Origin of the sequence: Corynebacterium sp. p3-SID1056 (assembly GCF_025152525.1) — a bacterium.
Taxonomy (GTDB): domain Bacteria; phylum Actinomycetota; class Actinomycetes; order Mycobacteriales; family Mycobacteriaceae; genus Corynebacterium.
Genome location: NZ_JALXXL010000002.1, coordinates 229,353 through 287,023, shown reverse-complemented (window position 1 = coordinate 287,023; position 57,671 = coordinate 229,353). Strand labels below are relative to the sequence as shown.

Annotated in this window: 47 protein-coding genes (2 of these 47 cut by a window edge); 22 read left to right on the top strand and 25 right to left on the bottom strand. The window is 62.1% G+C overall.

From position 1 onward, the window contains the following. The 3 genes from M3G14_RS03080 to M3G14_RS03070 all read right to left on the bottom strand — a co-directional run. Positions 1-715, bottom strand: the 5' portion of a protein-coding gene (locus M3G14_RS03080; RefSeq protein WP_259924552.1) for a GIY-YIG nuclease family protein. 260 nt of this gene lie to the left of the window's left edge; the window shows 715 of its 975 coding nt (coding positions 1-715); the start codon lies at positions 713-715; the stop codon falls past the left edge of the window. Between the two features lie 30 nt (positions 716-745). Continuing rightward, positions 746-2,062 (bottom strand): short-chain fatty acid transporter, encoded by a 1,317-nt coding sequence (locus M3G14_RS03075; protein WP_259924551.1) that lies wholly within the window; start codon positions 2,060-2,062, stop codon positions 746-748. A gap of 186 nt (positions 2,063-2,248) precedes the next feature. Continuing rightward, a complete protein-coding gene (locus M3G14_RS03070; protein WP_259924550.1) occupies positions 2,249-3,394 on the bottom strand; it encodes an MFS transporter in 1,146 nt (381 codons plus the stop codon). A 268-nt stretch (positions 3,395-3,662) separates the two neighbouring features. Between M3G14_RS03070 and M3G14_RS03065 the strand changes: the two genes are divergently transcribed. Together M3G14_RS03065 and M3G14_RS03060 are read left to right on the top strand one after the other, a co-directional pair. Next, positions 3,663-5,015: a TRAP transporter permease gene (locus tag M3G14_RS03065; protein WP_259924548.1), complete on the top strand. Its 1,353-nt coding sequence runs from the start codon at positions 3,663-3,665 to the stop codon at positions 5,013-5,015. Between the two features lies 1 nt (position 5,016). Further along, the gene (locus tag M3G14_RS03060) at positions 5,017-5,307 is read left to right on the top strand and encodes a hypothetical protein (RefSeq protein ID WP_259924547.1); all 291 of its coding nucleotides are present in this window, start codon (positions 5,017-5,019) and stop codon (positions 5,305-5,307) included. 4 nt (positions 5,308-5,311) lie between these two features. Here the strand turns inward: M3G14_RS03060 and M3G14_RS03055 are convergent, their stop codons facing one another. Beyond that, on the bottom strand, positions 5,312-5,977 hold the full coding sequence (locus tag M3G14_RS03055; RefSeq protein WP_396122179.1) for a GntR family transcriptional regulator: 666 nt from the start codon (positions 5,975-5,977) through the stop codon (positions 5,312-5,314). A gap of 70 nt (positions 5,978-6,047) precedes the next feature. Here M3G14_RS03055 and M3G14_RS03050 point away from each other — a divergent pair, with 70 nt between their 5' ends. From M3G14_RS03050 to M3G14_RS02980, 15 genes are all read left to right on the top strand, one after another. Next, the gene (locus tag M3G14_RS03050; protein ID WP_259924544.1) at positions 6,048-8,849 is read left to right on the top strand and encodes an FAD-binding and (Fe-S)-binding domain-containing protein; all 2,802 of its coding nucleotides are present in this window, start codon (positions 6,048-6,050) and stop codon (positions 8,847-8,849) included. A 117-nt stretch (positions 8,850-8,966) separates the two neighbouring features. Next, positions 8,967-10,199, top strand: a complete 1,233-nt coding sequence (locus M3G14_RS03045) for a TetR/AcrR family transcriptional regulator (RefSeq protein ID WP_259924543.1) — start codon at positions 8,967-8,969, stop codon at positions 10,197-10,199. 114 nt (positions 10,200-10,313) lie between these two features. After that, entirely contained in the window at positions 10,314-11,705 is a 1,392-nt protein-coding gene (locus M3G14_RS03040) for an aromatic ring-hydroxylating dioxygenase subunit alpha (RefSeq protein WP_259924542.1), read from the top strand. A gap of 37 nt (positions 11,706-11,742) precedes the next feature. Continuing rightward, positions 11,743-12,294: an aromatic-ring-hydroxylating dioxygenase subunit beta gene (locus M3G14_RS03035; protein ID WP_259924541.1), complete on the top strand. Its 552-nt coding sequence runs from the start codon at positions 11,743-11,745 to the stop codon at positions 12,292-12,294. A 15-nt stretch (positions 12,295-12,309) separates the two neighbouring features. Continuing rightward, complete coding sequence (locus tag M3G14_RS03030; RefSeq protein ID WP_259924540.1) at positions 12,310-13,377, top strand: VOC family protein; 1,068 nt, start codon at positions 12,310-12,312, stop codon at positions 13,375-13,377. Then, positions 13,374-14,075, top strand: a complete 702-nt coding sequence (locus M3G14_RS03025) for a putative quinol monooxygenase (RefSeq protein ID WP_259924537.1) — start codon at positions 13,374-13,376, stop codon at positions 14,073-14,075. The genes M3G14_RS03030 and M3G14_RS03025 overlap by 4 nt, the downstream gene beginning before the upstream one ends. A 40-nt stretch (positions 14,076-14,115) precedes the next feature. Then, complete coding sequence (locus M3G14_RS03020) at positions 14,116-15,513, top strand: MFS transporter (RefSeq protein ID WP_259924536.1); 1,398 nt, start codon at positions 14,116-14,118, stop codon at positions 15,511-15,513. Between the two features lie 278 nt (positions 15,514-15,791). Further along, positions 15,792-17,120, top strand: a complete 1,329-nt coding sequence (locus M3G14_RS03015) for an aromatic ring-hydroxylating dioxygenase subunit alpha (protein ID WP_259924535.1) — start codon at positions 15,792-15,794, stop codon at positions 17,118-17,120. A 45-nt stretch (positions 17,121-17,165) separates the two neighbouring features. After that, positions 17,166-17,513 carry a non-heme iron oxygenase ferredoxin subunit gene (locus tag M3G14_RS03010; RefSeq protein WP_259924534.1) on the top strand — a complete coding sequence of 116 codons (348 nt, stop codon included), beginning with the start codon at positions 17,166-17,168 and terminating at the stop codon, positions 17,511-17,513. A 3-nt stretch (positions 17,514-17,516) separates the two neighbouring features. Beyond that, positions 17,517-18,725, top strand: a complete 1,209-nt coding sequence (locus tag M3G14_RS03005) for an NAD(P)/FAD-dependent oxidoreductase (RefSeq protein WP_259924533.1) — start codon at positions 17,517-17,519, stop codon at positions 18,723-18,725. 18 nt (positions 18,726-18,743) lie between these two features. Further along, the gene (locus tag M3G14_RS03000; protein WP_259924530.1) at positions 18,744-19,307 is read left to right on the top strand and encodes an aromatic-ring-hydroxylating dioxygenase subunit beta; all 564 of its coding nucleotides are present in this window, start codon (positions 18,744-18,746) and stop codon (positions 19,305-19,307) included. A 12-nt stretch (positions 19,308-19,319) separates the two neighbouring features. Further along, positions 19,320-20,138: an SDR family NAD(P)-dependent oxidoreductase gene (locus tag M3G14_RS02995; protein ID WP_259924529.1), complete on the top strand. Its 819-nt coding sequence runs from the start codon at positions 19,320-19,322 to the stop codon at positions 20,136-20,138. Next, positions 20,135-21,742, top strand: a complete 1,608-nt coding sequence (locus M3G14_RS02990; protein ID WP_259924525.1) for an AMP-binding protein — start codon at positions 20,135-20,137, stop codon at positions 21,740-21,742. The genes M3G14_RS02995 and M3G14_RS02990 overlap by 4 nt, the downstream gene beginning before the upstream one ends. Next, on the top strand, positions 21,739-22,059 hold the full coding sequence (locus tag M3G14_RS02985) for a hypothetical protein (RefSeq protein ID WP_259924522.1): 321 nt from the start codon (positions 21,739-21,741) through the stop codon (positions 22,057-22,059). Before M3G14_RS02990 ends, M3G14_RS02985 begins: the two co-directional genes overlap by 4 nt. After that, positions 22,056-22,472: a PaaI family thioesterase gene (locus M3G14_RS02980; RefSeq protein WP_259924521.1), complete on the top strand. Its 417-nt coding sequence runs from the start codon at positions 22,056-22,058 to the stop codon at positions 22,470-22,472. The genes M3G14_RS02985 and M3G14_RS02980 overlap by 4 nt, the downstream gene beginning before the upstream one ends. 58 nt (positions 22,473-22,530) lie before the next feature. Here the strand turns inward: M3G14_RS02980 and M3G14_RS02975 are convergent, their stop codons facing one another. From M3G14_RS02975 to M3G14_RS02960, 4 genes are all read right to left on the bottom strand, one after another. Next, complete coding sequence (locus M3G14_RS02975) at positions 22,531-23,181, bottom strand: YitT family protein (protein WP_259924520.1); 651 nt, start codon at positions 23,179-23,181, stop codon at positions 22,531-22,533. A gap of 78 nt (positions 23,182-23,259) precedes the next feature. After that, positions 23,260-24,114 (bottom strand): alpha/beta fold hydrolase, encoded by an 855-nt coding sequence (locus M3G14_RS02970; protein WP_259924519.1) that lies wholly within the window; start codon positions 24,112-24,114, stop codon positions 23,260-23,262. Positions 24,115-24,141: 27 nt separating this feature from the next. Continuing rightward, the gene (locus tag M3G14_RS02965) at positions 24,142-25,083 is read right to left on the bottom strand and encodes a 3-carboxyethylcatechol 2,3-dioxygenase (protein WP_259924518.1); all 942 of its coding nucleotides are present in this window, start codon (positions 25,081-25,083) and stop codon (positions 24,142-24,144) included. Positions 25,084-25,098: 15 nt separating this feature from the next. Continuing rightward, complete coding sequence (locus M3G14_RS02960) at positions 25,099-26,826, bottom strand: bifunctional 3-(3-hydroxy-phenyl)propionate/3-hydroxycinnamic acid hydroxylase (RefSeq protein WP_259924516.1); 1,728 nt, start codon at positions 26,824-26,826, stop codon at positions 25,099-25,101. Positions 26,827-27,069: 243 nt separating this feature from the next. On the opposite strand from M3G14_RS02960, the gene M3G14_RS02955 reads away from it, so the two are divergent. From M3G14_RS02955 to M3G14_RS02940, 4 genes are all read left to right on the top strand, one after another. Continuing rightward, entirely contained in the window at positions 27,070-27,867 is a 798-nt protein-coding gene (locus M3G14_RS02955) for a 2-keto-4-pentenoate hydratase (RefSeq protein WP_259924515.1), read from the top strand. Between the two features lie 45 nt (positions 27,868-27,912). Next, entirely contained in the window at positions 27,913-28,860 is a 948-nt protein-coding gene (locus tag M3G14_RS02950; RefSeq protein WP_396122184.1) for an acetaldehyde dehydrogenase (acetylating), read from the top strand. A gap of 5 nt (positions 28,861-28,865) precedes the next feature. After that, positions 28,866-29,909 (top strand): 4-hydroxy-2-oxovalerate aldolase, encoded by a 1,044-nt coding sequence (gene dmpG / locus M3G14_RS02945; protein ID WP_259924506.1) that lies wholly within the window; start codon positions 28,866-28,868, stop codon positions 29,907-29,909. A 75-nt stretch (positions 29,910-29,984) separates the two neighbouring features. Beyond that, the gene (locus M3G14_RS02940) at positions 29,985-30,752 is read left to right on the top strand and encodes an IclR family transcriptional regulator (protein ID WP_259924504.1); all 768 of its coding nucleotides are present in this window, start codon (positions 29,985-29,987) and stop codon (positions 30,750-30,752) included. Here M3G14_RS02940 and mgtE read toward each other — a convergent pair. Both mgtE and M3G14_RS02930 read right to left on the bottom strand, forming a co-directional pair. Beyond that, on the bottom strand, positions 30,749-32,089 hold the full coding sequence (gene mgtE, locus M3G14_RS02935; protein WP_259924503.1) for a magnesium transporter: 1,341 nt from the start codon (positions 32,087-32,089) through the stop codon (positions 30,749-30,751). The genes M3G14_RS02940 and mgtE overlap by 4 nt on opposite strands. A 231-nt stretch (positions 32,090-32,320) precedes the next feature. Further along, a complete protein-coding gene (locus M3G14_RS02930; RefSeq protein ID WP_259924501.1) occupies positions 32,321-33,724 on the bottom strand; it encodes an amidase in 1,404 nt (467 codons plus the stop codon). A 635-nt stretch (positions 33,725-34,359) separates the two neighbouring features. On the opposite strand from M3G14_RS02930, the gene M3G14_RS02925 reads away from it, so the two are divergent. Next, on the top strand, positions 34,360-35,253 hold the full coding sequence (locus tag M3G14_RS02925; protein WP_259924500.1) for a 3-hydroxyacyl-CoA dehydrogenase NAD-binding domain-containing protein: 894 nt from the start codon (positions 34,360-34,362) through the stop codon (positions 35,251-35,253). 3 nt (positions 35,254-35,256) lie between these two features. Here M3G14_RS02925 and M3G14_RS02920 read toward each other — a convergent pair whose 3' ends face one another. The 15 genes from M3G14_RS02920 to M3G14_RS02850 form a co-directional block, all read right to left on the bottom strand. Then, on the bottom strand, positions 35,257-35,457 hold the full coding sequence (locus M3G14_RS02920; protein WP_259924499.1) for a hypothetical protein: 201 nt from the start codon (positions 35,455-35,457) through the stop codon (positions 35,257-35,259). A 336-nt stretch (positions 35,458-35,793) separates the two neighbouring features. Then, positions 35,794-36,612 carry a shikimate dehydrogenase gene (locus tag M3G14_RS02915; RefSeq protein ID WP_259924498.1) on the bottom strand — a complete coding sequence of 273 codons (819 nt, stop codon included), beginning with the start codon at positions 36,610-36,612 and terminating at the stop codon, positions 35,794-35,796. Position 36,613: 1 nt separating this feature from the next. Then, on the bottom strand, positions 36,614-38,335 hold the full coding sequence (locus tag M3G14_RS02910; RefSeq protein WP_259924497.1) for an FAD-dependent oxidoreductase: 1,722 nt from the start codon (positions 38,333-38,335) through the stop codon (positions 36,614-36,616). Positions 38,336-38,338: 3 nt separating this feature from the next. Then, entirely contained in the window at positions 38,339-40,063 is a 1,725-nt protein-coding gene (locus tag M3G14_RS02905; RefSeq protein ID WP_259924496.1) for an FAD-dependent oxidoreductase, read from the bottom strand. Next, the gene (locus M3G14_RS02900) at positions 40,044-40,853 is read right to left on the bottom strand and encodes a sugar phosphate isomerase/epimerase (RefSeq protein ID WP_259924495.1); all 810 of its coding nucleotides are present in this window, start codon (positions 40,851-40,853) and stop codon (positions 40,044-40,046) included. Before M3G14_RS02900 ends, M3G14_RS02905 begins: the two co-directional genes overlap by 20 nt. Positions 40,854-40,931: 78 nt before the next feature. Further along, positions 40,932-42,293 (bottom strand): MFS transporter, encoded by a 1,362-nt coding sequence (locus M3G14_RS02895; RefSeq protein ID WP_259924494.1) that lies wholly within the window; start codon positions 42,291-42,293, stop codon positions 40,932-40,934. 488 nt (positions 42,294-42,781) lie between these two features. Next, on the bottom strand, positions 42,782-43,510 hold the full coding sequence (locus M3G14_RS02890; RefSeq protein WP_259924493.1) for an IclR family transcriptional regulator: 729 nt from the start codon (positions 43,508-43,510) through the stop codon (positions 42,782-42,784). Positions 43,511-43,682: 172 nt separating this feature from the next. Continuing rightward, positions 43,683-44,996, bottom strand: a complete 1,314-nt coding sequence (locus tag M3G14_RS02885; RefSeq protein ID WP_259924680.1) for an aromatic acid/H+ symport family MFS transporter — start codon at positions 44,994-44,996, stop codon at positions 43,683-43,685. 10 nt (positions 44,997-45,006) lie between these two features. After that, a complete protein-coding gene (locus tag M3G14_RS02880) occupies positions 45,007-46,206 on the bottom strand; it encodes a 4-hydroxybenzoate 3-monooxygenase (protein WP_259924492.1) in 1,200 nt (399 codons plus the stop codon). A 538-nt stretch (positions 46,207-46,744) separates the two neighbouring features. Then, positions 46,745-47,140 carry a 4-carboxymuconolactone decarboxylase gene (gene pcaC / locus M3G14_RS02875; protein WP_259924491.1) on the bottom strand — a complete coding sequence of 132 codons (396 nt, stop codon included), beginning with the start codon at positions 47,138-47,140 and terminating at the stop codon, positions 46,745-46,747. Next, positions 47,140-48,276: a 3-carboxy-cis,cis-muconate cycloisomerase gene (gene pcaB, locus M3G14_RS02870; protein ID WP_259924490.1), complete on the bottom strand. Its 1,137-nt coding sequence runs from the start codon at positions 48,274-48,276 to the stop codon at positions 47,140-47,142. Before pcaB ends, pcaC begins: the two co-directional genes overlap by 1 nt. Next, entirely contained in the window at positions 48,276-48,947 is a 672-nt protein-coding gene (gene pcaG / locus M3G14_RS02865) for a protocatechuate 3,4-dioxygenase subunit alpha (protein WP_259924489.1), read from the bottom strand. The genes pcaB and pcaG overlap by 1 nt, the downstream gene beginning before the upstream one ends. Positions 48,948-48,985: 38 nt before the next feature. Continuing rightward, a complete protein-coding gene (gene pcaH / locus M3G14_RS02860; RefSeq protein ID WP_259924488.1) occupies positions 48,986-49,693 on the bottom strand; it encodes a protocatechuate 3,4-dioxygenase subunit beta in 708 nt (235 codons plus the stop codon). 227 nt (positions 49,694-49,920) lie between these two features. Continuing rightward, a complete protein-coding gene (locus M3G14_RS02855; RefSeq protein ID WP_259924487.1) occupies positions 49,921-52,239 on the bottom strand; it encodes a 3'-5' exonuclease in 2,319 nt (772 codons plus the stop codon). Positions 52,240-52,285: 46 nt separating this feature from the next. Beyond that, positions 52,286-57,671 carry the 3' portion of a DEAD/DEAH box helicase gene (locus tag M3G14_RS02850; RefSeq protein WP_259924486.1) on the bottom strand. It continues 1,046 nt past the right edge of the window, so the window shows 5,386 of its 6,432 coding nt (coding positions 1,047-6,432); its start codon lies beyond the right edge, outside the window — the gene reads right to left on this strand; its stop codon occupies positions 52,286-52,288.

Here is a 57,671-nt window from a genome sequence, read left to right as displayed (position 1 = left end):
CCCACCCGTGGTGACTCCCCTGGTACTTTGCGTATTCTTCGTTTCGCTCGGTATTGATCCACACTAGGGGCAGCTCACCGCCGTGAATGTCCCCGACCATCACTTCGATATTCCCCACACTGATGCAGAAGGTGCGGAAGTAATCACGCCGCTTATTTGTCGACGGTAAGCAGGACACCGTCCACAGCTTGCCCCGAGTGGCTAACGGGTCGGGGATGGTCTGGTGAATAAACCAACCTGCGATCTCCCGGGTAAAGAAGTAGTCCGGTCGGCGAGCCAACTGAAAGAATTTCGGCAGCGAGCCGTCGGCAAGTGTCTTTCGCTTCGCGCGATCCCAAGGGAGCGACACACTACTGCCCTCGCTGACCTCGATGACGTAGTCTTTTTCGCCGCGCGGGCGCTTGGTGTCCACCACGTTACGGAGTGAGCATGTACGCTCCGTCTCCGCGATGAGGATCCTCTCCGCAGCGAGCAGCGGCTCGGGTCCGGGGACGGGGAAGAATTCGAAGCCTACGATGTCGTCCCAGCGGCGTCGGTGGTCGGCAAAGCGGCGAACCACGTTCTCTGCCTGCCCGACGTAGGCTTCCCCGTTAGCAAAGCTCAGCCGGTAGATGCCGCGCTTATCTTCCCCATGGAAAAGCACGGAGACGGAATCGAGGTCCTCGACCTGGTAGGCGGTGCCTCGAAACGTCGCCTGCTCAAATTCAATTCCCATGTATTCGAGTGTAATGCGCCAAAGCGCCTCTTATAGCAAGGTCAGCAGCGTAAACCCAGCGCAGATGATCACCCCGGTGATCACGAGCCAAAGGATGCAGTAGCCCATGATGCTTCGCGCGTTGAGGCCGGCTACGCCCAGCAATGGGAGTGCCCAGAAAGGCTGAATCTGGTTGGTCCAGGAGTCGCCCCAGGCGAATGCCATGATCGTTTGCGGGATGCTTGCACCCATCGCCTCGGCGGCTTGCAGCATGACGGGACCTTGAATCGCCCACTGGCCGCCACCGGAAGGGATAAACACGTTGACCAGACCTGCGGATAGGAAGGTCAGCAATGGGAAGGTGGTGCTGTTGGCGATGGAGATGAACGCGTTGGAGAAGGTTTCTACCAGTCCTGATTCGCTCATGATGCCGGCGACACCGGCGTAGAGCGGAAACTGCAAAATGATGCCGCGGGTGGAAGTAATGGCTTCTTGCACAGCGTTGAGGAATTCCTTCACGCTGCGGTGTGCGAACAAGGCGAGCGTGAGGAAGATGAGGATTACCGTGTTGAGGTTGATGTTGAAGCCTTCCTCGACGAAGTACATCACCAGGTATGCCAGCGGCAGGACACCTAACAACATGAGCAGGGCGCGGGAGTTGTCCAAGCGTTCTGCGAAGGTCAACTCGCCTTCCGGCTCGTCGTGCACATGTTCCTCATCGACGGTATCGACGAAGCCAACGGCCTCTTCCTCAGGTACACGCATGACCAGGTAGAACCCAACGATGGCCGCGAAGATGGCAATGGTGATCGTTAGGTTCCACCAGCTGTACAGCGTCTCAGTGATCGGGATGAGTCCGACCTTGTCGTACAAGAAGTTGTCGGGCGTGGCCATCACGACGGGAATTGCGGAAGAGGGACCTCGCACAATCTCCGCGGAGTAGGCAGCAGCCACTACGAGCGGGAAGTGCACGCCCCTAATCTTTTTGCCCATTTCGCGGGCTACCAGCGCACCAACAACGAGTCCGAGGCCCCAATTCAGGTAGCAGCACACAAAGGAAATGACGGCGGTGAGCGCGTACGCGTGGTTCGGCTTTTTCGGAATATCGGTGAGCATACCCAGCAGCCTCTCCACTACCGGGCTGAGCGCGAGCACAAAACCTGTCAGCAGCACGAGCGCCATCTGCATGGCAAAGACGAACAGGTTGGAAAATCCGTCACCCCAGTACCCGATGACCTCCGTAAGACCGGAGTCCGTCAGACCGAGCGCGGCCAGAATCACAATGATGGTGAGGAAAATTGCGAGCACAAACGCGTCCGGCAGGTATTTCTGCACGACTCTCGTGGTGAAGTTGGCGAGGGTATTCACGTCCCCAAACGTCCTTTCAGGTCGTGCGTTGGGTTTCTTGCTTTTCGACGCCCAGCGCACCCTTTAGTTACTTGCACCATAAGAATCCGATATCCTCGAACAGTTCACAAGCTCAGGGGATAGGCAGCGCATCTCACGCATGAAAAATACAGTAAACCCGCAGGATAGATGACTTCCCCGGCCTATCTACACGTTCGTACCGCGAACGCGCCCCACCCCACCAACCCCCGCCACAGTCACCGCACTCATCGCCAGCAGCACCGCTGCCGCCACCGCAAACACCCACGCCCCAGCCGCGCTGTAGATCGGCAGGAACACGAGCGGGGTCAGCGCGTTGCCGTAGAACCGGAACGCCTGGACGGTCGACAGGATCTGCGCACCGCCCGGCGCGCGCAGGGTGAGCACGTTGATGGAAATCTGCGTGCCTTGCGCGGCGAGTACGGCCACGCCCCACAGCACGGCGACCAGGATCAGCGACGGCATCACACCGATTCCAATAAACGCCACGGCAGCGACAACCAGTCCGCCAGCGATCACCATGCGTGCACCGAAGCGGTCGGCGAGCGAGCCTACCCAGCGGGCGAAGATGAAGGAGGTAAACCCGCCGGCCATCACCACCACGCCGCGCAGTGCCGGGTCGGCGTCGAAGCGATCACCGACATAAAGGGCGAGCAGGAACCCAAACCCGATGACGCAGGTACCGATAGTCAGAAGCGTCAGCGACGCACGCACCACAGGCCAGCTGAGCAGGCGACCTCCGCGAGGTCCGCCCGCGCCTGCCGGCGGCGTCGACGGCAAGCCGGTCACCACGATGGTGAGCGCAAGGAAGAACAGCACCACGTACATTGCTCGCCAGCTGGCAAATTGCACGCTCAGCCCGGCAAGCAGCGGCGCGGAGAACAGACCGCAGGATTGCATCGCCTGATAGGTGCCGAGCGCTTTGCCTAGCTCGTCCTCGGGCGTCATCGCTTTGAGGATGAGTTGGAGCAACGGGGACGTAAAGGCGTTGGCAAGCGCGGCGGCTATGAACGCCACGACGAATAGCCACCACTTCGGGGTCAGCGCGAGCACAACAGCTGCGAGCGCGATCACGCCAAATGCGCAGCGCACCACCTTCGCCGGCTGCAGGTTGCGCACCAGGTAGGTGGAAAACAGCATGGCCGTGGCGAAAGACATTAAAAACGCTGTCATTGTCAGCGACGCCTGCCGCAGCGTAATCCCAAAGTCCGCCGCGAACTCCGGCAGCACCACCGCGATCGACTGCCCCTGAAACGGTCCGATGAATCCACCGGCCATGATCAGGAAGTTCCGAAATCGATCGAGCGCACGCATAACGCCCAAGCATAAACGCTCAGTCCATTCACCTCTCCAAGCTCTCGCTTGCCGACGCCACGCAGCCCCAATTCCCGTTTTCCGTTCACACTACGCACCGTCAACGGCCCGGCGAACCCGCTGCGTCCCCCATGAAAGCCACGACAGTTCCCAACACCCTCTCCGCTTCCACCCCCACAGGAGGGTAATTAGCGAAAAAACTGCGCGCTGTAACATGTTACCGGTAACGTGCTTCACATCACTTTTTGCTACTTGAAAGGAATGAGGCATGGGCATACTAGCGTTGTTCGTCTTCATCGCGATCACGGTGTTGATCAACGTTGTCCTCAAGCGCGATATCGCTGAGGCGCTCCTGCTCGGCTTGCTCGGCGTCGCCCTGTTCGGCGGGAAAGACGCACCCCAGCTCCTTTGGCACGGCATCACCAGCGCAATTTCTTCCGAAGTCACTTTCGCTGGCATGGCCTTCGTCTTTATGGGGATAATCGTCCAGTCCACCGGTTTGATCGACCGCTTGATTACCATCTTGAACTCAATCTTCGGCAGGCTGCGCGGCGGCGCGGGGTATGTGTCGACCCTGTCTTCCGCCATGATGGGCCTCATTGCCGGGTCGACCGCCGGCAACTCGGCAACGGTCGGTTCCGTCACCATCCCGTGGATGAAGCAGACTGGTTTTTCTTCCAATCGCGCTGCGACTCTTGTTGCTGGTAACTCTGGGCTCGGAGTTGCGCTTCCGCCAAACTCCACAATGTTTATCATCCTGGCAATGCCCGCGGCAGCGGCCTCTTCTGCAAGCCAGGTGTACGTCACCCTTGCTTGCGCCGGTGCCTACGCGGTCCTCTACCGACTGATTGTCGTCTGGTACTGGACGCGAAAAGACAACATTCCGCGGACTCCATCAGAAAACATCGTGCCCTTCAGCACTGCGTGGCAGCAAGGCTGGCGCTCCCCGTCCATTTTCCTGGGCATTCTCATCCCGGTACTGCTGACTATCGGGCCCGTCGCGTCGTGGCTCAAAGAGTCCACCGGCGTTGGCGAAGACGGCGTCAAAGCTATTTCGATCATCGTCTGGGTCCCCATTCTCATCACCGTAATCGCGCTGATCGAGGGTGCTGGCCGCATCCGACGCAACAATGCGCAGTTCCGCGCTCAGATCGTGCGCGACCTACCGAGCTTTGCGACGGTTGGCATCTCCCTCTTCGCTGCACTCGCCGCTGCGGCGATCATGGAGGAGCTTGGCGTCGGCGATCAGCTCTCCAACACCCTGAGCGCTTTCGACCTTCCCAAGTGGGCGATGCTTGTCGTCGTCGGTGTACTCGCTGTCATCGTGGCAACCCCGCTTTCCTCTACCGCCACCGCAGCTGCAGTCGGCGCGCCCGCCGTCGCCGCACTCACCGCCGTTGGGATCGACCCAACCATCGCGATCGTGGCAGTGCTGCTGTGCACCGCAACCGAAGGTGCTTCCCCGCCCGTCGGCGCGCCGATCTACCTGTCCGCCGCGATGGCCGACGCCAACCCGACCAAAATGTTTGTCCCGCTGATTATGTATTTCGTCCTGCCAATGATCCTGCTTTCGTGGCTCGTTGGCATGGGCTTCCTACCGGTATACGTTCCAGGAGTCTAAAGTGTCTGCCATTTTCAAGATCTTCCGCGTGCTCTTCTATGTGTTCCTCGCTGCCTTCCTCATTGGTGGCTTCGTCCTGGTCAGCCTGCAAGCAATCGGAGTATTCATGGGCAGCGGCGACGTCGTCACCGGAGCCGATGACACGCTCGCGCCGTGGGTGTTTGGCGCTGCGACGCTGTGTGCCCTTGCGGCATTTGTGCTCGGCTACCGGCCAGAGGCACGACAGGCTCGAAAAGCACAGGCAGCAAAAGAGCGCGAAATTGAGCAGGAACGCAAACAATCAAGGGAGTAGTTTGCTAGACATCGATCACGTGGTTCGACCAGACCGCCTCGACCTTCTCGGCAATCAAGCTGTCGGCCAGCGCATCCTGCCCCTCGTCGATTTCCGCAAGGAGCGCTTGGCGGGTCAGCAGCTTTCCCGTAATCGTGAGGTGCTCGCGCATCGTGGCTGCCGCTTCCGCGGGATTGCCCGCGATGATCGCTTCAATGATCGGTCGGTGCTCGTTGAGGATGTCGTGCAGCGTCCTCGACGTGCCCGCAGTGGTGTGCCCCAGAATCCCGGTGATATCCCTGAGTCGTTCCATCACGCCTTGCCCGTACCGCGAACCGCTCATCTCGTAGAGCTGGACATGCAGCGCCCGGTCGTACACGAAGAACTCGGATTCGTCCCCCTGGTCAGCACACTTCTGCATGTCAGCCATCAGTTGGTAGACCGTCGCCAATTGCTCCGGAGTGCGCAGACGCGCAGCGCGATACGCGGCAGGCGGCTCGAGCCCCAGGCGGATAGCAAAGATCTCCGCGACGTCGCTCGCGCCCGTCTCAATAATTTCAAATCCACGGTTCTTCGCGAATCTCACAAGCCCCGCTTCCTGCAGTTTCAGCAGTGCCTCCCGCACGGGAGAGCGCGAAACCCCCATCTCCTCAGCCAGTTGCGCCACGCTGTACCATTCCTCCGGTTTCATGGCCCCTGACTGAATGGCACCTCGAACGTAGTCCACCACCGCATCCGCTTTTCTCGTCATAAGGAACACAATGGTACCTGAGTCTCAACCCTCTCTCCTGCAGAAACTTCGCCGCGACATGCCTACCCGCGCCGCCTATTCCTCAGACGCCTCGCTCTTCCGTCGTGTTCCGGCCGCAGTGCTCGAGCCGGAGTCGGTGGAAGATGTGCTTGCGGGCATTGCATACGCCAAACAGCAGGGATGGCCGATCGTCGGACGCGGCGGCGGGTCGTCGGTAGCCGGGAATGCCATCGGCGACGGGCTGGTCATCGATACCTCCCGCCATTTCAACCGGATCCTTTCCATCGACCCGGAAGCACGCACCGCCGTTGTGGAGCCAGGCGTCGTTTGTGATCAGCTCCGCCAGGCAGCAGCGGAATACGGGCTGACCTACGGCCCGGACCCCTCGACGCACTCGCGCTGCACCATCGGCGGCATGGTCGCTAATAACGCATGCGGTTCGCACTCGGTGGCCTACGGGACGGCGGCCGAAAACCTCATCGACATCACGATGGCGCTCCCTAGCGGGAAATTAGTCACGTTTTCCGAATCCGGCTGCGACGACCCTGAACTCGATCAGGCGCTGAAGGATCTCTACGCCGAACACAAAGCGCTCATCAGCAAGGAGCTCGGCCGCTTCCCCCGGCAGGTTTCTGGCTATGGGCTGCATTACTTAGGCACCGACGTCGCCAAGGCTCTCGCTGGCTCCGAAGGCACCCTTGGCGTCATCACGCAGATGACGGTCCGCCTTATCCCCAAACCGGCGCACACAGCCCTCGCTGTCCTATCTTTCGGCGATGTGTTTGCCGCCGCGGCCGCCGCACCCCGCCTGCGTCAACCAGGCGTAGCAACCATTGAAGGCATGGGGGGAGACTTGCTCGCCGCACTGCGGTCGAAGAATGGACAGGAGAACGCCGGCGATAACCTCCCGGGGCAGCCGCACGCGGGTGGCTGGCTGTACTGCGAAACCACCGGCGATACGCAAGAGGAGGCTGTCGCCGTCGCCAATGCGTTGACCGAGTCCATCGAGCACACGGGTGCCGTCGTGGTGAGCGACCCGCAGGAAGCGCGAGCGCTGTGGCGCATCCGAGAGGCATCGGCTGGCACTGTCACCCGGCTTCCCGACGGCGGCGAAGCGTGGCCAAACTGGGAGGATTCCGCCGTCCCGGCCGAAAACCTCGCTGACTATCTGCGAGAGCTCTACGCGCTGATGGCGAAGTACGAGTACCGTGGCATCCCCTTCGGACATTTTGGCGAAGGCTGCGTGCACGTACGCATCAGCTTCGACTTCCACACCCAGGAGGGAATCGAGAACTTTGAGCGCTTCATGAACGAGGCTGCAACCCTGGTAAGCAAGTACGGCGGTTCGCTCTCCGGCGAGCACGGCGACGGGCGCGCCAGGTCGTCGCTGCTGTCGGCGATGTACAGCGCAGAACTTCGCTCCGTGTTTGAAAAGTTCAAGCTCCTGTTTGACCCGCAACGAGTCATGAACCCGGGCGTGCTGGTGTGGGCTGATGCGGTCACCGAAGGGCTGCGCATGGAGCCAAGCCAGCGACGCAACGAAATCCAACCTACGCAGCTGTTTTTGCAGGACAAAGGCAGCTTTACCAACGCGGTGAACCGCTGCGTCGGAGTCTCGGCGTGTCGCTCGATGGAGGGCGCAATGTGCCCCTCATTCCAGATCACGCACGACGAAGTGCACTCGACCCGCGGGCGCGCCCGCGTGCTCTCCGAGCTGTTCCGGGGCGAAACGGTAGCGCCATCCGATGTCGAGGAGTCCCTTGACCTCTGCTTGTCGTGCAAAGCCTGCGCATCTGAGTGCCCCGTCAATGTCGACATGGCGAGCTACAAGTCTGAGTTTTTGCACGACCGCTACGCGGGAAAGCTCCGGCCGCGCGTGCATTACCTCATGGGGTGGCTGCCCATTCTCAGCGAAATTGCCCACCGGCTCCCGCTTGTCCCCCGCATCGCGGGCGCACTCATGCAATCCCGCATCCCTGCGAAGATCATGGCGAAGGCTGGTGGGTTGGACGCAAGCCGCCCGTTGATTAGCTTCGCCCCAGAATCCCTGCAAAAGTGGGCAAAGAAGCGCGCTCCGAAGTACGTCGGAGAGCCGATCGTGTTGTGGCCAGACTCCTTCAACTCGAAACTCAATACGCAACCTGCGCAGGCGGCCGTCGAGGTCTTGGAGGCCTTAGGTTTTCGGGTGATCATCCCCCAGGAGTTTGTCTGCTGCGGGCTGACCTGGCACTCGACGGGCCAGCTCGATATGACGCGAAAGGTGCTGGAGCATTCAGCCAAGGTGTTCGAGCCCTACATTGCACAGGGGCTAGACGTGGTGGCGATCGAGCCTTCGTGCACGACGATGCTGCAGCACGACGCGGTTGCGCAGACACGCGACCCAAAGGTCGCGCGACTCGCCGCCGCAACGAAGTCGTTTTCCGAGGTAGTCGCGCCCAAGATCGAAGCACTCGTGGCGCAAGGCCGCATCACGCCGCAGTCCGGGTCGGTGCTCACCCAGGTGCACTGCCACGAAAGGTCGCTCGGTGACCCGCAGCAATCGGCGGCCATCCTCGCCGCGTTAGGGTACGACCAGGATCAGATTCAAACTGGTTGCTGCGGACTAGCCGGCAACTGGGGCTACGAGGATGGCCACGCGGAGATGTCCTTCGAGCTCGGCGAGAGGGAGCTCTTCCCAAAGGTGCGCGAGCACGACGGCATCGTGGCTGCCGACGGCTTCTCCTGCCGCACCCAGGTGCAGCAGGGCACTGGCAAGGCACCGCTGCACATTGCCGAGATCGTCCGGGACGTGTTGCAGGAGTCGGGTCTGTAGCTTCACCACCCAGCTGCGTTTTCACGGCGCGGTTCGGTACAATTACGTGGATTTCTCCGGCCCCGCTCCGCTGAAGCGTCGCCCGGCCCGTGAAGGTGTAGGAAAGCTGCGTTACCAATGGCTCAGAGTGTGACCCCGCGAGGCGGGAAGAAGTACGACGAGATCATCGACGCCACCTACCGCCTGGTGCAGCGCAATGGCTACAGCAACACCTCCATCGCGGCGATCAAGAAGGAAACAGGCGCCAGCGCGAGCTCGATCTATTGGATGTTCGAAAACAAGGACACGCTGATCTCCACGTCGCTGGAGGCGCAGTACCCGGATGGCACCATTGCCCAGGAGTGGTCCTCGTTTCTTCCGGATGTGCCGTTGATCGAGCAGCTGCGACACCTGCTTTCCTCGGTGCTGGAGTCCGAGCAGCGCGGCCGCGCGGTACGCACCGGCCTGCTTCTAGCCCTGGAGGGTTCCGCCCAGGCCCTCCCCGTGCAGGAGCCTTTTCGACGCCGGCGTGCCGAGGCGCTGCGCGCGTTCCGTCTGTGGTGGGGGCGGGCGCTGGTGGCGTCGAGAAGCGAGAGCGGCTTGGACGTCGAGCTGGCGGCGGCGCGGATGAGCGCGCTGACCCAGTGGTTCCTCGACGGGCACTTTATTGGTGATGTGTACCTCAAGGACGAAGACACCGAGGCGCGGCTGGAGCTGATGGCGCAGGCGATGCTCGCGGCTGCGGCCTCGCCGTTTGTCACCGCCCCCGAGGCGCAAGGCCCGGCGGCGCACGAGGAAGATGCCCCCACGGACCTTTTGGGGCACGTGCGATCTCTGGTGGCGCAGCGCGGGTACGAGGGGGCCACCTTCTCGCAGATTTGCGCTGCTGCCGGGGTTGCTCGCAGCTCGATTTATTGGAAGTACGAGGACAAGGACGCGCTGATCAAGGACGCGTTTGTGGGCCCCTACCTGGAGATGAAGGGCGAACTCGACAGCTTGCCGGACGCACGCGAGGTGGGTATCGCCGAAGCGTTGGCGCGCGAGCTCGTAGCGATGAACGAACGGCTGCACGCGTCCCCGCTTGTGGCTGCGGGCGGGCTGTTGATTGCGGCTCAACGTCGGAGGCCGCCGACGCCTGCAGGCTACGCGCTGATTGCGGGTTCGCGCAGCAGCGAGCAGCGGCTGGCGAGCTGGCTGGAAACGACCGACCTGTCCGACGAGGTCAACCCCACCCACGTGGCGTGGCTGTTTAACCGGCTACGCATCGGCATGGTGGCGGGCGTCGCGCTGCAAGATAACGCGCTGCGCATGAGCGAAGCCATGACCATCGGGGCGATTGCGCAAATGCGCTCCCACTACGCGACCTCCTAGCCACCCCCGATTACACCAACTGTGTTCCGTCCACTGGAACGTTAATTCCAGCCTGCCTCCTCGCGGTCTAAAGTCACCCCCAAAGATGACGCAGATCACTAAGGAGAAGTGGCTATGAGTGAGATCGCTAAGCTCATTGACCCCGTTGGAGGGTATGTTTCCGGCAAAATCTTCGCCGACGAAGACATCTACCGCCAAGAGCTGGAGACGGTCTGGCAGCGCACGTGGGTCTTCCTCGCACACGAGTCGATGCTGCCGAAGCGCGGCTCGTACATCCAGACCTACATCGGCGAGGACCCCGTCATCGTCGTTCGCCAGAAGTCGGGCGAGGTCAAAGCCTTTCTGAACCAGTGCCGCCACCGCGGCATGCGCATCTGCCGCGCCGACCGCGGCCAGGCCAAGTCCTTCATGTGCTCCTTCCACGGGTGGGCCTACGATCTCGAGGGCAACCTGGTCTCCATCCCGCAGGAAGCCAACGCGTACCCGGACGGCATCGACAAGTCGAAGCTGTCTGCCATCAAGGTGCCGCGCATCGAGAACTACAAGGGTTTCATCTTCGGTTCCTGGGACGAGACCATTCCGCCGCTCGAGGAGTACCTCGGCAACGCGAAGTACTACCTGGACGGCTACCTCGACCGCTACGAGGGCGGCATGGAAGCCATCGCCGTACACAAGTGGGTGCTGCCGGCGAACTGGAAGTTCAACGTTGAGCAGCCGACCTCGGACATGCAGCACTCGGAGATTTCGCACGTCTCCGCAGTGGAGGCCCTCAGCTCCGGCTCCGACACCTTCGACCGCAAGACCGGCCGCAAGAAGATCCCCGAGGGCCGCCAGTTCCTCAGCCCCTACGGCCACGGCGGCGCCTTCTTTGGCAAGCGCGACGCGGAGATCCCCAACACCGGCCCGGCGCTGATCGAGTGGGAGGACACGATCCGCGAGTCGATCGTCGAGAGGCTTGGCGAGTTCCGCGAGGTCCGCGGCCACATGAACGTCTTCCCCAACTTCATGCTCCTGGGCAACTACACCTTCCGCGTGACCCACCCGCGCGGGCCGAACGAGATGGAGATCTGGTCCTGGGCATTCGTGCCGAAGGACGCGCCGGAAGAGGTGAAGGAGGCGATCCGCGTCGACGTGATGCGCACCTTCTCCCCCGGCGGCATGTTCGAGCAGGACGACGCGGAGAACTGGGAGGAAATGCAGCACATCCTCCGCGGCGCGAAGTCACGCGAGACCGGGTTTACCTACAACATGCGCCGCGTCCCCGTTGCTTACGACGATGACGGCTACCCCGGCGCGTCCACCGCGCACGTCTACTCGGACAACGCGGCGCTGAACATGTACGGCTTCTACCGCGACCTTATGGAAGACAAGCCCTGGGACCAGCTCAAGCAAGAGCGCGGCGGTGTCCCGGAGGTTGACCAGCGCGACTTCACCGCGGTGATGGAGCCGGAGGCCGCCAAGGCCGCTGCTGCGTCCGACGGCGCGTACGAAGGCAACGTCGATTAGCGGACTTACTCGACCCGACACTTTAAGGAGCACACCAATGACGACGACTACCGAGCAGCCGGTCACCCAGCGCCCCGCCAGCGCGGAAGACGAGCGCCTGATCGCGCGCTTCCTCTACGACGAAGCCGAAATGATGGACAACATGCAGTGGGAGGACTGGCTCGACTGCATGCACGAAGACGTTGACTACTGGGCGCCGGTCCGCGAAAACCGCGTGGCCCGCGAGCGCAAGGAGGAGTTCTACCCGAAGGGCACCTCGGTCTACTTCGAGGAGTCCAAGGCGTTTCTGCGCCAGCGCGTTGTGCGCCTGAACACGCACATGGCGTGGGCGGAGGAACCGCCGTCACGCTCGCGTCACATGCTGACCAACCTGCGCATCGATGAGCGCAGCGACGGGGCCTTCGCGGTTCGCTCGAACTTCATGATCTACCGCTCGCGCGGCGAGCGTTACCAGGACACCATTGCGGGCGAGCGTCGCGACGTCATCGTCCGCGACCCGGATTCGCGCTACGGATTCTTAGTGCTCGAGCGCGAGATCCGCTTCGATATGGCCACCATTCTTGTCAAGAACCTCTCCCTGTTCTACTAAGGAAAGGACCTGCATATGACCGCACAGATCGAAACTACGAACCTGCTTCGCATCGGCGTTGTCGTCTACGACCTCGACGCCAAGATCAAGGAATACTCCCGCATCTACGGCATCACCGACTGGGAAACGGGCGAGCACGCGCCTACCGACGCCATCGCGCACGGCCGCCGCACGGTGGCCACTCCGGGCACGTGGCGCAGCGCCGTGGGCACCACGCCAGCCGTTGAAGGCGAGCAGGGACCGGGCGGCCGCCCGGCCTCCAGCCTGACCTTCGAGCTCATCGAGCCGACCGGCGGCGAAAGCCCGTTCAACGAGTTCTTGCGCACCAAGCGCGAGGGCATCGCTTTCCTGCAGGTCCGCTCCACGGCGGCCGACGAGGCGGCGGTTGCCAAGCACTTCGAGTCGCTCGGCTACGACGTCGCCTACACCGCAACGGTGGACGGCACCACGCGCACCTTCTATGACACCCGCGAGAACCTGGGCGGCTTCCTCGTGGAGATGCTCCCGGCCAGCGCCGAAGACCCGGCCGCGGTGAGCACCGATACGCGCCCGACCCAGCCGGTGCAGGGCATGTACCACTTCGGCGTGCTCGTCCACGACGTCATGGCCGCGCTGCCCCACTACCGCGACGTCTTTGGCATCCAGCGCTTCGAGATGAAGACGTGGGAGACCGGCTTCGGCCGCCTGGACAAGCCCTACTACCGCGGCAAGGACGGCGATACCGGCTACTTCACCGCGCAGGGCACCGCCGGCGACTTCGGCTTCGAGATCATCTCGGTCAACCACGGCGACTGCCACTACAACCGCGAGTTCTTCGACGAGCGCGGCCCCGGCATCCACCACTACTTCGCGTGGATGACCACCGAGGACGCCGACTGGGACGAGGTCGTCGCCTCCATGACCGAGGCCGGCCACCCGCTGTGCATGGGCTCCGGCCTGCGCGGTGGCGCCGCCGAGTTCGGCTACTTCGACACCTTCGAGGCGCTCGGCGGCTACCTCATCGAGATCGTCATCCGCCGCGAGCCCCCGAAGCCCGAATTCGCCGCGCCGGACTGGGTCGTCGACTTTGAGGAGCTCGTATGATCCGCATTATCCACCGGGGAGCGACCGACTCCCCCGAACAGTTGCTTGCCGACGTCGCCTCGCTGCGCCAGCGCGAAGGCATCAAAGAGGCAGAAGCGTACCAGACCCTCGCGGTCGAGGATGAAGACTGCGCGGTGGCGATTCTGGCGGAGCAGGTGGCTGACTATGCCGCGGTCGTCGAGAAGCTGCCCGAGCTGCCGCACCTGCACCAGTTCGTACAAGATGGCGCGACCGAGCTCTACGAGCAGTCCGCATACGCCCTGGTCGACGGCGTCTGGGCACCGGAAGCAGGCAGCGATTCCCGCATCATGTGGCCGGCGAGCGGACCGGTGAGCATTGTCATCCAGAACGCCTTTGTAGACAACCCCGAGATGCGGGCGCTCACCGCCCAGGAGATCACCGAGACACGCCGCGAGCCGGGCTGCTGCTACTACGCGTGGATGGAGAACCTGGAGCTGCCTAACCACCTCATGCTGCTCGAGGTGTGGGCGGACCAGACGATCTACGACCACCACTGGTTCGGCCGCATGGCCACGGGCGAGTACCGCGGCGACTCCGGGCGTACAGCGACCACGCCGCAGCGCGGTGCGCTCACCCGCGAGTTCTACCGGCAGCAATCCTTCGAGTACCACTACGGCCGCCTGTTGCCCGCGGCCACCGAAAACTATTCCCACTCTGTTGTGTGGTCCGCGCGCTAGCCGGCCACCCCCCCCCATCCCACCCTTTGGAGAAAACCACATGACCAACATCACGCACGCTCCGCCGGCCGATCACGCGAAGCACGAGCGCACACCGAAAGAGCGACGCCTCGCGCTCGCCTCCTCCTTCCTCGGCTCTACCGTGGAGTACTACGACTTCCTGCTCTACGCGGCGGCGGCCGGCCTGGTCTTCCCGCAGCTCTTCTTTGCAAACATCGACCCGCGCCTGGGCACGATGCTCTCCTTCGTCATCTTGCTGACCGGCTACCTCTCCCGCCCGATCGGCTCGATGGCGTTCGGCCACTTCGGCGACAAGTACGGCCGCAAGAACGTCCTGGTGATCACGCTGTTGACGATGGGGCTGGTCTCCATCTCCATCGGCTTGATGCCTTCTTCGCAGGTCATTGGCGCTGCCGCACCGATCCTGCTGGTCATCCTGCGTATCGTCCAGGGCATCGCCATTGGCGGCGAATGGGCGGGTGCCACCTTGATGGCGATGGAGAACTCCACGGCCAAGAACAAGGGCTTCGGTGCCTCCATCGCGATCGCCGGTGGCCCGGCGGGTGCCATCCTGTCCACGCTGGTGCTCGCGGTGTTCGCTCAGATGTCCGGCGACAACTTTGCCAACCCGGAGCAGTACTTCGTCACCGACTGGGGCTGGCGCGTGCCGTTCCTGTTCTCGGCGGCCATCGTCATTGTCGGCCTGTTCATGCGCGCGAACGTGAAGGAATCCCCCGAGTTTGAGGCCGCCCGCCGCGCTGGCAAGGTGCACACCGGCGTGCCGCTGGTGCGCATGCTCAAGGAGGCTCCGCGCGAGCTCGTCCTCGGCGCGCTCGCCGGTATGGCCGGCCTGTTCGTCCAGGGCCTGCAGGGGTCGTTCATGGTGCCCTACATCGTCAACGCCACGGCGGACACGGCATCGCCGGTCAGCCGCTCGACGGCGCTGATGATGGTGACCGTCGGCTCGGCGTTCGCGATCTTTGTCATGCCGGCGCTCGCCGCCCTGTCCGACCGCCTCGGTCGGCGCCGGGTGATGCTCGCGGGCGGGCTCGTCTCTATCGTCGGCATCTGGATTGTCTTCAACATGATCGACTCCGGTGACCCGACCAAGATCTGGCTGGGCATGGTCCTGCTCGTGTGCGTGGTGCAGCCCGCGCAGTACGGCCCGATCGGTGCCTTCATTTCCGAGAAGTTCGTGCCCGAGCTGCGCTACACCGGCTCCGGGATTACGTACCAGGCGGCGTCGATCCTCGGCGCGGGTACCGCCCCGCTGGTTGCGACCCGCTTTGTCACCCCCGAGACCGGGCTGACCCCGCTGGCCATCATCATCTCCGGGCTCTTCGTCATCTCCTCGCTGGCGATCTTCTTCTCCAAGGAGACCGCCCACCACATGAGTCACGCTGAGCGCTTTACCGAGACCAACCTGTTCAAGGGCTAAGCGCGCGTTCCGCGCTCGCCTTGCAAAAGTCCCCGCCACCCCCTTTCGGCGGGGACTTTGCGGTAGTACGGGCCCGCGTTACCCCCGACCGGACCACCGGGGCCACCCCCGCCGTTCCGCCTAGCGGAACCTTATCTCTTTGTTCCCACATTTGTGGAATGCTCATTCCAGAGGTTGCGGTGAGGCGTCTCACAACTCCTGTTTGAGCGCACCTGCAGCACATTTTGCCCAAGAGCATTCTCACTCTGGCTTTCACAGCACGTCGATTGGAGCTTTCCATGCAAAACGAACGTCCCTCCCTTGGCGCTCCCTCCCTGGAACGCCCCGCAGGGCTAGACACCAACCTTGATGTCAGCAAAATGGTGGATCCCGACAAGGGGCTCGTCGATCGCCGCATCTTCAGCGACGAGCAGATCTACCGCCAAGAAATGCGCCGCATTTTCGCGCGCTCCTGGCTGTTCATCGCGCACGAGTCCCAGTTCACCAAACCCGGCGACTTCTTCCAGACCTACATGGGTGAGGACCCGGTCATCGCGGTGATGAACAAGCAGAAGGAAATCCGCGTCCTGCTCAACAGCTGCCGCCACCGCGGTGCCCGCGTCTGCCGCGCAGACCACGGCCGCACCAAGAACTTCACCTGCACCTACCACGGCTGGGCCTACAACCTGGACGGCGAGCTCATCTCGGTGCCGGGCGAGCACTACTACAACGACGAGTTTGATAAGGCCAAGTGGGGCCTGTCTGCCGTCCCGCGCGTGGAGAGCTACAAGGGCCTCATCTTTGCCAACTGGGACGCCGACGCGGAGCCGCTCGAGGATTCGCTGGGCGATATGCGCTGGTATATCGACGCGTTCATGGACCGCGACCCGGAGGGCACCTACGTTGTCGAGGGCGTGACCAAGTGGGTCCTCGACGGCAACTGGAAGCTCGCCGCCGAGCAGTTCGCCACCGACTGGTACCACGTGACCATGTCGCACGCCTCGGCGCTGATGATCCTCTCGCCTTCCGGCAAGGGCCCGAAGAAGGAGATCGCGGAGCGCACCGGCCGCCAGTTCACCGACGAGCACGGCCACGGCGCAGGCTTCCCGGTCCACCCCAAGAACCGCTTCGACGCGCAGCCGGTCCACGAGTACTACGACTACGAGTTCCTCAAGGAGCGCCTGTCGGAAGAGCAGGTCACGGGCCCGCTGACCAACGGCCACGCCACGGTCTTCCCCAACTTCTCCTACCTGCCCGTCAACGGTTCCATCCGTGTGTGGCACCCCAAGGGGCCAAACAAGATGGAGGTGTGGGCATGGACGGTGCTGGACCGCAGCATGCCGGAGGACGTCGCGAAGGCGCAGCGCCTCTACAACCTGCGCACCTTCGGCCCGTCCGGCGTCTTTGAGCAGGACGACGGCGAGAACTGGTCCGAGTGCCAGGCCAACGCCGGCGCCTTCATGGTCGCCAACACCGCCCTGAACTACCAGATGGGCCTGGACAACGTGGAATCCCGCGAGGGCTACCCCGGCATGACCTCGGAGCTGTACTCCGACGCCGCCGGCCGCGGCCTCTACCGCCGCTGGCGCGAGCTGATGAACACCCCCGCCTGGCACGAAGAAGCTTAAAAACACACTCCGCCACCGCACCCGCACTGAAAGGAAACATCTGCCATGTCTGACGCCATCAAAGTCGCTGTTCTGGACGATATCGAGCAGGAAGAGGCCATCGTCATCTCCCCGGAGACCTCCGGCTACAAGGACGCCATCGCAGTCTTCCGCACCGAGGACGACGAGGTCTACGCGATTAACGACGAGTGCACCCACGAGGTCACCTCGCTTGCCGACGGCTGGGTCGACGGCACCGAAGTCGAGTGCCCGCTCCACGCCGCGAAGTTCTGCCTCAAGACCGGCGAGGCCCTGTGCATGCCGGCCACCGAGAACGTGAAGACCCACAAGGTCGAGCTTCGCGGCGAGGAGATCTGGCTGACCCCCGGTGTCGCCGCGGAAGGTGTTGAGTAGACCATGACGGCTTCGACCACAATCATCGGCGGCGGCATCGGCGGCTTTACCGTTGCCCGCGAACTTCGCGCCAAGGGGGTTGACGCCCCCATCACCATCATCGACCCCGAGGGCATCCCGTACGACCGCCCGCCGCTGAGCAAGGACGTGCTCGCCGGGTCCAAGGACCACGACGCGCTGTGCTTCGTGCCGGAAGACTGGTACGCCGAAAACAACGTCACCATTGTCAAGGACAAGGTCGTGCGTATCGACGGCAAGGGCAAGACGCTCGTCCTCGAGAATTCGGACCCGCTGCCCTACGAGAACCTGGTCCTGGCCACCGGCGGGTTCGCCCGCATCGGCAAGACCCCGGGTTTTGAGGAGCACACCACCGTGCTGCGCACCTTCGACGACGCGTGCACCCTGCGTAGCGCGATGGGCGAGGGCAAGCGCCTCGGCATCGTCGGCGCCGGCCTGATCGGCGCCGAGGTTGCCGCGCAGGCCCAGGAGCTGGGTACCGAGGTCGTGCTGATCGACCCGGCCCCGGTCTCGCTGATCCCGGCGGTCGGCGAGGAGCTGGCCAAGCGACTCCACGACCTGCACGCGGCGCACAACGTGAAGTTTGTCCGCGGCATGACCACCGAGATCACCGACGACGGCGACCACAAGACCATCCACGTCGACAACGATGACTCCTACGAGGTCGACCACGTACTGCTGTGCATCGGCCTGATCCCGGAGACCGCACTGGCTGAGTCCCTGGGCCTGGACATCGACAACGGCGTGATCGTCGATACGCAGCAGCGCACCTCCCTGCCGGGCGTGTGGGCCGTTGGTGACTGCGCGCGCCTGCGCAACGAGGACGGCACCCTTGAGCGTCGCCACGAGCACTGGGACAGCGCGGTGCAGGACGCGAAGGTGGCGGCGGCCTCCATCGCGGGCGTCGACGCACCGAAGGGCAGCGCGCCCTGGTTCTGGTCCGATCGCTACGGCGTGCACGTCGAAGGCGTGGGCGACATGTCCGCCCCGGGCGAGACCTTCATCCGCCCCGACGCGGACGGCAACCCCGCAGTCGCCTTCCGCGTCGCCGACGGCACCACCCTGGTTGGCGCTGCCAGCTACAACGACTCGAACGCGGTGCGCGCCGCCCGGCGCATCATCGACCGCGAGATTCCGGTAACTCCCTCCAAGCTCATTGACCCCTCGATCCAGTTGAAGAAGCTGGCTCGCTAACGACGGATGTGATTTCCCATGACTGACTATCTACGCAGAGAAGATGTCTCGCTCGGAAGCCGTGTGGACGCCGAGCAGTACTACGAACTTCTCAACTTCTACAACGATGAGGCGGCGCTTCTCGACGAGGGCCGCTACACCGACTGGCTGCAAAACTTCGACGAGGACCTGGAGTACTGGGCACCGACGCGCACCAACCGCACGCGTCGCCAGCAGGCGCTCGCCATCGCCGACCGCGACGGGCTCGCCTACTACGACGAGACCCACAGCTCCCTGGCCTGGCGCATCCGCCGCTTCGACTCCGGCATGGCCTGGTCCGAAGATCCGCCGTCGCGCACCCGCCACCTGATCACCAACCTCATCGCCTTCCACGGCACCGTCGCGGAGACGGAGGAAGACGTGATCGAGACGCGGACCAACTTCATGGTCTACCGCACCCGACTCGAGCACGAGGAAGACATCTTCGTCGGCACGCGCACGGACCTGTTGCGCCGCACCGAGGACGGCTACAAGGTCTTTGACCGCCGCATCCTGCTCGACATCAATGTCCTGAATTCCAAGAACATCTCCACCTTCTTCTAGGGCGTGAACACGATGATCGAGGGACAAAAGGTACTGATTACGGGTGGCGCTTCGGGGCTGGGCAAGGCGCTCGCCGCGCGGTTTGTCGACGAAGGCGCGAGCGTGAGCATCGTCGACCTCGACTTGGACCGCGCGCGCGAGGCCGCCGAGGAGATCAACCCCGACAAGGTGCTGCCGCTGGCTGCGGATGTGCGCGAGCCGGCGTCGCTGCACGCGGCCGTCGACAAGCATATTGCCACCTACGGTGAGCTCGACACGGTGATCCCGAACGCCGGGATCTGGGACTTCTACCGCTCGTTCACCCGCTTGAGCGGCGAGGAGATCGCCGCGCTTTTCGACGAAGTCATGGCCGTCAACGTCAAGGGCTACCTACTTACCGCCGAGGCGACCTGGCGGCACCTGCTCAAGACCAACGGCTCGATCATCTTCACGCTCTCCAACTCGGCGTTCTACGCCGCGGGCGGCGGGCCGTCGTACACCGCGTCGAAGTTCGCGGGGCGCGGCCTGGTGGTGCAGCTCGCCTACGAGCTGGCACCGAAGATCCGCGTCAACGGTGTCGCGGTAGGCGGGATGCGCACGTCGCTCTCCGGCCCGGCCGCAAGCGGGCTCGGCGATCGCTCCGTCTCGGAGATCTTCGACCGCCGCCCTGGTGGCTCCAATCCCTATATTCCGCTCCACGATATTTCGCTCGACCCAGCGACCTTCACCGGGTCGTACGTGCTGCTTGCTTCCAAGCAGGACGCGGGCAATATCACCGGGCACATTATCAACGTCGATGGCGGCATCGCCGCCCGAGGATTCGCAAAGTCTGCAGGAGGCGATGACCTATGATCGTGTATGGCGTTCAGCAAGATCCCAATGATGTGGATGTCAATCCATGTACCCAACTGTGCCGGCATGAGCGGCACTTCCAAAACCGCATAGCCCTGTGGTACGAAGGCCAGTCCTTCACCTACGCCGAGTTCACCAAAGAGGTGCGCCGCTGGGCCGCGCACTTTGTCGACGCCGGCGTGAACAGCGGCGACCGCATCGGCTACATCGGGCAGAACTCCCGTTCCTTCCTCTTCGCCATGTTCGGCGCGTGGTGGATCGGTGCGACGTTCATGCCGTTTAACTTCCGCCTCTCCGCACCGGAGACCGCCAAGCTCTTCCTGCTAGGCACCCCGCACACTGTTGTGGTGGAGGGCTCGCACGTGGGCAAGGCGAAGTCCGTCTTCGGTATTGAAAAGCACCACATCGTGGTCGTCGACGATGACCCGGCGGCGCCCGTGGACGAGGAGATCCCGCTGTTTTGGTCCGCGACCTCCAAGTTCACCAACGAGGGCACCGAGAGCCTGCGCAAGCCCGGTGCCAGGACCATGCAGGACCTCGCCCTGCTGCTGTTCACCTCCGGCACGACCGGCCTGCCGAAGGGTGCCGAGCTCTCCTTCGGCAACCTGTGGTGGAACTCCATCAACGTCGACACCCTGGTGGATACCCGCCCCGGCGACACCTCGCTGGCCGTGGCTCCGATGTTCCACGTCGGCGCGCTGAACTCCTTTGCCATCCGTTCCTTCTTCCGCGGCAACACGCTCGTGGTCCAGCGCGCCTTCAACCCGCAGGCCACGCTCGCGCTGTTGGAAGAGCACAAGATCGGCTCGGTGTTTATGGTCCCGGCGATGCTTTCCGCCATCGCGCAGACCGAGGAGTTCCAGACCGCCGACTTGTCCAACCTGCGCGCGATCATCTGCGCTGGCGCGCCCGTGCCGCCCGCGCTGATTAAGAAGTACGGCGAAAAGGACATCAACATCCAGCAGGCTTGGGGGCTGACCGAGACCGCCCCGTTTGCCACCTACCTGCCGGCGGACATGACCAAGTCCAAGCTGGGTTCCTGCGGCTTCCCCATGCCGCACACCCAGGTCAAGCTCATGGACCCCGACACCGGCGAGCGGATCAAGGAGCCGGGCCGCCACGGCGAGATGTGGGTGAAGGGCCCGAACGTCGCCCTGGGCTATTGGAACAACCCGGAGATGACGCAGAAGTCCTACACCGCCGGCTGGTTCCACTCCGGTGATATCGGCTACGTCGACGAGGACGGTTTCTACTACATCGTCGACCGCCTCAAGGACCTGATCATCTCCGGCGGCGAGAACGTCTACCCCGCCGAGGTGGAGCGCATCCTGGCCGAGGACCCCTCCTTTACCCGCGCCGCCGTCGTCGGCGAGTTCGACGAGAAGTGGGGCGAGAAGATCGTCGCGGTCATCGAGCGTATCGACGACAGCGAGATCACCCTCGAGCGCGTCCGCGACCACTGCTCGCGCCACCTCGCACGCTACAAGCTGCCGTCGAAGGTGGTCGTGGTGGACGAACTGCCGCGTAACTCCGGCGGCAAGCTGGACAAGCTCTTCCTGCGCCAGGCGGTGCGCGAGGGCACGATCGGGGAGGTCGTCTCGTGAGTTTCCAATACGTCAAGGACCACCCGGTACGCCACACCTACCCCTACGGTGCCAACGACGTCATCCTGCCGTACGACAACGCGGAAGCGCTGGCGCAGCGAATCAGTGAGGTCTTTGCCACGGATCCGAAGTGCCGCCGAGTGATTGTGCCCGTGGAGCCGGACAACGTGGAAGAGATCTCCGCCTGCGAGGATGCCGGCATGCGCTACGTGCTCGACGTGCAGCTGCGCACCGGCGAGGAGCACGCCCTCATGGTTGCCGAGCCCGACTGGGTGGCCAACCAATCCACCGACACGAAGAACCTGGAGCTGACATGAGTTTTATCGACGATTGGAACGCCATGTACGAGAAAGTGCATGACGTGAAAGAGACCCTGCAGCTGTACCCCATCGAGGGCAACACGGAGGTAGTCAAGCTGGGCATGCCGCTGACCCAGGCGGTCTCGCAGCCTGCGGGCATGTTCTCCGCGCCGGCGCTGTTCGGCCTTGCCGACCTGTCCGCCACGTGGCTGGCCATGCAGCAGGTGCCGAAGGGGGTGTTCCCCCTCGCGGTGGCCTCGAACATCAACGTGGTGTCCAACGTGAACTCGGGCGATGCCATCTCCACCTCGCGCATCGTGCGCGCCGGCCGGACGATCATCGTCACCGACACGGAGATCCACTCCGAGGAGACCGGCAAGCTTTTGGCGAAGGTCGGCTGCACCTACTCGCTGCCGCCGCAGAAGCGCTAGCACGGCTGGATACGAAAGCGCCCCGAAAACTGCGTGTTTTCGGGGCGTTTTGCGTGCCTTAGGCGACCGGTTTGACCAGGCGCTTGGCCAGCGGGGTGCAGGCACCGACGATGAATCCGAGGGTGAGTGCCGAGACGATCGTGGCCTCGCGGGCGGCTTCGAAGTTGCCCACCCAGAGGATGGACAGCACCACCGCGAGTGCGACGCACGTGATGTCGAAGACGAGCTTGACCTTGTAGAAGGGCTTTCGCGTGAGCGTCGAGATGGTGGCGACGAACCCCTCTCCCGGGAGGAACACCGCGTTCGCGGTAGCCAAGATGGACACGCCGAAGCCGAGGAACACAAGGCCGAGCGCAACTTCGAGCGCCTGGAGGGCGTAGGCGTCAGTCACCAGCGGGCGAAACGCGTACATCCACCCGTCGAGGCTCGCGCTGCCCACAATCAGGGCGGGCAGCTGCAGCCAGTACCTGGGCGGGAAGTCCTGGCGCAGCATCAGCCACTGGGCGGCGATGAGGAAGAGGTTGAGCGCGAACGTCCACCCGCCGAAGCTCAGCCCCCCAATCAGCGTCATGGCGTAGACGGGAGAAGACACCGGCGGCGTGCCGAGCTGGCTGGTGGTGACTAAGGCGGTGCCGCCCATCATGACCACGATGGCAAACACTGAGTACGCGTAGTCTCTCGGCCGCGCCCGCGAAATGGTGTTGTGCATAGTGCTTTTATCCCCTATGTAAGGCGCAAGGGCACCCAAACGAGCGTGTCTGGGTGCCCCTGGAGTGAAGGAAAAGGTTTAGAAGTGGCGCTTGAGCCACTCGATGATCACCTGGTTGAACTCTTCGCTGCGCTCAACCTGCGACCAGTGACCGGTCTGCGAGAACAGGTGCGCATCCGCGTTCGGGATGGTCTGCACCAACTCCCAGGTGCGGGAGACCGGGATGACCGCGTCCTGCATGCCGTGGATGAGCAGCACCGGGATTTCCAGCTCGGCGAGCTTGTCAAAGTCGAGGGGCAGGGCGTCGCGGTCGCGGTCGCGAGCGGCAACGACCTCCTTGAGGCGGTCGCTGGCGGTGTCGTTGAGTGCGGACTCGTAGCGCAGCTTGACCAGCTCGTCGCTCACCAGGGTCTTGTCCACCACGAAGAGCTCGAGCGTATCGCGGATGCCCTCCTCGGTCAGGGTCGGGTTCGAGTGGCCTTTCAGCGCCTTGGTCAGCTTCGCGCCGCCGGTACCCATGGAGACGATGCCCGAGAGGCGCTCCGGGAAGTCGAGCGCGAATTGGAACGCGAGCCAGCCGCCCAGGGAGTTGCCCACGATCCAGGTCTTCTCAATGCCCAGGGCATCCAGTACGCGCACCGCGTGGCGGACCCACTCGCGGATGCCGTACTCGGTGCCCGGCGCGGCGATGGATTGGCCGTAGCCGATGGAGTCGATGGCGATGGTGCGGCCGACCTCGGAAATCTGGGGCAGGTTCAGCCACCAGTTCGCCGCGGCGGTCACGCCGGTGCCGGAGCCGTGCAGGAAGAGGATCGGCTCGCCCTCGCCAAGGTCGTGGTAGTGGGTCAGCTCGCCCGGTGCCGTTTCAATCCACTTGTCCTCCAGGCCGAAGAACGGGTCGGTGGTGTAATCCGGAATGTTTACGGTAGTCATGTCGTACTCTCCTTGTGTGGTTGGTGGTTAGTTAGCCAGCATGATGCCGAAACCGGCGATGTATTCCTTGATGGCCCGGTAGTACTCGAACTCGATGTCGTAGCTGCCCCCAGTTGCCTCTGCCAGGGCCGAGAAGCCGGCGACCCAGGTGCGCACCTCGTGCGAGGAGTGCCCTGCTTCGCGGTCCATGCCCTCGACGGTGTAGGAGTCGAATGCCGTGGGGTCCCCGGATGCGCAGCGGCGCATGAACTCGCGGTCCCACTCGGGGTTGAGGTCCAAGATGTTGGTCATCTCGCCGGCGGCGAACTTACGGCCGGTGGAAATGACGCGCTCCTGGCGCTCGGCGCGTGCCTCCGGGGTGGGGTAACGGCCGTTGAGCATGAGCTTGCGCGCCTTCTCATCGGCGGTGACCCACTGCGGCACCGGCGGGTCGTGGGACAGGCCGCCGGAAGAGATGAGCAGGATCTTCTTGTCCTGCGCGGCCGCCCAGCTACCGATCGCCTTGCCCAGCAGGCGCACGCGCTTCATCGGCACAAAGGGGCGGGCCAGGCCGTTGACGTAGACGGCGATGACGGGCTTGGCCGCGATGTCGCCGTAGATGATCTCCATCGGCTGCACCGCGCCGTGGTCGATTTCCATGCGGCGCGAAATCGCTACGTCGACCTCGTTGTCCATGATGAACTGGGCCAGGTCCTGCGCCAGCTCCTCCGGCGTGTCCAGGAAGCCCTCCTGCGAGTCGTAGTCGCCGACGCCGACCGACTGGAAGCCGACGCAGAACGGCGGCATGTGGTCGTAGAAGAAGCCGTTGTAGTGGTCGGGCGCGAAGTTGATGATCAGGTCCGGGTCGTAGTCCTTGACGAACTCGCGGACCTTTTCAAAGCTGCCCTCCATCTCCTGCTTCACCTCCTCGCCTGGATCGTTGTAGCCCAGCAGTGGCGAGTGCGACATTGCCACGAGTTTGACTGTCATGTTCCGTTTCCTTCCTTAGTTGTCCGTGTCGGCCTGGTACGCGCGGACGTGTGCTGCGCGCTTGTACGATTCCCACGCCTGGCCGGCCTGCGCGTTGAGCGTCGCCGCCGCGACGAAGCGGTCGGGCCGGACGAGCACGGTGCCCACCGCGCGGGTATCGAAGAAGCCCTTGAGCGCGCCAGTGATGTCCGAGACCACCTCGGTGCCCTCCGACACGTACTGCTTCGCCCACTCGACCTGCGTCGGGCTGACCACGCAGACCAGCTTCACCTCGGCTGCGGCCAGCTCGGCGAGCTGCTTTGGCGTGAACAGTCGGGCCGGGTCGACGCCCCAGCTCAGCACTGCGTGGTTGAGGCCCAGCGCTTCGTCGAGAAGCACTGCTTCGCCTTCGTATTCCACCTTCGGCTGGATCAGCTGCAGGCCGACCGGCGATAATTTGTTCACCGCGACGCGCGAGGTGACGATCCGCGGGCGACGCGCGGGGTCGTTCGAGCGATCCGCCACGCCAGGCTTGAGCGTGGCCTGGTCCACCACGGCGCCGCGGCTGTAGCGCGGCACCGGCTTGAACTTCATGTCGGCGAAGTAGTCCTTGACCCGCGGTGAGAGGTTCATCAGCTTCGCGGCGGTGTCGCGCACGAAGGCGACCTTCTTGTCGGTCGGCTTGATCACCGTGCCGAAGGTCATGGACAAGTCGATCATGGCCTTGGCGTGGTCGCGGCGCTCGACGTCGTACGTGTCGAGCAGCGAGGGGCTGAACTTGCCCTGCAGCACGCCGGCGAGTTTCCACGCCAGGTTGGTCACGTCCCGGATGCCGGAGTTGTAGCCCTGCCCCATCCACACTGGCATGAGGTGGGCGGCGTCGCCGGCGATGAGCACGTTGCCCTTGCGGAACGTGCGCGCCATGCGGCCGTGGTGGGTGAACACGCGGCGGCGGATCACGTCGAGCTTGGTGCCCTCGGGGATGTGCTCGGCGAGTAGTTCCTCGATGAAGGCGTTGTCTTCGACCTTTTCGGTGGGTTCGTCGTCGAAAAGCATGAACTCCCAGCGCCGCACCCCGCGCGGCAGGCCGATGGAGACGTAGGGTCGGTTCGGGTCGGCGCCGAGATAGACGTTGGGGGCACCGAGCGGGTCGTTGTTCACATCCACGACGACCCAGCGTGTGGAGGGCGACTTCCCTTCGAACTCGGTGCCCATCCACTTGCGGGTAAAGGAGCGGCCGCCTTCGCAGCCCACGAGGTACTTCGCGGTGACGGTCTCCTGCTCGCCGGTGCGCTCCTCGCCCTCCTCGCCGCGCACGATGTCAAAGGTTGCGCGCACGCCGCCGGCAACCTCTTCGATCTTGACCAGCTCGCGGCCGAACGTGGTGGTGACGTGGGGGAAGCGGGACAGGCCGTCGAAGGAGGCCTTGTCCGCGAGCGGCTGGAGGAAGCCGAACTTGCGGGGCCAGCCGTAGGGCTCGCCTTGCGGGTTGTTGGTCAGGATGACGTTGCCGGCGCCGTCGACAAGCCGCATGATGTGGTGGGGGATGGTGTAGGGCAAGAACTCTTCGGCCAGGCCCATCGCCTGGATGGTGCGCATGGATTCGTCATCGAGGCCGACGCCGCGCGGGTAGTCGATGAGCTGGTCGCGCTTTTCCATCACCGCGACGGAGACGCCGCGGATGCCGAGCAGGTTTGCCAGCGCGAGGCCGACGGGGCCGGTACCGATGACCAGCACGTCAACGTCTGCGTTCGCTGCACTCATGTCAGGCTCCTTCCTCTCCACCATATCTCGCAGCAAGTGAGTCGCTTCACCTTGCTTGCGTCTATTCAAAGCCAATCACACGCTCGACTAAGCGCACCCTCAATTCCGCCTCGCGGAACACATTTGTAAATTCGGGGGGAATGTTGGGGACGCCCACCCGAAAACCCACCCGCTTTTCCCGGCGCGTTCCGTGACGCGGAATACGTCGCCCGGTCGCCGCGCGCCCTGCATAGGCTCTCGTACATGAGCAACGCAACTGAGAGGAACGAGCAGGCTGTCCGCGATGCCGCGGCCGCGCTCGTTGACGCATATGCAACCGGCAACCCGATTCCGCCCCTGCGCGATTCCTTCGAGGGCATGGACATTGCGGATGCCTACCGCGTGCAGAAGGCGCAGATCCCCGCGCTGACCGCCAAGTGGGGCGAGATCGTCGGCCGCAAGGTGGGCCTGACTTCTCTGGCGATGCAGAAGCAGCTGGGCGTCGACTCCCCCGACTTCGGCTTCTTCACCAAGGCCCAGCTCTACCGCGACGACGCGCGCATCGCGGCCGACACCTTCATCTCGCCGAAGGTGGAGCCGGAGTTCGCGTTTCTGCTGAACAAGGAGCTTTCCGGCGGCAACACCACGCGCGCTGACGTCGCGGAGGCGATCGAGTCCGTGCACGCCGCGATCGAGATCATCGATAGCCGCATCAAGGACTGGGACATCACGCTGCCCGACACCATCGCAGACAACGCCTCCTGCGGCGCAGTCGCGATCAGCGAGGCACCGCTCGATGTCGCACTCGAGGATCTCAATGCGACAACGTGCTCGCTGCTTATCGACGGCAACGTCACCGGCACCGGCAAGGGCGAGGACGTCCTCGGCGACCCGCTCGAAGCCGTCGCGTGGCTGGCGAACATCCTGCACGAGCAGGGCGACGTGCTCGCGGCGGGCCAGTGGGTCCTTCCCGGCAGCATCACCAGCGCAGCCCCCGTGGATGCGGGAAGCTCCGCCACCGCCGACTTTGGCAGCCTCGGCACCTTGACCATTCACTTCTAATACCCAAACTCTTAAAGACCAAGGAGTGCGCATATGACCACCCCAGTGACCGAACGCCCGTTTACCGCCGCGATCGTCGGCTCCGGCAACATCGGCTCGGACCTGCTGATCAAGCTGCTCGAGCGCAGCGAGCTGATCAACCCGACGTACATGGTCGGCATCGACCCCGACTCCGACGGCCTGAAGCGCGCCGCGGACAAGGGTCTGACTGTCTCGGCCGAGGGCGTCGACTGGCTGCTGAACTTGCCGAAGGACGAGCTCCCCGACTTCGTTTTTGAGGCAACCTCAGCAGGGGCACACGCCGCGAACGCGCCGCGCTACCGCGAGGCGGGCATCCACGCCGTCGACCTCACCCCGGCTGCGGTGGGCCCGTACGTCTGCCCGCCGGTCAACCTCGATGCGGTGGACGATGTGTGGAATGTGAACATGATTACCTGCGGCGGCCAGGCGACCACCCCGCTCGTTGCCGCGATCTCTTCTGTGGTTGACGTGGAGTACGCGGAGATCGTCGCCTCGATTTCCTCCAAGTCCGCAGGCCCCGGCACCCGCGCCAACGTCGACGAGTTCGTGGTGACCACCTCCCGCGCACTCGAAGAGGTCGGTGGCGCGAAGAAGGGCAAGGCCATCATCATTCTCAACCCGGCCGAGCCGCCGGTGATGATGCGCAACACCGTTTACGCAGGCGTGCCCGCCGAGGCAGCGGTGCCAGGCGAGCTGCGCGACAAGATCGCTGCCTCCGTTGCAGACATGGTGGCAAAGGTGCAGCAGTACGTGCCTGGCTACGAGCTCACCGCCGACCTGCAGTTTGAAGAGGCCCAGGAACGCTGGGGCGGGCTCGCGCGCGTCACCGCCCTGGTGCAGGTGCGCGGCGCCGCCGACTACCTGCCGGATTTCGCCGGCAACCTCGACATCATCACCTCCGCCGCGACCAAGACGGGCGACCTGCTGGCGCAGAAGATTCTTGACGGCTCTGACAACAAGGAAGGGAACTAAGACCCATGAGCTTCACCACTTTTGAGCACAAGCCTCCGTACAAGGTCCGCGTCAACGACACCACGCTTCGCGACGGCTCGCACGCGGTCACCCACCAGTTCACCGTCGAGCAGGTACGCGATGTCACCCGCGCGCTCGATGCTGCCGGCGTCCAGGTCATCGAGGTCGCCCACGGCGACGGCCTCGGCGGCTCCACCTTCAACTACGGCTTCTCCGGCACCAACGAGATGGACCTCATCGAGGCCGCAGCCCAGGAAGCCAAGCAGGCGAAGATCGCTGCGCTCGCGCTGCCGGGCCTGGCTACTCTGCAGGACATCACCGAGGCCAAGGAGCGCGGCATCAAAATGCTGCGCGTGGCCACCCACTGCACCGAGGCGGACATCTCCCCGTCGTACTTCGAGCACGCCCGCAACCTGGGCCTGGAGACCGCCGGCTTCCTCATGCTCTCCCACATGGCGAGCCCGCAGAAGCTCGCCGAGCAGGCGCGCATCATGGCCGATGGCGGCTGCCAGTGCGTGATGGTCGTCGATTCGGCCGGCCATCTCATCTTGGAGGAGGTCTCGGAGCGCGTCGATGCGCTCGTGCAGGAGCTTGGCGACGACGCGCAGGTCGGTTACCACGGCCACCAGAACCTTTCCGTGGGCGTGGCCAACTCCGTGCTGGCCGTGCGCGCGGGCGCGAAGCAGATCGACGGCTCCCTCGCGGCGCTCGGCGCCGGTGCAGGCAACTCCCCGACCGAGATCCTCGCCGCCGTCTTCGAGCGCTTCGACATCGAGACCGGCCTGGACACCACCAAGCTGCTCGACGCCGCGGAAGACATTGTCCGCCCGCTGATGACGCGCGTGCCGATCATGGACCGCTCGTCTGTCGTGCAGGGCAAGGCGGGCGTGTACAACTCCTTCCTCATCCACGCGGAGCGTGCCGCCGAGCGCTACGGCGTGCCGGCTGCGGAAATCCTGGAGGAGGTTGGTCGCCGCAAGCTCGTCGGTGGCCAGGAGGACATGATTATCGACGTCGCCGTGGCACTGCAGAAGGAGCGTACTGCCTAGCCCGACGCATTCACACGGAGTCCATTTTCCCAGTGGGTGAAAGTGGACTCCATTAGCATGAGAAAGATGGACCCCATGTCTTCTGAAATCCCAGCGCTCGATTTGGGAGTCAAGCGCAGTTCGACTGCCAAGGTCATGGACATTCTCAAGGTCCTGGCCGATGACCCGCTTGGGGCGTTGGGGGTGACGGAGCTGGCTGCCCGCGCGCAGCTGTCGAAGTCGACGGTGCACCGCATCCTGCAGGAGCTGCTTGCCGCAGACTCCGTGGAACAGGTGGAAAACCAGTACATTCTGGCACCCTGGCTGGTCTCGCAGCTCAACCCCCGCGACACGAACCGTTCGCGGGAGCTGCGCGAGCTGCTCACCCCGTTCTTGGGCCAGATCTACGCGCTCACCCAGCAGACCACGCACCTCGCGGTGCTCAACGGGCTGGAGGTCCTCTACCTGAACAAGCTGACCGGCCGCGACCCGCTGACCAGCCCCTCGCGCGCCGGCGGGCGTGCACCCACCTACTGCACCGGTGTGGGCAAGGTGTTGCTCGCTTACAACCCGAGCGCGGCGAATGCGGTATTAAACAGCCACCTCATCCCCTGGACCCCGCACACCATCACCTCCCCGGAACAGCTGAAGGAGGAACTGGTGGAGATCCGCGCAACCGGCTTCGGCTACGACCGGGAAGAGATCCGACCGGGACTGACCTGCATTGCGGCCCCGATCCACGGCAAGCAGAGCACCGTCGCCGCGCTTTCTATCTCCGGCGAGGCGGGCAAGTTCAACCACGCCGAGTACGCGGGCGTGCTGGAATCGGTCTGCGCCGCCGCATCCAGGGCGCTGAAGATCTAGATCCCCAGCACCGACTTGGCAATGAGGAAGTAGAGAATCAGGCCGGTGGCATCCACCAGCGTGGTGATAAACGGGTTGGCAAAAACGGCAGGGTCGATGCCCAGCTTCTTGCCCACCAGCGGCATCACGCCACCAACGGTGGCGGCCACGGTACAGATGCTCACCAGGGTCAACCCGATGACGGTGCCGATGCTCCACCCGTATACAAAGCCCGCGATGAGGAAGCCCAGGCTGCCGAGCAGCACGCCGAGCAGCATGCCGACGCGCGCCTCGCGGAAGACGACTTTGAGTACATCGCCGGGGCGGACGTCGCCAAGCGCAAGCGCGCGCGTGACGGTGGTGGCGGCCTGGTTGCCCGTATTACCACCGGTACCGATGAGTAGCGGCACGAACAGGGACAGCACGACCATGGTGGCCAAGGTGTCCTCGAAGCGCTCGAGCACCTGGACGGTCAGCGTCGCACCGATGGCGAGCACCAAAAGCCACACCACGCGCGACTTCACAATCTCAAACACCGGCGTAGCAAGGTACGGGCGGCGCAGCGGCTCGGAACCACCCATGCGCGCCTGGTCCTCGGAGTCGGCTTCCTCAAGAATGCGCAGCGCATCGTCGACGGTGAGCAGGCCGACGAGGCGGTGCTCGGTGTCCACGATCGGCAGCGCAAGCCGCTTGCGGTCCGCGCAACGACGCGCCGCTTCCTCCGCCGCCTCGTGCGCCACCGCCAAGTCTGGCTCCTGCATCAAGGCGGCAACCTCGGTCTTTCCGTCGGCGCGCAGCAGGTCACGCAGGCTGACCACGCCGACCAGGCGGCGGTCCTCCTCCACCACCGGCAGGGTGTAGATCGACTCCGCGTCGTCGAGGTGCTTATGGATTTGTTTAATCGCCGCAGAGACCCGCATCGTCGGACGCAGAATAATCAGCTCCGGGCTCATGCGGCGGCCGATGGAGTCCTCCGGGTAGCCCAGCACAATGCCGGTGAGCTCCCGCTCCCCCTCCGACAGGTCTGCGACCAGGCGGGATGCGACGGAGGCCGGCAGCTCGTCGAGAAGCTCGGCACGGTCGTCGGGCTCCATGCCCTCGAAGACCTCGGCCACGCCGGGCACGCGCAGGCCCGAGACGAGGTCGGCCTGCACCGCGGGATCCAGCTCATCGAAGGTGGTGACCGCCACCTCCTTCGGCAGCGTGCGGTAGAACAGGGCGCGCTGCTGGCGGCCCATACGTGCCATGAGCCCGGAAGCTTCCTTCGGAGTGATGTCGGACAGCAGGCTGGACAGCTCGGCGACATCCTTAGTTCGCAGCGCCGCCTCAACCTCGCGCTCGAATGCCACATCGATCATTTCCGCCACCACCAGCCCTTTACCTGCGCCACAATTGCATCCCGGACTTTAGCACGGCGGGCACTGCGCAGGGGCTTTTCGCTTGACGACGGGAGCGTGGTTGGATTCGAACAAGAGCATTGGCTTGCTCAAACCGCATCTACCCAAACATGCCTTGACCACGTTCCCGTAAACGTAGTCAAGGCATTTCGCCTCAGTACCTACCGAGACTGCAGCGGCATGCGCTTTCTCCTAGAGGGAGTTACTCCTCTTCACCGGGCGGATTTGTTCAACCTGAGCCCCTACACGAAGGACTTTGGCTTCATCAAAAGCACGGCCGATGACCTGAAGCCCTACGGGAAGGCCTTCTACAACACCTGCCGGCACGCTCAGCGCTGGCAACCCCGTGAGGTTGCTTGGCCCAGTGAACCGAATGAAGTTATCGACAAGGTCGACGTCGCTTCCATTCAAGCGCGCAGTGTTTGCGCCAATGTCTGGTGCCATGACTGGAAGAGTCGGCGCAATAATGACGTCAACCTCGTTCAGCGCGGCGCTAAACTCTGCTTTGATCTTTCGACGGACTTGCTGTGCCTGGAGATAATCGACAGCGCTAAATAGCTCACCAAGCTCGAACAAGAACCGAATGTCGTCACCGAAATCGTCTGGTCGGTTCTGGAGATCCTCATGGTGAATCGCCGAAGCTTCGGACAAACTCGTTACGTACTCTGCCCATTCAGAATGCGCTAGCGTAGGGATCTTGACCGTTTTGAGCTTCGCTCCTGCAGCGACAAGCTCTTCTATCGTGTCACGGATGATCTTTTCAATGGGCGAGTCAACGTCCCGGAAGAAGTAATCTTCTTCGACACCGATCACGAGATCCTTCACCCCATTGCCCAATCCAGACAGGTAATCTCCCACTGGGATGTCTACGCACGTTGGGTCACGGTGATCAAAGCCAGCGATCGCCTGCAGAGTTATGGCAGCGTCAGAAACGCTCTTCGACATTGGCCCGACATGGTCAAGCGACCAAGCGAGTGGAAAACACCCAAACTTCGACACACGCCCATGGGTTGGCTTCAGTCCAACAATTCCGCAGGCAGCCGAGGGGATACGAATCGACCCGGCAGTATCGGTTCCCAACGATGTAAAAGTCATGTCGGCAGCCACCGCTGCACCTGAACCGCCACTAGAGCCACCCGGAATCTTCTCCAAATTCCAGGGGTTCCGAGTAGCACCAAAATGCGGATTGTTGTTATCGATCCCCCACGCGTACTCGTGCATATTCAGTTTTCCGGTGAGCACGGCGCCTGCTTCACGAAGTTTCTCCACAGCAGTCGAGTCCGCGTCAGCAATGAAGTCTTTGTGGATTTTAGACGCCATGCTCGTCGCTTCATCCTTGACGTACAAAATATCTTTGATCGCGAGAGGAACACCGTGCAGGGGACCGCGATACTTGCCAGCCCCAATTTCATCCTCAGCAACCTTCGCTTCCGCGAGAGCTTTCTCGTCACGGAAGCTTGTGTAAGCGTTTATCGCCTCATTTTGTTCGTGCGCGTGGTCAAGCAGCGCTTGAGTCAATTCAACAGGTGATACCTGTTGCGAACGAATTAGCGGAGCAATTTCCGTGACCGTCTTGTTCAAGAGCTCCTTAGCCAACGTGGTCACCCCCCGGGATATTCCGCAAAGCGATGTTCGCGTCATTCACCAGAGCGCTGGGAATCTCACCGCGGAGACCTTGAATCTCTTCATATTTGCGTTCCACCTCTGCTAGTCCTCGTGGCCCTGGCGTAATCCCCTTCTCAGCAAGGAGATCCGCCACCAACGAATTCGATCGTTCCATGATGTCTCTTGCCTCCAATACTCATCCTCAGAAAATGATGTCCACACCTCCCCCGAATAGTGATATATGTGGGAGGTAACGCCAGGCTATGTTATAACTCACAGCCCGTCAATGATATTGATTCATATCACTGCTGCGTGCCATTTTTTCAATTCCAGGACTGCACGTTGCTACGTGGATATGGCAAGGTGCTACTAAAGCGAAACGAGTTTTCGAGAAGCTTCGTCAAAGGCGAGAGGGATTTTGCACACTGTGTATTTGCCGATCCTGCCCGTCTGTTGTTGCCCGCTTGCCTTTTCTGAACCGATCTTATGACCTGTGCAAGACCTGACGGCCGCCCGATTAACCCTCTGGTTTCTTCATTCTTTCCTAACCTTTTCCGCTGCCCTACTCTCGTCACTGAGAAGGCTAAGTTCCTGCACCCACGCCAGAGTGGTGCAACAATACTTTTATGGACACCGACACCACCACCATTGCAGTTATTGGCTACGGCACGATCGGCGAATCTTTCGCCCAGCTGTACGCCGAGCACGGATACTCCGTCAAAGTCACCGACATCCGCGACGACATCGACGAGCTGATCGCCGCCACAAACGCTCGTCTTTGCGAGGACTCCCCCGCTATCACCAAGGCGGACTCTGTTGCCGAAGCCGTCGAAGGCGCGTTCTTGGTGCAGGAAAACGGACCGGAGCGCCTAGACTTCAAGCAGAAGATGGTTGGCGAGATTTTCGCTGCGAACCCGGAGGCGCTCGTCGCATCGTCCTCCTCTGCCCTGCTGCCGACTGACATTGCAAAGGATCTTCCGGACGAACAGGCAGCACGCCTGCTCATCGCGCATCCCTTCAATCCGCCGCGTCTGCTCCCGTTGATCGAGCTGGTGCCGGGCGAGCGCACCGCGCAGGAGTCCATGGACACCGTCCGCGCCTTCTACGAAAAGCTGGGCAAGGTTCCCGTCACGCTCAACCGCGAGATTGAGGGCTACATTGCCAACCGCTTCCAAAAGCGCGTGCTGGACGAGGCAATGTACCTGCTCAACGAGGGTATCGCCTCGCCGGCGGACATTGACGCGGCGATGAAGAACTCGCTGGGCATCCGGTGGTCTGTTGTCGGCCCGCTCGAGGCGTTGAACCAGACCACGCCGCGTGGTTTCGCGGCAACGCTCGAGTTTCTCAAGCCGTCCTTCCAGGACATCCCCGACATCCCAGCGCTGGACTACGCGGGCGAAGAGGCCAAGGCCGCGGCGGCGAAGGTTGCCGAGGACTTCGGCGAAACCGCGTCGCCGGAGTCGCTCGCCCACCGGGACGAGTATCTCGAGCGCGTGGCGAAGGCGCTTGAGGGGCGGTAGTACCTAGACGGCAGAAAAGTAGCGCGAGTGAGACTGCCGGAGGTGTGCTTCGCTTTCACTTGCCACGGCGACGATCTCCAAGTCGGGATCGTCGTTGGTCTTGTCCAGCTCAAGCCTGCGCAACGTTGCATCGCGGAGTGACTCGCACTCAGACAGCTCGAGACCCCCGGTTGGCCGGTGGTATTTGATCAAAAACCCGCGCATACCGGATAACCTACACCTCCGGCAGCAACTCGGACCGCTCCCCAAGGTCGTAATCACCAGCCCGTGCCACACACGCAAGCAGGACCGGGTCCAGTCCCTCACCTGATGGCGAGTCAGGAACTGGATCACCTTTTCTTCCACATTCCCGGCAATGACCTCCTGCAACCCGAGAACTAGAGGCCCATCGGCGTACTCGAAGACCGACTTTGCAACAGCTGGGGTTTCGAAATCAGTGGATTCAATGGGATAGGCGGCAGACCAGGTCACCGCCCCCTGGAGCACACCACGCGGGACCAGTCAAGCCACTCACCCCGCGCGACCTACCCACGTCCCCCCTTAAACATTCATCGATGCAAAAACTTCCCGCATCCGAGCGCTGTCTGCCGGCTGCCCGGTGAAAATCTCGAACGCCTGCGCAGCCTGTCCGACCGCCATGAGCGAGCCGTCGAGGGTTTCGCACCCGCGCTCACGCGCTGCTTTGAGGAATTCGGTCTCCAGAGGGAAGTAGATGACATCCGATACCCACATCTCTGGGCGCAGGAACGCAACGTCAATGGGTGTGCCGGGGTGCGAAGCCATTCCGATCGGTGTGCAATTGACCACACCAGATGCTGTGGCGACCGACGCTTCCAGCTCTGTCGGTTGGATCACGGTACCGCCGACTTGTTCGGCTACTGCCTGAGCACGCTCTGCCGAGAGGTCGAAGATACGCAGGTCGTTGACCCCGGAATCCTTCAGTGCTTGCGCTACTGCGGAACCCGCACCACCCGCACCAATCTGGACCACTGTGGACAGGTCAGATCCCTTCTGAGATTCAAGGCCAGACTTGTAGCCAAAGTAGTCAGTGTTGTAGCCGGTGGCGTCTCCAGATACGTCGAATTTCACGGTGTTGACGGCACCAATCTTTTCCGCAGCTTCATCGATCTCATCAAGCAGGCCGATAACCTCCTGCTTGAACGGATGTGTGATATTGAAGCCGTCGAACCCAAGTTTTCTTCCCCAGCAGATGAGCTCCTCCAACGAGGCATCGACGGTATCGGTATTGAGAATCTTGTAGGTCAGATTAATGCCCTGCGCCTGCGCTTCCTTTTCGTGCATGATCGGCGTCCGTGACGCGTCGATTCCCGCACCGATAAGTCCCAGCTGATATCCCATCTTAAATCTCCTTTTCCGTTGCTGCGTGGCGAGCTGCCGCCCACCCAAAAATCATTCCAGCCCCTACCTGCGATCCAGCTCCCGGATACTCCGAGCTGAACACAGATTGAGCATCATTCCCGGCCGCGTACAAACCCGTGATCGGGGTTTCAGCTGCGTCGATCGCCTGCCCATGCATATTGGTGCGCACACCGTACGAGGTGGCCAGCGGCGTGGGCACCACCTTGACCGCATAGAACGGTGCCTGCGCGATAGGCCCGATGTTCGGGTTCGGATGATTCTCCGGGTCGCCGGCTACCTGCCCAAAGAGCAGCTCACCTTTGCCAAATTCCTCGTCGCGCCCTGTTTCCGCGAACCCGTTGTAGCGCTTTACTGTTGCTTCGAGCCCTTCCGAATCCACGTCGATCTGCTGAGCGAGCTCTTGAATTGTGCGGGCCTCGTGGAGGTAACCACGTTTGATGAAGCGTCGCAGAGCAATGCGAGGCAAGTGCGGCATGGTGATCATCCCGAGGCCGTACTTGGCCAGGGCTCGCTTGTCGACGATCAACCACGCTGGCACCGAATCCGAGGCATACATCGCGCGTACAAACCGGTGGTAGGACACAGATTCATCTACAAAGCGTTCTCCCCGAGCGTTCACCGCGATGACCCCGGGTTTCCCGCGGTCCCAAATGTGGGGAAATACTGCCGTCGACCCATCGCGGCGGGTTCCAACCGAGGAGGGGAACCATAAAGCGTTTTCCCTGTTGTCCTGCCCGAGCTCGCCACCTGCTTGCGCTGCGAGTGCTAGTGCATCGCCCGTCGCCGCTTCATTTGCTCGGGAAAACTGCGGCGTGGGTTGAGGCATCAGCTTCTCACGAAGCTCACGCGATTGCGAGAACCCGCCGGTAGCCAACACCACCCCGCGGCGCACGCGTACCCGGCGTTCAACGCCCCCGCTAGCAAGCACAGCCCCGACGACACGTCGATTCGCCTCGTGACCTTCGACGATCAGTTCCACTACCTGGGAGTTGAGACGTGTGTCGACCCCACGGGAAATGCATTCGCTGTAGAGGCGGGCAACCAGGGCGTTGCCCATGACTAGTCTCGTGCCGCGCGGGTAGCCAGCGGCCAGATCCCACGCCCAACGTAGGCCGAGTTTCAGCGCTGTAGCCGCTGCCTTGAGCGTCGGCCCCAACTCACAGCTGAAGAGTTTGAGCAGCGTGGCGACTTCTGGCCGACGAAGCATGAGCGTCCCGCCGAACAGGGCGAATTCTGGCACGGGATAGCGGATGTGCCGGAATCCTTCTTTCCCCAGCTTCCTGCCATCAAAAGGCTCCGGCTCCAGTGCGCGGCCGGTTTTCCCAGTTTCAGGCAGCTCAGAGTGGTAGTCCACCACATCCGGCGAACGGAGGAAGCGCACGCCTATGCACTCCATGTACTCCAGCATCGCCCCGCCCTGATCGACGTAGGCCATGCGCTGATCCTTCTCGGATTTATCCCCGATCAGGGTGTCCAGGTAGCGTTCGATCTTCTCTCGATCGTCGAAAATCCCATCCTCACGCTGGAAATGATTATTTGGCACCCAGCACGTCCCGGCAGAGTACGCCGTGGTGCCACCGATATACTCCGTCTTCTCCGCGAGTAGTACATCGAGCCCTTCATTGGCACCGGTGACCGCAGCGCTGAGACCGGCTGCGCCGGACCCGAGCACGAGCAGATCGCAGGTTTCATCCCACTGCACCGTTTACACCTCCCACGCGTCGGCGTCGGCAAGCTCGCGCCCCGCGACGTAGCCAAACGTGAGCGCCGGCCCGAGGTTGATGCCGCCCGCTGGGTAGAACCCACCCATGATGGACGCGCGGTCGTTACCTGCCGTATACAGGCCGTCGATGACCGAGCCATCCCCTCGCAGCACTCGCGCAGCGCCGTCCGCTTTAATCCCTGCAAACGTCCCAAAGGAGCCCGGGAGGATCTTCACGGCATAGAACGGCCCCTTCTCGATGGGCGCCAACGACGGGTTGGGGCTGACCTTTGGGTCTCCCCCGTAGCGGTTGAACTGGCTCGAACCACGGCCGAAGTCTGTGTCCTCGCCGTGCCTAGCAAACTCATTGTGCTTTTCGACGCTACGCTTCAGCCCTTCTGGGTCAATTCCCGCCTTCTTCGCGAGCTCCTCGATGGTCCGTGCCCGGACAAGGTAGCCGCTGCGGACGTAAGGAAACAGCGGAATCGGGAACGGCTTCGCCATACCAAGCGGGTACTTGCGGACGAACCGTGCATCCGCGATCTGCCAGGCTTGCACTGGCTCGCCTTCTGGGGCGGCCTTGATCATGCCGTCGACATAGTCGTAGTAGCCGTTTGCTTCATTGACAAAGCGCTCGCCGGTAGAGAGCACGCCCATGGAGCCAGGCTTCGCGCGGTCCATAATGTGCGGGAACGTTCCCACCTTGCCGTTGAAGTACGGCACTTTCGAAACTGGGCACCATGCTGCAGGAGACTTCAGCTCCGTTTCCACCGCGGCACCAACGGCCTGTGCCATTTCCAAACCATCGCCCGTAGCTTCCTTAGGCGCAAGCGTGAAGTGCTCTTGTCCGGTTGGAGTGCGTGGGAAGAGCTTCTTGCGCAGTCCCACATTGTGCGGGAACCCGCCCGTAGCCAGCACGACGCCCTTTGTGGCCCGGAACTCAACGATTCCGTCCGGAGTCTGCGCCTTTACGCCTTCGATGCGTGACTGGTCTTGCGCTTCAATCAACTTGAGCGCGGCATGCTCAGTGAGGAGATCCACGTGCAGTTTGTGCGCGGACAACGCAAGTCGGGCTGTGAGCGCTGTGCCGTTTACCAGCTGCATGTTTCGCCCGTGTACCAGCTCGTCCCAGATGTGGATAAGCACTCGTCGAGCAGCGTGGATCAGCCCACGCGGCTCAAGCTGCGAAGCCGCAAGGAACTTCTGCAAGTCGGGCCCTGCCATGATGCCCATTCCTAAGAACGACGTTTCATAGAGCTGGTGCCGCAGCTTCTTCAGCAGTTCCTTCGGCACCTTTCTGGCATTAAATGGTGCTGGGCCAACTGAACGGTGGCCTTCGCCTGCGCCGGGTAGGTCACCGTAGATGTCCTTGATCTTCGCTCCCGGCGTGAACTGCAGGTCCGTTTTCTTTTGGAAGAAGTCGACCATGTGCGGGGCGGCATCAAGAAAAACATCGAGATTTTCTTCTTGGTAGTACTCGCCGGTCACTGCCTTGATGTAGGTCTTCACCTCATCTTTTGTGTCATGCACGCCGTCTTTTTTGGCAAAGGAGGTCCGCGGAGTCCATGCCCAGCCGCCCGACCAGCTCGTTGCTCCGCCGAGCACGGGAGCTTTCTCCAACACCGCGACGCTTAACCCGTGGTACGCAGCAGTTACTGCCGCAGAAAGCCCGCCTGCACCAGAACCGACGACGATCACGTCATACGATTTAGTGGTTGAGTTTTGCATTATCAACTAACTCCTTCGTGGTTTCGTAGAGGTGCTTAATCCAGGCGGCGTCGCCGAGCTTTTCCACTGCTGCATCATTCGGCGCTTCAACGGAGATCGGCAGGTCTTCCGGAACTGCTCGTACGTACTTTGCGAGGTCTACGTCGCCCTCGCCAGGCGCAAATCGCTCAGAGCGCGACTCCGCGATGTAACCATCGAGATCTTCGGGCGCTGCTGCCTTGCAGTCACAGACCTGCAGCATGGCAAAATCTTCGACGTGCTGGGCTACCTGCGCAGGCGTTGCATCGAACCGCACAAGGTGCAGGGTGTCTGGCAGGACATACGCACCTGCTAATCGAGCGACCTCGGATGCTTGCGCCAGAGAAGACAACGGATTGTACGAGATGGGTTCCAGCGAAGGTTTGATACCTAAAGGCTTCGCTGCAGCAGCGATCTCCCCGAGCGTCTCGGCAAGTTTTTCGTGGTTTTCTGTGCCCGCAGTACAGGTGAACGTTTTGGCCCCAAGCGCATGAGCCGATTCGAGAGCCGGCGCCCAGTCGTCCCGTGAAGTTTCCTCGGTGATCCGCAGAAACTCCGTGTCGAATACATAGAGCCCAGTCTTCGCTAGAGCGTCACGGATGCTGGCGAGCATGGGTGAACCCGGCGAAAGGTCGTAGGACGGTTCCGCCTCAGTCACTTTCAGCACCCGGATGCCGATAAAGTCGAAACCAGCCTCAGCCGCAAGATAGATGAAGCGATCCGGCGGAGTGGTAATTGTGGAAAGAGGAGCAATGCCCAAATGGCGGGTCATCAAATCTGCCTTTCAGAAGGAGCTGGATAAGGGCAATTGAGGCCTTTACGCAAGGCCGCCTGCCCTAGGTTGATCCGGTTACTTTCCCAAATCATCGAGTTTTGTAAACGCTGTTTCCTTAGCGGTAGCAATTGCGATGGCCGCAACAACAAGGCCGAGCGTCACGAAAACCGCGACTCCGACCCACTGATAACGGGCTTCAATTGCTGTGGCGATAGCCGGAGTGAAACCAACAAGGATCAGGCCGAGCTGGTTTCCCATGGCCATTCCGGTATAGCGGACCTTCGCCGGGAACATTTCCGGGAAGAAGACCGTCCAGACTCCGTTCCACGCGGCATAGAAGACGCCTTGGTTCAGGCCGCACCAGATCATCATCATGGGAATGTTCTGAGCATTTGCCGCTGAAAAGAACGCCCAGAAAGTAAGGCAGGTAAACACTGCAGCGAAGAGAAGAATGGGTTTACGCCCGTACTTATCAGACAGCCATGCCCAAATTGGAATGAACACAATCGAAATGGCATTGCCCACGATTAGAGTCATCACCACAGTGGGGCGCTCAATTCCGACAATCTGCGTTGCATAGCTCATTGCGTAGACATTCATCCCGGTCTGTGCGATAGAGAACCACGTGGTGAAGAGCACTCGAGCAACCTTGCCCAAATGGAACTTCAAGACCTCAACTGCGGGAGCATATTCTGCGAGTTGAAGATCAGACGATTCTTTCTCTTCCTGCTCGGCCTGCACCGCAACGGCCTCTGGTTCCTCCAGTTCAGTTCGAATGAAGTACGCCACGCCGAGAACCACCGCAGAGAGTAGGAACGGGATACGCCATCCCCATGACATCAGTTGCTCTTCCGGGAGCGCCAAAAACGGCATGAACACGAGCCCCGCCAGGACGTTTCCAACAGCGCAACCGATCATCACCGACGAGGTAAAGAGGGCTCGACGGCCTTCCGGAGAGTGCTCCATTGTCATCGTGGAAGCTCCGGCTGACTCCGCACCAGCTGAAAAGCCTTGGGCAATCCTGCACACGAACAGCAAGACAGTCGCCCAAATACCGACTTGTTCATACGTAGGCAGAAGGCCGATGGACACCGATGCGATTCCCATGACCACCAACGTGATCATCAGGGCCTTCTTTCGACCAATGGAATCCCCAATGTGTCCCATTACCAGACCGCCGATCGGCCGTGCGACGTACGCTACGCCGAACGAAGCCAGAGAGGCGATCATTGCTACTACCGCGTTCCCCTCCGGGAAAAACAGCTTGTTGAAGAACAGAGCGGCCGCGGTCCCGTAGATCACGAAGTCGTAGTACTCAAGCGTAGAGCCAAGAAGCGATGCGAGAGCCGCTTTCTTCGGCGTTTGATGAACCGTTACTAGAGTGGTCGAGTCTTCATTGGGATGCGCGGCCAGCACGCGTCCTGAGTTGTGAGTCATCGTCCTTCTCCCTACCATGAATTTTTTATGTCACAAGTTGCTTTCCCTAAATAGTGAGATGTGCGTTACACCTTTTGGGAATTGGTTGAGAGTATAAGACCGGAATCAAGCCCGAACGCATTTCTCCCATTCAATGGGATTAGCGATGGACCGTGACCTGTCTCACTACGGAAGCAGTGGGGGGACTCGACAGGCTTTTCACCCCGGGGGTGCCCCATGGGGGTGCCCAGAAGCTGACCGCTTATGCGACTATCGCTTCTGCCCGGCTAGGCAAGCGGCCCGGACCGGTGCCCTACACCGCCCAGAAAGACACCCCGAATAGAGCAATACCCACATCTGAGCAGGCAGGATGAGCGCACTTGCCACAGGTGACGCCATCGGTCCTCAGAGCAAGAAGATACCCCCAGCTACAACCAACGGTTGTTGGCCTAGCAACAGCTTTCATGCCTTAAGCCAGAGAAAATAGCGAGACGCCGGCAGTGTTCCCATCAAAACTCGCCGCCGACATCAGCAAGCGCTTGGGTCACCGAGTCTGCAGCCGTAACAGTGGATTCAATGACAAGGTCCGGCTCTGCCCTCTCTGTCAGGATCACGATCCCCAGTGCTCCGAGAAGTTCCCCTCCAGCACCAAATATTGGAGCGGCGCACGCAGTATTTACAGGCGCCATCCCTCCGATGACGTATGTATAGCCATCACGCCTGATCGCCGGCAGCTCTCTTGACACGTCTTTTGCCTGAGTGACTCGCCCAGTGTGCGTATCTACAAATGGACGGGAACAGACCTCTTTAATGGTCTTCTTGGGAGCATGTGCGAGCATCACCATCCCCGTCGTGGTTACATGCATATCCAGCCGCGTTGCATGCTCACCAATGATCACCACGTCTTCGTCGGCATGAATCCGGTGAATATGGACAACGCTCCGGTCACGAAAGTCTGGAATCGTGAGCGAAACATACACCCCCAGGTCACGGTTAAGCTTTTCTAGCACCGGGTTCGCGACCATGCGGAATCGCTCTACTTCACTCGATCGCGCCGCGAGTTCCCACGACACAGGGCTCACGGCAAAGCGACCATCAATCAGCCGATCCAAGAAGCCAACGTCCACCATGTCCTTCGCAAGGCGGTACGCCGTCGATGGCGGAAGCTGGGCACGACGAGCTATCTCTGCAGCTGTTAAGCGCGGATGTTCCACATCGAACGCCTGCAAGATGCGCATCGTCCGCCCAAGGACCGACTCGCCAGTCGATGAATTCGCCATACATTGAACGTAGCGGATAGTTTCCGACCCGGCGCAGCGTCCGGTTCCCCATACAACGCAACATCACTCGGACGAGTGATGTTGCGTGATCCCTCTACAGAGACATCTACAGCACATCTGCGACGTTGCTTTAGGCATCTGCGGGTAGAAGATCTAACTTCCTTGTTTTCAGTGTCCTCGCGAAACTGAGTGATATGGCACCCAAGAGCCCGACCAATGCAAACGCGAAGAACCCCCATGGGTATGCCAGTCCCTTGGAGACTAGAAGACCACCGAGCATGGGACCCGATATGGCTCCTGCGCGGCCGATACCTGCAGAGAGTCCCATTGCGGTTGCTCGCACCGATGCGGGATGATTCTCCCCCACAAACCCATACACCAGCACCTGAGAGGAAAACACGAAAACACCCGTGAGGAAAATCATCACGTAAAGGCCCACGATTGGCAGCTTTACCGCCAGCAATGCGAGAAATACGGCTGAAGCAACAAACCACAGAATCGAGGTCTTCCGAGGAGAGTACTTGTCCGCAACCTTACCGGCAATAACTAGACCAACGACTGCACCAATGTTGAGGACCATCAGAAATGCCAAAGCGTTGCCCAGATCGTAGTCGGCGTCTCGCATGATTTGTGGGAGCCAAGTGTTCATACCGTACACAAGCAAAAGCCCCATAAATGACGTAACCCAAACTGCAATGGAATTCCGTCTAAAAGTAGGACCCAGTAAGACCTTTAATGTCCCCGAATTCGCGATCTCATCAGCGTGCTTTCGATCGAGCTCATCATCAATCGGAATCTGATAAGCCTGTGCGATCTTTTGTGCTTCCTCAATCTTGCCGATCGAGTTCAAATACTGAGGTGACTCGGGCAGCAGGAAGTACATAGCTGGAACTAACACCACTGCGGGCGCAGCACCGATAAGAAATAGAGAATGCCACCCAAAAGGTTCAATGATGAGAATTCCAAGAAAAGCAGTTGCAACAGCTCCAACATGGTAGCCCGTCATCAATGTCGTAGATGCGGATCCCGCCTTTGATACTGCTCGAAACTCAGTGACCATTGAGATACAGATCGGGAGGGAGCCGCCTAGTCCTGCACCTGCGAGGAATCGGAGAAGTATGAAGAGGGGAATCGAATTCACAAGTGCGAGTAGCGCAGTTAAAAGTGAGAAAGAAGTGACTGCCAGAATGAGGACGCGGCGACGTCCGAACTTATCAGTAAGGTAGGAAATAACAAGCGCGCCGATCATCATGCCCAAAAGACCTGCTGTCGACACCAGCGTGGCTTCTGCAGGGCCGAAATCCCAACGATCATCCTCCATCATCGGCGGAATGGCAGCGCCTAGGACAACCAGATCGAAGCCATCAAGCATCATTGCGATCCAGCAAAGAACCGTAATGACGAGGGGGCTTTTCTTTGACTGTTGGTTGATACTTGTTTGCATCTTCATGTAGTTAAACCTCGTAACTGGGAAGATCGAACCCTACGTACTGCGAAGCAAGCAATTGACGGCCTGCATCACTGCTCGTGACCGTACGTAGTTCGGCCAAGCGGCGCTCCGTTTGGAACATGTCATCGGCAGGATTCCCCGTAGGAGCAGAGTGCAGCATGGAAGACATCCAGAAACTAAAGTGCTGCGCTTTCCAAATTCGAGGCAGTGCAATCGCAGTGTATTCCTGAAGGAGCCCCTCATCACCGTTTTTGATTGCGCGAGCGAGCGCCGGTGCCAGCACCGCGACATCTGCTATGGCTAAGTTGAGCCCCTTCGCCCCAGTTGGAGGAACTGTGTGGGCAGCGTCTCCAGCAATGAACAACCGGCCAGATTGCATCTTGCTGGTCACGGCGGAACGGAAACGGAGCACAGCTTTATCCGTAATCGGGCCCTCAGAGACCTTCACATCTTCAGAATCCACTCGGGTGTGCAATGCAGACCAAATTCGATCGTCAGACCACATGTCAACGGTATCTTCCGGGTCACATTGGACATAGTAACGTTGCAGGTCTTGGGTCCTCGTCGAGATCAAGGCAAACCCATCAGGGTGCGTTGCATAAATTAGTTCCGGGTTGGTCTGAGGAGCCTCAACCATCACGCCGAACCAAGCGAACGGATACTCGTGCTTCAAGCGCTGGGCGCCGTCTGCGGCGATAAGCTGTCGACAGAGCGACCGCGAACCATCGGCTCCAACAACATACGAAGCGGAAAGCTGGCCCTGTTCGCCCGAATCCTTCGTGAAATGGATGGTAGGCGTGTCAGTTTTATGACCTTCAATCTGATCAACGGTCGTATTGAACCAAATCTCTCCGTTATCGCTCAGCCTACGATCGATAAGGTCAATGAGCACTTCATGCTGCGGATAGACTGCCACGCAATTACCGGTGTATTTGTGCAAGTCGATCCTTTGCATTTCACCGGCAATAGAAATTTGAATGCCGCGATCGATCTCTGCGATTCGGTCAAGCCGCTCACCGACTCCGGTTTCTTGCATGAGCTTTACGGTGCCCTGCTCCAAAATCCCCGCACGAACAGTCGCTTCTACCTGTTCCCGAGACTGCGATTCGATTACTACTGAATCGACCCCCTGCAGGTGGAGCAGGTGGGAAAGCATCAGCCCCGCAGGGCCAGCCCCGACAATTGCTACTGGCGTTTGCGCCAACGTTATTCTCCTTAGACCTCTTTGTCCATAATGATGACCAATAAAATAATTGATAGTGACTCACGTAATTCTAGGAGAGAAACGTGAGTTATATGTCACATTTACAGAATAGTGTTTGTCGCTATTACCCCTTTTGTGTTGAGTGATTTCCCCTTTTGTTCCGCAGAATCTCGAGCGATGCCCCTCGAGCTACTGAAGCGTGGAGCGCCTACCCGGTAGTGAGACTTCATTAATTGCAGAGGCCCCTTTGTATGCGCTGCTACACTCGCCGGTTCCGCCCGCCGAACAGTTGCATGTTTTCGGTTTGAAGCAGCTTTCTGAATCGGGTACACCAAGTCAGCCCCCTTGGATAAGGGCCGTTACCGTGAACACTTCTTTCCACCATCGAAAGGCCAACTCCCGAGCGAAACAATTCCGATAGCCCCCGACACCGAGCCGAGCAGTGTAATGCCGCATGTCTGCAAACGAGCATCTCATCACGCAGCTCAAGCCCACGCGCTATCTCTAAATCGGGGTCTAACTGTCGGCCGCGGCACACTTAACCAAGATCGAGTTCTTCGACGGCCTTGTTGAGTAGCTTGAAGCCGTGGTTCGAGTTTGGGACTCCTGCGTACACAGCGGTGTGCAGCAGCACTTCGCCCAGCAGCTCTGCACTCACTCCCGCCCTGAGCGCTGCCTTCAGGTGCATGTCCAGCTCTTCACTGTTGCCTACTGCGGTCAGGATCGCGATAGTCAGGAGCCGGCGCTGCGTGTGGTCGAGTCCATCGCGGTTCCATATATCTCCCCAGGCTGTCCGCGTGATAAAGTCCTGGAACTTCTCCGTCACTGGCGTCATCTTCTCGATGGAGGCGTCAACGTGTTTGTCCCCCAACACCTCACGTCTCACCTTCATCCCCTGTGCATGTGCTGCTGCACGACCCTCTTCATAATTCATCACTGTGACGCCTTTCTTGCTAGTACATCATCCACTATGTCAGTCGCGTGCCCAAGCGTCGCGGTCTCATTCAAGTGGTCTTTCATTTCTTCCGTGTTTACGTTGATGCCCTCTAGGCTCGCGGTGGTTCTCGATACTGTTGACGCTGTGACAGCGAATAGCTCGCGCAGCGTTGACCATTCAGCATGCCAGCTCCCGACCCCACGCTGCAGCCTTGAGTCCATTGCATCGAGCATGGTTGAGTGTAGGCCGGGAACTCGCCTGGCGTATCCATCTGCCGCGACGGCTGCCGCAGGGTTTGCTTTGTGCGGCATCGACGAAGACCCGCCAGGATTCGCTTCGCGCAATTCCCCTACTTCACTCGCTGAGAGAAACACGATGTCGGAAGCTATTTTCCTGCATGCCCCGGCGACTTCAGCGAGTGCCGAAGATACGCGAACAAACGGTATCCGGTTGGTATGCCAGATGAGGGGCCGGGCCTGCAGTCCAAGCTCTCGGGCAAGGGCATCGTGCAAATCAAGGCCCTGTGGGTGCACGGCAGCAAGGGTCCCGGTGGCGCCCCCATACTGAACGGGAATTCTCTGTAGGGCGAGCTGCAAATCCTCGCGTGCCATGAGGAGGCCTTCGAGCCAGCCAGCCACCACACATCCGAATGTGGTGGGATTCGCTTGCTGCCCAAGAGTACGGCCGATCATGGCGGTTTCCCGGTGTTCACGAGTGAGCGCTACAAGCAATTCGACAAGGTGATCGAGTTCCTCGGACAGCGCCTCCCCCGCCTTAACAAAGCAACTTGCGAGCGCCGTATCTACTGCATCCTGGCTCGTTGCGCCGACGTGGATCCCAGCCGGATCAGCAGCAGTCCGCTTAAGGGCTTTCACTATCGGAATGGCCGGATTGCCACCTTCTGCTGATTCAACTGCAATCGTCTCAAGGTCGGCATCAAAGCCATGGACGGCACGTGTTGCAGCCTCGCATTGCGCATCCGAGATGATCCCGCACCCCCTTGCGGCCAACGCAAGCGCCCGTTCAAATTGCAAAATGGCGCGAATGAAGGCTGCATCGCTCAAGCGGGCGTGCACGGAAGTGGGCCCTGATGCGAGGTCAGCGTACGTCGATCTTGAATGCTGGTATGCCATTACCGGTCAGTATCCTCGCCCACAATATGGAAGAAGGGCGTTTCTTTCAGTGGGTCTTCGTCTTGTACTCGAATATCGAGGTGGTACCCCTTGTCCGTGGCCTTTGCCACTAGAAGCTCGCGCATTGAAGGATCGACCTGGTTGAGGACCGGGTCAGTCTCGTTGGCGTCGGAAAAGTCCGGGAAGTACATCCTCGTATACAAGCGCTCGAGGATGCCTCGGGCGAAAATGCCAATTTTGAGGTGCGGTGCCTCAGCTTCAAAGCCGCTCACGGCTTCGATCGCGCCTGGCACTACAGTCTGGAAACGGGCGGTCCCAGATTCATCAGCAAACGCGCGACCAAGACCACGGAACCCCTGCGCTGTGGCTGCATCACCTACACGCGGGTCGTGCTCCGAGTTAAAGAGGCCCTCGCTGTTTGGCTGCCAAATCTCAAACATGGCGTCCGCGATGGGGTCCCCGTTTCCGTCTACTGCCGTGACGCTGACTTCAATCGTCTTATGACCGTCCTCCTCAGCTGCAAGGATCTCGGATCCGTCCCTGGTCAACCCAATGTGCACATAGGGGCCGACAGTCTGCGAAGGCATGATGCCGAATTCTGCTTCATCCTGATCTTGAACGGACGGGTCGCCATATCGAAACTCGCCATTTGCGTTTTTATCAATTCTCATTGTGTGCTTTCTCCTCTTCCCCAAAACCAGCGATGAAGCTAGTACCTATTTTCCTCGAACGGTGTCGCATTACGCCCTCGAAGCACAATGTCGAACTTGAATCCGACGGCCCAATTCTCTCGCGTTTCGTCGTAGTCAAAGACGGAAATCATCCGCTCGCGCGCACCCTTCGGCACGGCGTTGTAGATCGGATCCTGGAAGAACATCGGGTCATCCGGGAAGTACATCTGCGTGACCAGACGCTCACCGAACTGGCGTCCGTACAAAGAAAAGTGGATGTGTGCAGGACGCCAGGCGTTGTAGTGATTGCCCCACGGATATGCACCCGGCTTGATCGTGTAAAAACTGTAATTACCTTCTGCATCCGTGAGCGTTCGACCCACTCCGTTAAAGTGCGGATCAAGTGGCGCTTCAAAGGAGTCGTTCTTGTGACGGTACCGACCGCCAGCGTTCGCCTGCCAGATCTCGATCAACGTATTCGGCACCGGCTTTCCATCCCATCCCAGCACCTTGCCATGCACGAGAATTCTCTGCCCGACTGCCTCACCATCGTTGACCAGGGTGAGGTTGTTATCCAACCCGCCGAGGTCAGCTTCGCCGAAGACCGGACCAGTCACTTCACCTAGACGCTCTCGCACCAAAACAAGATCGTTGTTCGGATTGCGTTTAATTGTTGTTTTGTAGTCGCTGAAGTTGCGTGGTGCCCAGATATTCTCTGTGCCGACAATGCTCAAGCGGTCACCCATGTGAGTCCTCCAATACTAGCTACATGCTGTGATATGGGACTCATGCTAGCTCAATGGCACTCAATGATTTTTTGTTTTCGGACCACCAGTAGCCAAATGCTGCGCTTACCCCTGAGCTAGGTGGGCAAATACACGGCCTGAAACGGCCTCTGCCCCGAATCTCCCATTCAATGGGAGACGGAAAACGGTGGAACAACGGCACCCCACCCCTGAAATCTGCAGTCTCCCTACACCTCCGGCAGCAACTCAGACCGCTCCCCCACGGTCGTAATCACCAGCGCGTCGCGGGCGCGGGAGGCCGCGACATAGAGCAAGGAACGCTCCTGCTGCAGCGCGGCCACGCGGTCAGCCTTGGACAGCCCGGCCAGGCGGAAGCGCTGCGGCAGGATATCGCGGCCCACGCCCATCAAAATGACGTGGGTGAACTCCATGCCTTTTGCACCGTGCATGGTCATCACTGCCACCTGCTCCCCTGACGCTTGAGCTGCGTCTTTGGTTTGGACGGCGTCGATGCCGTGGTCGGCAAGGCCGGCGACAATACGGCTGAGCTGGCCACGGGTGCGGCACATCACGCCGATGCGCGGATCCTTGATCACCGCGGAATCCAGCCAGTTCCGGATGTAGGCAGCGGCGGCGTCGAATTCCTGGTCCGGGGTGTCGCAAAGCACGAGCTGGGGCCGCGGGCCGCTGCGAGCGGAGCGGTAGCCAAAGGTGTTGTCCTTTTCGCCTTCGGCGTCGATAAACTCCCCTGCCCCGTCGAGGATGCGCAGGGCGTAGTCCAGGTTCTCCTTCGTGGTGCGGTAGTTCAGCGTGAGCTTGCGCGACGCCCGGCCACGGGTCGAGATGCCAAAGTGGCTCAAGGTCAGGGGCTGGCCGTAAATACGCTGGTGGGAGTCCTCGGCGAGGAAGATGTCGTTGGGCCCAGCATCGACGCAGGCGCGGAGGAAGCGCCAGTGTCCGGCGTTGAAGTCCTGGGCCTCGTCAACCACAACGTGGTCGAACAACGCACGATCCGAACGCTCGCGCTGGATGCGCAAGACTTCGGCGCCGACGGCGGACATGGTGGGCCAAAACAGCTTGCCGTCGACGGCTTGGGTCTGCATCACCGACTCCATGAGCTTCCACACCACTTTTCGTTGAGCCCTACTCAACGGCGTGCCGCGGCCGGTGCGTGCCACCTTCAGGTACTCGGCCTGGGTGGTAATCGAGTTGGCCAGGATCACGGCCTCGTATTCGCGTTGGAGGAAGGTCTCGTTGGTGGTGCCGTCGGGTAGGGAGTCGGCGACGTTGGCGTCGAGAAGCAAAAGGCCCTCCCAGACGCGGGCGGCCTCGTCGTTGCGGTAGGGCTGCACGCGGCTGGCGGGCATGCCGAGCACGCGCTGGGTGGCCTCCTCGATGGTGGCTGGCGCGGCAGCGGCGACGACGTGTCGGACCAGCTTGTCGATGTTGGTCACGCAGAGGCCGGGCTCGCCGGGTTCGGCGGCGGGGTAGGCGGGATTAAGCGCAGCCATTTGTTCGCGCAGGCCTTGGGCCAGCCCGTCGGTAAACGTGGTGAGCAGCACCCGGGCCCCAGCGCGTTTGGCCAGGTTATTGGCGCGGTGGACGGCCACGACGGTCTTACCGGTACCGGCACCGCCGAAGACGCGGGCGGAACCCTTGTGCTCACCCTCGGCCATTCGGCGCTGCTCGGGGTGGATGAAGACGCGCCACTGGTCGAAGTCGCCGGACTCGATGACGGCGCGCAGCGAGTCGGTGTCCACGTTGTCCACGTAGGCGAACTCAAGCTTGGCGGCGGGCTGCTGCAGGCCGGCAAGCAGGCGGGCGTCCTCGGATTCGTTCGGCTTCGGGTGGTCGACCTTGAGGTCGAGCATCTCGCGGACATCCGGGATTTTGTAGCCCGCGACCAGGCCTTCCACCGCTTCGACCTCCCACTTCGGGCGACCGGCGAGCAGCGCGGGCAGTTGGGATTCGCGGTCGAGGAGGAAGAGCATCTCGGCGACTGCTTCGTCGATGCCCAGGTCGGTGTGCAGTTGCGCGGGCGTGTAGCCGTGCTTTTCCAGCTCGGTGCGCGGCGGCGCTTCCTTCTCCGCGGGCTCTACCGGCGTGATGCCGGCTTCTTCCTGCGCCTTTGCCAACGCTTCCGCTTCGCGGGCGGCTTCCTCGGCCTTGCGCTGGGACTCGGGAACCATATCGGAAGCGTCCGGCGCGGTGCGCTCGATGAGCTCGGTGATGCCGTTGACCGCGTTGGCTTTCAGCTCCAGTCGTGCCGGGTCGAGGCGGCGGGCGGTCTCGATGCCCTCGTCGTGCGAGTCCACGTGCACGAGCACGAAGTGGTGGGTGTCCTTGTCCTTGATCTCAAAAAGGACGGCGCGGAACTGGTCGTTGATCCGCCCGGTGCGCACGCGCTTGTCCACCGAGTTGTTGATCGTCTTGATGTTCAGCGAGGGGTTGGTGGGGTCCGCGGCGAGCGTTTGCAGAAAGTCCATCGTGGGCTTCATCAAACTGCCGTCGAGCTTGAGCCCGCCGTAGAGCGAAAAGGTCACCATCGTGCGTGTATCCTCCGTATCCTCGTGTCGCTTTCCCCGATGCTACCTAGGCCTGGCCATCCAGCAGCGTCGGCGGGATCGCCTCAGCCGTGAGCCCCTCCGGGTGCAGGATGGTCCACCCGCCGTGCGCCAGGTCTGCCTCGGCGCCGGCGTGGGTGGGGTCGTCCTCAAGCATCAGCGCCACCTTCTCGTCGCGCCAGATCAGGGCGGTGGGCAGGCTGGCCAGCTCTTCACCGATCTCGGCCGCCGGCTTCGCGCGCTGCGCGGCCAGCGTGCGCATGGCGGCCACCACGGTCGCCTCGTCCTCGAACTCCTCGATGGCCTCGGCCCAGGCCCCGTCGACCTGCGGCGTTTCCGCAGGCTCGGGCAGGGCCTCGCGCTTGTCGACGCCCACCTCACCCGTCAGCATTTCCACCGGCCTCCTGGTCAGCCACAGCACATTGGCCATGCGCAGGTACTGGTTCCAGGGCTCGCGCTCGAGCACACCCGCGGAGGCGTCGAGGAAGAGCCGCGCTGGTTCGCCGCTGACCTCGATGTCGAGGCAGACCCCGCCCGGCAACGCAATGCGCGGCAGCGCCCCTGCCGTATCAAGCTGCATCCCGGGCATGCCCATCGTCAGGCTGGTCAACCCCTGGCCGAGCGCCGGGAAGGTGGCCGTACGTGGAGCCTTGAGGTAGTCGAGCAGCTGGGTCATGGGGGAGGCGAGCAGAAAGTCCACCGCGCCGCGGTCCAGCTCAGGCAGGCCTGCGATCTGGCGGCGCAACTCCGGAGTCACCCACGCCGGTGCCGCCGCGGTTATCGCGGTTTCCTGCTCGAACCAGTCGAGGTCCGCATCCGTGGTGCTGAAAGGAATGTAGTCCTTGTTCAGGTACAGGGAGCTGCGCTTTTGCATGTCCTGCGGGAAGCGGAAGTGGGCTTGGCTGGCGTGGTAGGCATAGCCGTCGGTAAACACTGCCACCGAGCGGGTGTCGGAGCGGCGGCGGTTCCTAAACAGAAAGTCGGGGACCGTGTAGCCCTCGTTGACCTGCTCTTGCATGACCCATTGCTCACCGTCGGAGCCGGGGAAGACAATGTCCAGCTCCATGCGCCCGGCGTTGGGTCGATCCGTCACCGTGACGTTTCTCGCCTCGAGTGCTGCGCGCAGCAGTTCGCGGAAACGCAGCTCCAGGCTCGAGCCTTCGTCGGGTGCGGGGGCGTCGGCCTGCGGCTCCCACGCGACCTCGAAGGCGTCGGCGCTCGCATCGGGGTGAGCCTCGTTGCGAAGGATGGCGCGGATGGCGCGCTCGGCAACGCCGCGGGAGGTGACGTCACGGGCGTGGAAGTCGGTGTAGGGGACCAGGCAGTCGGCGCAGGCAAGGCGGTCGTCGTTGCGGCATTCGCACTCGGCCACGCGCTTATACGTCTGGACGAAAAGTTCGCGAACCTGCTCGGACGAGGCGAACTGGGAAAGATAGCCCGTGCCGCCGGGCACGTTGTCGTGCAAAAGCAGCGCCTCGATGGTCCCGTCGCCGCTGGGGGAGGGCACGGCGACTTGGACCACCTTGAGGTGGTCCGGGTCCCCGCCGAGGACCTCCTTGAAGCCGAGCCTAAGCGCGGCGGTGAGGCTGGGGATCGTCGCGCTATCGCCCGCGGTGAGCGTGCGCGGGATGGTAAGCAGCACGCCCTGGGTGCGCAGCGTGCGCCCCAGCGCGGTCGTCACGGTGTCCTCCTCGCGCTCCTTGCGCTTCGGGCACCAGGGGCGGTGGTCCCACTTGCTGTTCTCGCCGCGCGCGGAATCCACGTGGCCGCAGATGCGGCACAGCGTAAACAGGGGAGCGTCGACCTCGCGCCCGCCGAGCATGCGGCGCTGCGCCTGGCCTTTGCCCAGGTTGAACCAGCTCAGCTCCACCTGCGGCAGGTACTCGGCACCGAAGCCGCCGCTTAAGTACCAGCGCCCGCCGGCGGGTGCGTGCTCGGGCACAGCAAAGGTCATGGCGGTGTGGAAGAAGGTGGTGCGGCGCTCGTCCCAGGTGGAATCAATAGTCGCGTTACTGCGGTCCACCTCGGCGGCGACCTTGCGCATCTGGATTACATCCATCAGCTGGCCCTTATCCGCAAAGGCAGCCGAGCCGCACTGCGGGCACGCGCCGACGGCACCGGTGGCAGCCCCGCCGCCGACCGCCACGCGCGTGCCGTAGGAACACGCCGGGCACAGACGCCACTGCTCAATGTTCTGACCGTCAAAACCCATCTCCACCGAGTCGATCGTGGCAGCGATCCCGCGGGCGTAGAAGGTCGCGCCCGGCGCGAGCTCCTGCAGCGCGGAAGACACGCCGCGCTCGAGCTCGAAGCTTTCGGGCATGAACTCCATGGTGGTGGGGTTGAGGTAGGAGATTGCCACGGCGAGCTCCACGGAGTCGTCGATAAGCGTGAAGTTGGGCAGCAGCCCGTAGCGTTCCAGGGCGGCGACCCAGCGTTCTTCGGATAACAGGTTGTGCAGGTCGCGCTGGGTGCGCTTGCGGGCGGCGCTCACGCTGCGCTTTTCGCGCTCGAGGTCCTCGTCTACAAACGCGGCGTTGACAGTGTCGACAGACGCGACGGCGTTGGCATCGCGTTTCTGCAGCTCGACCTCGACGTCGCTCAGTGCCTTCGCGCGATCTCGCAGCAGCTGGACCTCGGCGTTCCACTGCTCGCGCGCGGCCGTAAGCGCCGCGGTGAACGTCTCCGGCCCCTGGCCGGTGGCCCAATCGCGCACGCGGGCAAGCAGCTCCGGGTCGAGCTCCTCGCTCGACAGCGAGTCCAAGAACTTGTCTACCTGCTCGTCCACGCCCGCGGCGATGACCTCCTGCAACGCGGTCACCAGTGGTCTACCTGCGTACCCGAACACCGACTTGGCGTTATCCAGGTGCACGCCGAGCGCCTCTACATCGGTGGAGTCGATGAGGTAGGCGGCGAGCTGGCGGTGCAGGATCTCCGTCGCTGAGAGGAAAGCGGCGGGCGGGGTCACCGCACCCTGGATGACGCCGAGCGGCGCATTGAGCTTGGGCAGGGTCGGCCCGCGGCCCTGGACGAAGGCGAGCACGAGCGAGTTGCCGGTCAGACGCCCGGCGCGCCCGACGCGCTGCACGTAGTTGGCCACGGTGTTTGGCAGGGAGGCGAGCATGACGGTGGACAGATCGCCGATGTCGATACCCATTTCCAGCGTTGGGGTGGCAACCAGCACGTTCGGGGCGTCGGCAGCTGGTGTTTCGCCGCCGCGGAAGGCGTGCTCGAGCGCGAGCCTTTCTTCGGGCGGCACCAGGCTCGTGTGCTCCTTGGCCACCACGGTGCGCGGCTGCGCGGAGGCGTACAGGCGCCAGTAGTAGTTCGGCTCGATGGGCGTTTCCTCGTACGTGCCGGAGCAGCCGGGGGTGCCGCACGCCTGCCCATGCATAAGTTTTCGCGCATGCTTATCGACGCCCATCTGCGCGTGGCAGGTCCCACACCGCAACACGTGCGGCTCGGCCTCACTGGAAACCACGACTTGCTCGGGCTCGAGCGCGTAGATGGTCCCGCCCGTGGTGGTCTGGATGGGCGTGACCGCGTTCCTGCTGGCCAGCGCCTTGAAGAACTCGCGCAGTACGGCGGCCGCGTCGTGGGTGGACAGCCCCAACATGGTGGCGGTCCAGCGGGCGTAACGGCCGCGCGGACTGGACAGGGGAGTGATGCCCCGGTCCTTATCGTTCAGGCTCGTGCCCACGCGCGGGAACTCGGGCGCGCCGCCGCGGGAGAAAGAGGGCACGCCCTTGGACTTGGCCAGGCGGTTGTGCAGGTGCCAGCTGTTGCCGTCGTCGCGGAGGTAGGACTTCAGCCACGGGTGGTTGATGGCACCACGCTCGCGGACTTGCTCGACCAGGCCGCGCGCCCAGCGCAGTTGCGCGTCCGTGTCTGCCACACCGCCCTCGAGCCCATCAAGCGCAGTCTGTACTGCGGCGTGGTCGATCGCCTCGCGCGCAGCAGAAGACAGCACCGCGTCCGGGATGTCCACGGCTACGTTCAGCACGCCGGTAAGTGTCAGTGAGCGGGCCAGGTCGGCGCGCTGGCCGAACTCGAGCGCGGTGTCGAAGGCGAGGCGTTGCTTCGCTTCGCGGGTGGCGTTGCGCCTGGCCTGGGCCTCGCAGCTGACATCCCAGAAGGGCCGGTAGTTCACCGTGTCTGCCAGTTCCGGCGGCAGCAGCTCGTAGCGGGCGCGGGCCTCGGCCTGCTTGGCCTTTGCGCCGGGGACGTCGCGGGCGCGGTCCACGGCGGCGTCGATAATGCGCTGCGGCAGCTCCGCCAGGCTCACCGTGTCCGAGCCCACCACCCCATAAGTGAAGGTACGCAGGGCAAAGGCGTGGGAACGCGACTGGACAAAACCGGCGCGGTGCGCGGCGTCCTGCACCGAGTCGGCGAAGACGAGCGTCTTCTTCTCGGACTGGTCCAGCTCGCCCATGCCGAAGAGGTTGGACAGCCCCACCGACAGCAGCGTGGCCACGCGCGAGCCGATGAAGCGGATGGTGTCCGTCTCGCCGCAGGAGGGGCAGACCTCATCCTTGGCGTATTCGGCGGCGTCCTGGCCGGAGTAGGTAAGCACCGGCACGGAGGTACCCTTGGCGAGCTCTTCCTCCGTGGGCGGGGTAGTCGACAGCGCGCGGGTGGAAGTGTGCAGCCACATGGGCGTGCGCTTGCCCTCCGGGTCGCGCTGCGCGGTGAATTCCACCCCATCAGTGGTGGCCTGGCGCAGCTCGTTGATCGCGGTGATCAGGGGCCGGCGCCGCTCGGGCGCTTCGATGGAAAGCTTGCGGATCTGCGCCGGATCCAGAATCGGCGCCTCGGTACCCGGCTCCAGGCTGGTGGCCCACCCGGCGCGCCCGCACGCGCGGCAGTAGCAGGCGGGCAGCCACACCGGTGGCACCTGATCTTCCGCCTGTACTGCATCGAGCGTGATGTCCGCGCCCTGGCCGACCACGCCGTCGTCGTACCAGCGAAACTCCGACCCGTCGACGGTAGGGGTCACGGCCCTATCGATTCGCGAGACCTCGCGGACCCACAGGTGCGTATCCACACCCGGCAGCCTCTTGCCCTCAAAGCCGTACATCTCGCCGGCGAGCGCGCGCAGATGCGCCACCGCGGTGAGCAGGTGCGTGACAAACTCGGTCGGCTCCTCACCCTTAAGCGCGCGCAGCACCACCGGATCAAGCACTGCAGCAGGCAGGGCAGTGCCCTCGCCCTCGCGCGCGATCAGCGGGCGCGCCTGACCCGCAGCCTCGATGATCGCCCTAGTCAGTGGGTGTTGCGCATAGGCCGCGATCATCTCCTCGAGCGTGTCCCCGCAGCCCCACAGGTGCGTGCGCATGACCTCCAGCACGACCTCGGCGTGCTCGCGCCCGGTCGCGTCCTCCGCCACCGCGCGTAGCACGTCCCGGATGGTCTCA

Bases quoted from the DNA above. Each gene is read 5' to 3' on its own strand.
- M3G14_RS03070 (WP_259924550.1), bottom strand. From the start codon at position 3,394: ATGCGTGCGCTCGATCGATTTCGGAACTTCCTGATCATGGCCGGTGGA.
- M3G14_RS03065 (WP_259924548.1), top strand. From the start codon at position 3,663: ATGGGCATACTAGCGTTGTTCGTCTTCATCGCGATCACGGTGTTGATC.
- M3G14_RS03055 (WP_396122179.1), bottom strand. From the start codon at position 5,977: ATGAAACCGGAGGAATGGTACAGCGTGGCGCAACTGGCTGAGGAGATG.
- M3G14_RS03050 (WP_259924544.1), top strand. From the start codon at position 6,048: ATGGTACCTGAGTCTCAACCCTCTCTCCTGCAGAAACTTCGCCGCGAC.
- M3G14_RS03045 (WP_259924543.1), top strand. From the start codon at position 8,967: ATGGCTCAGAGTGTGACCCCGCGAGGCGGGAAGAAGTACGACGAGATC.
- M3G14_RS03040 (WP_259924542.1), top strand. From the start codon at position 10,314: ATGAGTGAGATCGCTAAGCTCATTGACCCCGTTGGAGGGTATGTTTCC.
- M3G14_RS03035 (WP_259924541.1), top strand. From the start codon at position 11,743: ATGACGACGACTACCGAGCAGCCGGTCACCCAGCGCCCCGCCAGCGCG.
- M3G14_RS03030 (WP_259924540.1), top strand. From the start codon at position 12,310: ATGACCGCACAGATCGAAACTACGAACCTGCTTCGCATCGGCGTTGTC.
- M3G14_RS03025 (WP_259924537.1), top strand. From the start codon at position 13,374: ATGATCCGCATTATCCACCGGGGAGCGACCGACTCCCCCGAACAGTTG.
- M3G14_RS03020 (WP_259924536.1), top strand. From the start codon at position 14,116: ATGACCAACATCACGCACGCTCCGCCGGCCGATCACGCGAAGCACGAG.
- M3G14_RS03015 (WP_259924535.1), top strand. From the start codon at position 15,792: ATGCAAAACGAACGTCCCTCCCTTGGCGCTCCCTCCCTGGAACGCCCC.
- M3G14_RS03010 (WP_259924534.1), top strand. From the start codon at position 17,166: ATGTCTGACGCCATCAAAGTCGCTGTTCTGGACGATATCGAGCAGGAA.
- M3G14_RS03005 (WP_259924533.1), top strand. From the start codon at position 17,517: ATGACGGCTTCGACCACAATCATCGGCGGCGGCATCGGCGGCTTTACC.
- M3G14_RS03000 (WP_259924530.1), top strand. From the start codon at position 18,744: ATGACTGACTATCTACGCAGAGAAGATGTCTCGCTCGGAAGCCGTGTG.
- M3G14_RS02995 (WP_259924529.1), top strand. From the start codon at position 19,320: ATGATCGAGGGACAAAAGGTACTGATTACGGGTGGCGCTTCGGGGCTG.
- M3G14_RS02990 (WP_259924525.1), top strand. From the start codon at position 20,135: ATGATCGTGTATGGCGTTCAGCAAGATCCCAATGATGTGGATGTCAAT.
- M3G14_RS02980 (WP_259924521.1), top strand. From the start codon at position 22,056: ATGAGTTTTATCGACGATTGGAACGCCATGTACGAGAAAGTGCATGAC.
- M3G14_RS02975 (WP_259924520.1), bottom strand. From the start codon at position 23,181: ATGCACAACACCATTTCGCGGGCGCGGCCGAGAGACTACGCGTACTCA.
- M3G14_RS02970 (WP_259924519.1), bottom strand. From the start codon at position 24,114: ATGACTACCGTAAACATTCCGGATTACACCACCGACCCGTTCTTCGGC.
- M3G14_RS02965 (WP_259924518.1), bottom strand. From the start codon at position 25,083: ATGACAGTCAAACTCGTGGCAATGTCGCACTCGCCACTGCTGGGCTAC.
- M3G14_RS02960 (WP_259924516.1), bottom strand. From the start codon at position 26,826: ATGAGTGCAGCGAACGCAGACGTTGACGTGCTGGTCATCGGTACCGGC.
- M3G14_RS02955 (WP_259924515.1), top strand. From the start codon at position 27,070: ATGAGCAACGCAACTGAGAGGAACGAGCAGGCTGTCCGCGATGCCGCG.
- dmpG (WP_259924506.1), top strand. From the start codon at position 28,866: ATGAGCTTCACCACTTTTGAGCACAAGCCTCCGTACAAGGTCCGCGTC.
- M3G14_RS02940 (WP_259924504.1), top strand. From the start codon at position 29,985: ATGTCTTCTGAAATCCCAGCGCTCGATTTGGGAGTCAAGCGCAGTTCG.
- mgtE (WP_259924503.1), bottom strand. From the start codon at position 32,089: ATGATCGATGTGGCATTCGAGCGCGAGGTTGAGGCGGCGCTGCGAACT.
- M3G14_RS02925 (WP_259924500.1), top strand. From the start codon at position 34,360: ATGGACACCGACACCACCACCATTGCAGTTATTGGCTACGGCACGATC.
- M3G14_RS02920 (WP_259924499.1), bottom strand. From the start codon at position 35,457: ATGCGCGGGTTTTTGATCAAATACCACCGGCCAACCGGGGGTCTCGAG.
- M3G14_RS02915 (WP_259924498.1), bottom strand. From the start codon at position 36,612: ATGGGATATCAGCTGGGACTTATCGGTGCGGGAATCGACGCGTCACGG.
- M3G14_RS02905 (WP_259924496.1), bottom strand. From the start codon at position 40,063: ATGCAAAACTCAACCACTAAATCGTATGACGTGATCGTCGTCGGTTCT.
- M3G14_RS02900 (WP_259924495.1), bottom strand. From the start codon at position 40,853: ATGACCCGCCATTTGGGCATTGCTCCTCTTTCCACAATTACCACTCCG.
- M3G14_RS02895 (WP_259924494.1), bottom strand. From the start codon at position 42,293: ATGACTCACAACTCAGGACGCGTGCTGGCCGCGCATCCCAATGAAGAC.
- M3G14_RS02890 (WP_259924493.1), bottom strand. From the start codon at position 43,510: ATGCGCATCTTGCAGGCGTTCGATGTGGAACATCCGCGCTTAACAGCT.
- M3G14_RS02885 (WP_259924680.1), bottom strand. From the start codon at position 44,996: ATGCAAACAAGTATCAACCAACAGTCAAAGAAAAGCCCCCTCGTCATT.
- pcaC (WP_259924491.1), bottom strand. From the start codon at position 47,140: ATGAATTATGAAGAGGGTCGTGCAGCAGCACATGCACAGGGGATGAAG.
- pcaB (WP_259924490.1), bottom strand. From the start codon at position 48,276: ATGGCATACCAGCATTCAAGATCGACGTACGCTGACCTCGCATCAGGG.
- pcaG (WP_259924489.1), bottom strand. From the start codon at position 48,947: ATGAGAATTGATAAAAACGCAAATGGCGAGTTTCGATATGGCGACCCG.
- pcaH (WP_259924488.1), bottom strand. From the start codon at position 49,693: ATGGGTGACCGCTTGAGCATTGTCGGCACAGAGAATATCTGGGCACCA.
- M3G14_RS02855 (WP_259924487.1), bottom strand. From the start codon at position 52,239: ATGGTGACCTTTTCGCTCTACGGCGGGCTCAAGCTCGACGGCAGTTTG.